At 34.0% G+C, this 57,671-nt stretch carries 43 protein-coding genes (1 of these 43 running past the window's edge); 26 read left to right on the top strand and 17 right to left on the bottom strand.

The genetic code is table 11. From position 1 onward, the window contains the following. From PL77_RS13515 to PL77_RS13470, 10 genes are all read left to right on the top strand, one after another. On the top strand, positions 1–287 hold the final stretch of the coding sequence (locus tag PL77_RS13515; protein WP_044206117.1) for a retroviral-like aspartic protease family protein. The gene continues 994 nt to the left of window position 1, outside the view; only the last 287 of its 1,281 coding nucleotides appear in the window; the start codon falls outside the window, past its left edge; its stop codon occupies positions 285–287. 536 nt (positions 288–823) lie between these two features. Further along, positions 824–2,074, top strand: coding sequence for a hypothetical protein (locus PL77_RS13510; RefSeq protein WP_044206115.1), 1,251 nt, complete (start codon positions 824–826; stop codon positions 2,072–2,074). Between the two features lie 12 nt (positions 2,075–2,086). Beyond that, the gene (locus tag PL77_RS13505; protein ID WP_044206113.1) at positions 2,087–3,142 is read left to right on the top strand and encodes a hypothetical protein; all 1,056 of its coding nucleotides are present in this window, start codon (positions 2,087–2,089) and stop codon (positions 3,140–3,142) included. Positions 3,143–3,541: 399 nt separating this feature from the next. Further along, positions 3,542–4,360 carry an energy transducer TonB gene (locus tag PL77_RS13500; protein ID WP_044206111.1) on the top strand — a complete coding sequence of 273 codons (819 nt, stop codon included), beginning with the start codon at positions 3,542–3,544 and terminating at the stop codon, positions 4,358–4,360. 261 nt (positions 4,361–4,621) lie between these two features. Further along, positions 4,622–6,028: an alginate export family protein gene (locus PL77_RS13495; protein WP_082026527.1), complete on the top strand. Its 1,407-nt coding sequence runs from the start codon at positions 4,622–4,624 to the stop codon at positions 6,026–6,028. Positions 6,029–6,108: 80 nt separating this feature from the next. After that, the gene (locus PL77_RS13490) at positions 6,109–6,768 is read left to right on the top strand and encodes a CPBP family glutamic-type intramembrane protease (RefSeq protein ID WP_044206108.1); all 660 of its coding nucleotides are present in this window, start codon (positions 6,109–6,111) and stop codon (positions 6,766–6,768) included. Positions 6,769–7,034: 266 nt separating this feature from the next. Beyond that, the gene (locus PL77_RS13485) at positions 7,035–7,532 is read left to right on the top strand and encodes a hypothetical protein (protein ID WP_044206106.1); all 498 of its coding nucleotides are present in this window, start codon (positions 7,035–7,037) and stop codon (positions 7,530–7,532) included. A gap of 274 nt (positions 7,533–7,806) precedes the next feature. Continuing rightward, positions 7,807–9,744 carry an FAD-dependent oxidoreductase gene (locus tag PL77_RS13480; RefSeq protein WP_052444393.1) on the top strand — a complete coding sequence of 646 codons (1,938 nt, stop codon included), beginning with the start codon at positions 7,807–7,809 and terminating at the stop codon, positions 9,742–9,744. Positions 9,745–9,757: 13 nt separating this feature from the next. Further along, positions 9,758–10,870: a glycoside hydrolase family protein gene (locus tag PL77_RS13475; RefSeq protein WP_044206104.1), complete on the top strand. Its 1,113-nt coding sequence runs from the start codon at positions 9,758–9,760 to the stop codon at positions 10,868–10,870. Between the two features lie 95 nt (positions 10,871–10,965). Then, positions 10,966–11,832: an AraC family transcriptional regulator gene (locus PL77_RS13470; RefSeq protein ID WP_044206102.1), complete on the top strand. Its 867-nt coding sequence runs from the start codon at positions 10,966–10,968 to the stop codon at positions 11,830–11,832. A gap of 380 nt (positions 11,833–12,212) precedes the next feature. On the opposite strand, the gene PL77_RS13465 is transcribed toward PL77_RS13470, so the two are convergent. Beyond that, positions 12,213–13,868 carry a C45 family peptidase gene (locus tag PL77_RS13465; protein WP_044206100.1) on the bottom strand — a complete coding sequence of 552 codons (1,656 nt, stop codon included), beginning with the start codon at positions 13,866–13,868 and terminating at the stop codon, positions 12,213–12,215. Positions 13,869–14,145: 277 nt separating this feature from the next. Between PL77_RS13465 and PL77_RS13460 the strand changes: the two genes are divergently transcribed. The 3 genes from PL77_RS13460 to PL77_RS13450 all read left to right on the top strand — a co-directional run bounded on the left by PL77_RS13460 (position 14,146) and on the right by PL77_RS13450 (position 18,156). Then, positions 14,146–15,408 (top strand): spondin domain-containing protein, encoded by a 1,263-nt coding sequence (locus PL77_RS13460; protein ID WP_044206099.1) that lies wholly within the window; start codon positions 14,146–14,148, stop codon positions 15,406–15,408. 928 nt (positions 15,409–16,336) lie between these two features. Then, positions 16,337–17,389, top strand: a complete 1,053-nt coding sequence (locus PL77_RS13455) for an aminopeptidase (RefSeq protein WP_044206097.1) — start codon at positions 16,337–16,339, stop codon at positions 17,387–17,389. Between the two features lie 200 nt (positions 17,390–17,589). Beyond that, on the top strand, positions 17,590–18,156 hold the full coding sequence (locus PL77_RS13450) for a YceI family protein (protein WP_044206095.1): 567 nt from the start codon (positions 17,590–17,592) through the stop codon (positions 18,154–18,156). Between the two features lie 437 nt (positions 18,157–18,593). Here the strand turns inward: PL77_RS13450 and PL77_RS13445 are convergent, their stop codons facing one another. From PL77_RS13445 to PL77_RS13425, 5 genes are all read right to left on the bottom strand, one after another. Continuing rightward, positions 18,594–19,259, bottom strand: coding sequence for a hypothetical protein (locus PL77_RS13445; protein WP_044206093.1), 666 nt, complete (start codon positions 19,257–19,259; stop codon positions 18,594–18,596). A 195-nt stretch (positions 19,260–19,454) separates the two neighbouring features. Next, complete coding sequence (locus tag PL77_RS13440; RefSeq protein WP_156152360.1) at positions 19,455–19,850, bottom strand: hypothetical protein; 396 nt, start codon at positions 19,848–19,850, stop codon at positions 19,455–19,457. A 144-nt stretch (positions 19,851–19,994) separates the two neighbouring features. Beyond that, positions 19,995–20,768 carry a hypothetical protein gene (locus PL77_RS13435; RefSeq protein ID WP_044206089.1) on the bottom strand — a complete coding sequence of 258 codons (774 nt, stop codon included), beginning with the start codon at positions 20,766–20,768 and terminating at the stop codon, positions 19,995–19,997. Further along, positions 20,768–23,452, bottom strand: coding sequence for a TonB-dependent receptor (locus PL77_RS13430; protein WP_044206087.1), 2,685 nt, complete (start codon positions 23,450–23,452; stop codon positions 20,768–20,770). Before PL77_RS13430 ends, PL77_RS13435 begins: the two co-directional genes overlap by 1 nt. 748 nt (positions 23,453–24,200) lie before the next feature. Continuing rightward, a complete protein-coding gene (locus tag PL77_RS13425) occupies positions 24,201–25,586 on the bottom strand; it encodes a pyridoxal-phosphate dependent enzyme (RefSeq protein ID WP_044206084.1) in 1,386 nt (461 codons plus the stop codon). A gap of 606 nt (positions 25,587–26,192) precedes the next feature. Here PL77_RS13425 and recA point away from each other — a divergent pair. Beyond that, the gene (recA, locus tag PL77_RS13420; protein ID WP_044206081.1) at positions 26,193–27,245 is read left to right on the top strand and encodes a recombinase RecA; all 1,053 of its coding nucleotides are present in this window, start codon (positions 26,193–26,195) and stop codon (positions 27,243–27,245) included. Positions 27,246–27,617: 372 nt separating this feature from the next. Further along, a complete protein-coding gene (locus PL77_RS13415) occupies positions 27,618–28,061 on the top strand; it encodes a hypothetical protein (RefSeq protein WP_044206078.1) in 444 nt (147 codons plus the stop codon). A 90-nt stretch (positions 28,062–28,151) separates the two neighbouring features. Here PL77_RS13415 and PL77_RS13410 read toward each other — a convergent pair whose 3' ends face one another. The 7 genes from PL77_RS13410 to PL77_RS13380 all read right to left on the bottom strand — a co-directional run bounded on the left by PL77_RS13410 (position 28,152) and on the right by PL77_RS13380 (position 41,702). Beyond that, a complete protein-coding gene (locus tag PL77_RS13410) occupies positions 28,152–30,506 on the bottom strand; it encodes an ABC transporter permease (protein WP_044206076.1) in 2,355 nt (784 codons plus the stop codon). A 2-nt stretch (positions 30,507–30,508) separates the two neighbouring features. After that, complete coding sequence (locus PL77_RS13405) at positions 30,509–32,893, bottom strand: ABC transporter permease (RefSeq protein ID WP_044206072.1); 2,385 nt, start codon at positions 32,891–32,893, stop codon at positions 30,509–30,511. Positions 32,894–32,895: 2 nt separating this feature from the next. Next, positions 32,896–35,253 carry an ABC transporter permease gene (locus PL77_RS13400; protein ID WP_044206070.1) on the bottom strand — a complete coding sequence of 786 codons (2,358 nt, stop codon included), beginning with the start codon at positions 35,251–35,253 and terminating at the stop codon, positions 32,896–32,898. A gap of 15 nt (positions 35,254–35,268) precedes the next feature. Continuing rightward, positions 35,269–35,958, bottom strand: coding sequence for an ABC transporter ATP-binding protein (locus tag PL77_RS13395; RefSeq protein WP_044206068.1), 690 nt, complete (start codon positions 35,956–35,958; stop codon positions 35,269–35,271). Between the two features lie 33 nt (positions 35,959–35,991). Beyond that, complete coding sequence (locus tag PL77_RS13390) at positions 35,992–37,245, bottom strand: efflux RND transporter periplasmic adaptor subunit (protein ID WP_044206064.1); 1,254 nt, start codon at positions 37,243–37,245, stop codon at positions 35,992–35,994. Between the two features lie 191 nt (positions 37,246–37,436). Continuing rightward, the gene (locus PL77_RS13385) at positions 37,437–38,765 is read right to left on the bottom strand and encodes a TolC family protein (protein WP_044206061.1); all 1,329 of its coding nucleotides are present in this window, start codon (positions 38,763–38,765) and stop codon (positions 37,437–37,439) included. Between the two features lie 582 nt (positions 38,766–39,347). Beyond that, entirely contained in the window at positions 39,348–41,702 is a 2,355-nt protein-coding gene (locus PL77_RS13380) for an outer membrane beta-barrel family protein (RefSeq protein ID WP_044206058.1), read from the bottom strand. 269 nt (positions 41,703–41,971) lie between these two features. Between PL77_RS13380 and PL77_RS13375 the strand changes: the two genes are divergently transcribed. The 9 genes from PL77_RS13375 to PL77_RS13330 all read left to right on the top strand — a co-directional run bounded on the left by PL77_RS13375 (position 41,972) and on the right by PL77_RS13330 (position 52,501). Continuing rightward, positions 41,972–42,790 carry an ATP-binding cassette domain-containing protein gene (locus tag PL77_RS13375; protein ID WP_044206054.1) on the top strand — a complete coding sequence of 273 codons (819 nt, stop codon included), beginning with the start codon at positions 41,972–41,974 and terminating at the stop codon, positions 42,788–42,790. A gap of 1 nt (position 42,791) precedes the next feature. Then, on the top strand, positions 42,792–43,595 hold the full coding sequence (locus tag PL77_RS13370) for a hypothetical protein (protein WP_156152359.1): 804 nt from the start codon (positions 42,792–42,794) through the stop codon (positions 43,593–43,595). A 1-nt stretch (position 43,596) separates the two neighbouring features. After that, a complete protein-coding gene (locus PL77_RS13365) occupies positions 43,597–43,965 on the top strand; it encodes a GntR family transcriptional regulator (RefSeq protein ID WP_044206050.1) in 369 nt (122 codons plus the stop codon). Further along, complete coding sequence (locus tag PL77_RS13360; protein WP_044206047.1) at positions 43,952–44,635, top strand: hypothetical protein; 684 nt, start codon at positions 43,952–43,954, stop codon at positions 44,633–44,635. The genes PL77_RS13365 and PL77_RS13360 overlap by 14 nt, the downstream gene beginning before the upstream one ends. A 430-nt stretch (positions 44,636–45,065) precedes the next feature. Continuing rightward, on the top strand, positions 45,066–46,415 hold the full coding sequence (locus tag PL77_RS13350) for a sigma-54 dependent transcriptional regulator (protein WP_044206042.1): 1,350 nt from the start codon (positions 45,066–45,068) through the stop codon (positions 46,413–46,415). A 114-nt stretch (positions 46,416–46,529) separates the two neighbouring features. Further along, a complete protein-coding gene (locus PL77_RS13345) occupies positions 46,530–47,741 on the top strand; it encodes a DNA cytosine methyltransferase (RefSeq protein ID WP_044206039.1) in 1,212 nt (403 codons plus the stop codon). Beyond that, complete coding sequence (locus tag PL77_RS13340) at positions 47,734–50,283, top strand: ATP-binding protein (protein ID WP_044206036.1); 2,550 nt, start codon at positions 47,734–47,736, stop codon at positions 50,281–50,283. Before PL77_RS13345 ends, PL77_RS13340 begins: the two co-directional genes overlap by 8 nt. After that, positions 50,280–51,188 (top strand): response regulator, encoded by a 909-nt coding sequence (locus PL77_RS13335; protein WP_044206033.1) that lies wholly within the window; start codon positions 50,280–50,282, stop codon positions 51,186–51,188. The genes PL77_RS13340 and PL77_RS13335 overlap by 4 nt, the downstream gene beginning before the upstream one ends. Then, on the top strand, positions 51,185–52,501 hold the full coding sequence (locus tag PL77_RS13330) for a PAS domain-containing sensor histidine kinase (RefSeq protein WP_044206030.1): 1,317 nt from the start codon (positions 51,185–51,187) through the stop codon (positions 52,499–52,501). The genes PL77_RS13335 and PL77_RS13330 overlap by 4 nt, the downstream gene beginning before the upstream one ends. A 55-nt stretch (positions 52,502–52,556) precedes the next feature. Here the strand turns inward: PL77_RS13330 and PL77_RS13325 are convergent, their stop codons facing one another. The 4 genes from PL77_RS13325 to PL77_RS13310 all read right to left on the bottom strand — a co-directional run bounded on the left by PL77_RS13325 (position 52,557) and on the right by PL77_RS13310 (position 56,043). After that, a complete protein-coding gene (locus PL77_RS13325; RefSeq protein ID WP_052444392.1) occupies positions 52,557–53,120 on the bottom strand; it encodes a porin family protein in 564 nt (187 codons plus the stop codon). Positions 53,121–53,447: 327 nt separating this feature from the next. Beyond that, positions 53,448–54,023: a porin family protein gene (locus PL77_RS13320; RefSeq protein WP_044206027.1), complete on the bottom strand. Its 576-nt coding sequence runs from the start codon at positions 54,021–54,023 to the stop codon at positions 53,448–53,450. A gap of 329 nt (positions 54,024–54,352) precedes the next feature. Further along, entirely contained in the window at positions 54,353–54,919 is a 567-nt protein-coding gene (locus PL77_RS13315) for a porin family protein (RefSeq protein ID WP_052444391.1), read from the bottom strand. A gap of 185 nt (positions 54,920–55,104) precedes the next feature. After that, positions 55,105–56,043 carry a glycosyltransferase family 9 protein gene (locus PL77_RS13310; RefSeq protein WP_044206024.1) on the bottom strand — a complete coding sequence of 313 codons (939 nt, stop codon included), beginning with the start codon at positions 56,041–56,043 and terminating at the stop codon, positions 55,105–55,107. Between the two features lie 171 nt (positions 56,044–56,214). Here PL77_RS13310 and PL77_RS13305 point away from each other — a divergent pair, with 171 nt between their 5' ends. Together PL77_RS13305 and gmk are read left to right on the top strand one after the other, a co-directional pair. Then, on the top strand, positions 56,215–56,817 hold the full coding sequence (locus PL77_RS13305; RefSeq protein WP_044206021.1) for a sigma-70 family RNA polymerase sigma factor: 603 nt from the start codon (positions 56,215–56,217) through the stop codon (positions 56,815–56,817). A gap of 69 nt (positions 56,818–56,886) precedes the next feature. Then, on the top strand, positions 56,887–57,456 hold the full coding sequence (gene gmk, locus PL77_RS13300; protein WP_044206017.1) for a guanylate kinase: 570 nt from the start codon (positions 56,887–56,889) through the stop codon (positions 57,454–57,456). The last annotated feature ends 215 nt before the right edge of the window (positions 57,457–57,671 follow it).

The following is a 57,671-nucleotide window of genomic DNA, read 5'->3' as shown; positions in this document are numbered from 1 at the left end:
CTTCTCTCTTTGAAGAATTGAAACCAGTTCTGAAGGGTGTCAAAACAACAGAATTACAAGGTCTATCAGGAGAAGTAAAAGAGGTGCAGAAGGGGAAAATGAAAAAGTGTATGCTTGGTGATGTCATGTATAAATCCATCCCCACTGTTTTTACAGACCTTGGGCATTTAGATGCTTTTAAAGAAGTCAATATAAGCGGTATTATCGGTTATGAAATTTTATCAAAACAGAAGTTCATTATTTCTTACCAGCGAAAAGAGATTCTTATAGAACAGCAAAATCTATAATAGTTGTTCTTTCTAAAATAAAATGTGACAGTAGCACTGAAGGTACCATTATTTTCAGTGCTCGTTTTTCATTCATAAAAAATCAAACTAACTTGAACATGATAAAACAAACATAACTACATTATAAACTAAGTTCTCTATTCTTTTTATAAAGAATTATGGTTCGCGAGGATGTTGAAATACAACGCACGCTTTGGAAGATAATTATGACTTGTCTGTAATTAGACAATCATTTAGTAGTATCTCTACCGGCCTTGAAGGGAAAAGCGTTAATAATTTCATGTATTGAGCCGTTAAAAATGATTTTGCTGTTTGAGCGCAGCGAGTTTAAAATCATTGAGGCGAAAGGAATGGAATTTAGCTTTTGACTTCTAAGCCTTGACTTTTTTGCTTCGTTTTTGTGTTAAGACAAAAATGAAGAAGAAGGAAGTTTGAAAGTAGTTCCTATAAATGCTTGTAGAAAGGCCGATTGAAAGTTGACGATAATTTAGTTTACAATGTAATTACTCTTTAGTCATTTTTTATTTTACTATGTTATGATACGTAGTTATTGGATTTTACTACTACAGACACTCTTAATCAGTACCTCTTTATTTGCTTTTGAAGTGAAGGTAAGTCAGTCAGAATTCTGTATTGATAATAAGCCTAACACTTTGATCTTCACAATTACACACAAAAGTGAGGAGGAATTTCAAATGATATCTGGGATAGAAGAATTAGGTGTATTGACAAATACAATTGAGTCTTCTGAAACAGAAACCATCTTGGTAGTCGCTATCGATAATAATGTAATTACAGCCGATTTACATCAAGCAAAAATTGAAATGTTTAACACTGTAACTTCTGATGTAGCATCAGAAATTGTGGTAATTGATGTCTTTGGTAAAGTCCAGCGTTCTGTCAACTTTAATCGTTTTTCAGACTTAGTTTACTATTGTGATTATGTTTCTATCAATTTTACTACAGAAGGAGATACGTTGACAGACGAATTAGTATTGGTGTATATCAATGATCGTTTTTACAAAGAACAGAAACTTACTGTTGAGGGGAAAGTAGGAAAACTAGAAGACTTGAGAATCGAAAGACCTATGGAAGACTCTTTGCGGATTGAGATTTTTTTGGAGTCATCAAGAGATAATCAATGCTTGAATAGAGTACAAATACAAGAAGAAGGTTTAGAGTATATTGCTCCAATTTCGCAAGGTATTATTGATGATAATTATACAGTTTCGAATTCAGCGTATGGTGTCACTACATTTTCATCCAATTCACTGAATAGTGATAGACAGCGATGGGAAGTGTATGAAGGTGGGAATTTGATTGGTGTCAATATGCTTTTTGACAATGAGGATTTTGTCTATGTTTTTCCCACTTCAAATTTTGAGAAAAATGCTGAAGCACCTTTTAAACAATATGATATTATCCTTATTGCCACTGATGCATCAGGTGCGGGTGGTTGTCTTGATGGTCTCAATAGAGACACTTTAAAAAACGTTGAGATTCCTTATTTCCCTAGAGTAAAAGTACCTACGGCGGTTTCTAAGAGAAGTAGTTTTAATGAGGATGGTAGTTATCGTTTATTGATTAGAAGTCAAGTGGAAATTACATCTTTTAAAATTGAGATTTTTGATACCTCTAATTTCCTAGTGTTTGAATCAGAGGATTACAATTTTATTTTTGGTGATGATGAAGCTTTCAGCTCTTCCCTTTACAACGCAAAGCTATTGATCCATTACTCCGATGGTTTAACTGAGCGTTTAAATACTTCTTTTATTGTCACTCCTTAAATCATCAAAACCATGCTACGTCAATTACTCTTTCTTGCTCTTTGTGGTCTATCATTCCATAGTTTTGCTCAAGATTTAATTACGGCCAATCCACTTTGGCTTCCTTCTTCTCATAACCCTGCCTTGGCGGGTTCTACAGTAAATAAAAATAATGTAGGATTTAGATATGCTTCTCAACAAGGAGGAATGGAATACATCAGTATAGGTGGAAGTTTGGGGATGTATCGAAAGTCTAAAATGAGAAATGGTTTCGGAATTGGAGCATTATTTCAACAAGTCCATATTCCGATTAAAGATGGAGATAAAGAGATCACCAACCTGAATATGCAAACCTTTAGCGTACCCCTTTCGATGACGTATAGAGATAGAGACAAAACATTTAGTTTCGGTATATCAGTAGGTGCGTTGGTTTATTCTTTTGGAGAAAGTCCAGGTTTGTATTACAGTCAGCTAGACCCGGATTCTGATTTTATTGGAGGTACTCCCTCCTATTCATTGTCCAAACGTCAAGAAGGATCTATAGATATTGGTGGTGGAATTAGTTTTTATACACACGAAAATCTATTCTTAAGTTTCTCTGCTAAACACCTTCAAAGTGTAATGGGAACGAATGGAGATCAAGTCAGTCTTTTCCAAGATCTGAAACCACGCTTTGAATTGATGGGAAGGTATATCTTTTTCAACCCAATGAATTATACGGGTATTGAAACCACTTTCGGTTATTTCAACCAAGGTGAAAACAACGAACTATATCTATCAGCAGAAGCAAGAGTATCGGTCATTAAAGTCGGTGGAGGCTGGATTCCATCCCTCAATAACTTTTCTAATTCCTCTACGGTATTTATAACTTCCTCCGTGAAAATTCCTTTCGGAGAAAAAGCTAACTATTCTAAAATAGGACGAATTAATAAAGAAAGTGATCATATAGAACTCAGAGTTTCTTATTATCCTGAAATCTCAAGTACAGCTTTCTTACAACCTTCAGTAGAGTTTACTTTATCGACAGGGTTTTCTAATGACAAGTATAAGAAACAAATGAAGCGTTTGAGTACGTTGCCGGTGTTATGATTTTTAGTTTTATTTACTTTTTGATATATAATTCTGAATTTATATTAAAATACATTAATTTTATTCCGTTTGTTAACTAAATATTAATTTTATATTTCGTTTGTTACTTTCTACCCCAAATCATTTTTTTAATAAATTAAGATAAGTGTCAAAACTACTGTTAATCAATGCAAATTCTATTCTATTCCTTGTTAAGTTGGTTAAATCATTCATGTTCCCGTTGAGATAATCGTACCTTAAAATTACCGAAGAGGCCTCTTCTTTAATCTATCTGTTCATAAGGGATGTAGTGTGAAAACTATGCCCGAGAGTATAATTGACTGTCCGTTTTTACGCTAATAATCAGACTATTAGTGGTGAGATTGTATTGTCATGCCTACTCTACAAACTATTATAAATATGATTGATATTTTAAAATTTATGGGTCCAGAAGGACTTTTTATCTCCTTTTTAGTCGTACTAATCGCTATTGTACAACTCTTCAGAGTTATTATAAGCAAACAAAACAATCTTTCTCCATTATCTCAAAGCAACCCCCTAATCAAAAAGTATGACGATGTAAACTTAGACAAGTACACTAATTTCTTTCGAATGCTTGGGTTGAGTATTGGTTTAACAATTGTCTTAGCGGCATTTGAATACCCTACTCCTAAAGATGTATTGGTCACGCTAGATAAGAAGGGTTGGTATGTCGATGACTCGGATTTGGATTCAGCTGTTGTGTTGCCTAAGCCAAAATTACCTCAGCCAAAGAAAATTCCAGTGGTCACGATCATTGAAGTTAAAGATGATAAAGAAGAAACGACCGACATTGAAATTGAATTTCCTGAGTTTACCGATCCAGATGAGATCATTGAGGAATACACTCCTATAGAAGAACCTGATGAAGTAGTCGAAAATGACGTTCACATCATTGTAGAAAAAAGTGCTTCTTTTAGAGGGGGCATGGGTAAGTTTTACAAATGGTTAGGCCGAAAAATCAAGTATCCATCACAAGCTAGACGTATGGGTGTTGAAGGAAAAGTATTTGTGGAATTTGTCATAGAAACGGATGGTTCTTTGAGTAACCTAAAAGTGGTAAGAGGTATTGGTGCAGGTTGTGATGAAGAAGCAATCCGTATTTTAAAGACTTGTCCAAAATGGACTCCTGGAGAACAAAGAGGAAGACCTGTCAGGCAAAGAATGGTATTACCGATCTCTTTTCGTCTTCAAAATTAATCTAATTTTTGAGACAGTTATGAAGCATCACTTAAAATGATTCCCTTCGCTGTCATAGAAAACTATCATAATCGTAATCAAGTGCTACTGGGACAATTAATGTTTCGGTAGCATTTTTTTATGCTTATTATTACCCTTTTTAAGTCTATAGAATTGATTATTTATCTATTTAATTCCATTTTTTACCATTATTGTCTTCTTTTTTACCTTTAATCACTAATAAATAACTAAGTCCTTTGTAGTGTTAAAAAGATAAACGCTATGAAAACATTACTCGATATTCTCTTTATTACTTTCGGCATGTTGCTTGGTTTCACGATTTATTCTCATGCACAGGTAAGGCCAATTCATGATCTTAGGTACAATGATAATTTTTCCTATTTATTGTCAGATACGGTTCAGAAAAAAGGGACTGATCATTTGAAATGGATGCCTATTTCTAAAGGTGGAAATACGAAATGGTCTTTAGGAGGAGAAGTAAGGGAATGGTATGAATACCGCAAAAATTCCAATTTCGGAGATGTACCTCCTGGTATGATTACCGATTATGATGGAAGTTTACAGCACCGTTTGATGTTGCATGCTGATCTTCAGGTCAACACAAGAATCAGAGTTTTTGGGCAACTAAACAATACTTTGGAATTGGGTAATCCCAACCCTCCCGTTCCTGAAATAATAGTAGATGGTCTTGGTTTACATCAATTCTTTCTGGACTTGAATGTTGGAAAGAAAGGGAATGAAAAAGGACGAATTATTCGTATCGGTCGACAAGAATTAGACTTTGGAAATGGTTTATTGATTTCATCAAGAGAAGGCCCTAATAATAGACAGGCTTTTGATGGTATTTCCTATATCGCAAAAAATAAAAATATAGATCTGCATGCTTTATTTGCGACACCTGTCATCATTCATCCAGAAGTATTTGACAATTCACATATTAATGAATTTATATGGGGAGCCTATGCTAGTTTTAGGAAACTAAAGCCACTCAAATTAGATTTATATTATTTTGGATTTTACTCTGAAAGAAGACAATTCAATTACGTTTCAGGAAAACAAAATAGACATACTATTGGAGGACGACTGTGGCAAAGAGGTAGAAGACTTTGGGTAGATACGGATATGATGTATCAAACAGGAACGTTCAATGATTTAATGGTTCATGCTTTCAATGCAACAGCAGAAGTTCATTATTTCTTTCCAGATGTCTTTTTAAAACCAATGATTGGCTTGGGAGCAAGTTACGTTTCGGGTGATTATGATCCGAATGATAAGCAGTTGAACACTTTCGACCCTATGTACCCAAAGCCCGTTTATGGACTAGCAATGGCTCAAGGGCCAAGTAATATTACGCATATCAAACCTACTTTTGGTCTGCAACCTTTAGAACGTTTATACATTAATTTCAGCTGGTATTATTTAGCAAGAACAAGTAATAAGGATGGATCTTACGCACCGAGTATGGTACAAGTACGTCCCTCTTCTGAAACTCAAAGTGATCAATATGGTGTAGGGATTCAGTATGGATTAGATATTTTTTATATCATCAATCAACACTTCACATTAATGTCTTTTAATTCTTATGTGACTCCCGGTAGTTATGTAAAAGAAACTGGAATGGGTAAACCTATTACTTTTTCAGCAGTTGCATTACAATATAAATTTTAATTTTTAATACAAAAATTAAGAATAGAATGATTAGATTAGAGGTTTGAAAAATGTACTAAAAACTAACTTAAAGTTTAATCATGCTATTTTTACAAGCAAACTATATTCGTTCTCTAAGTAAGAAGGATATTAGAAACTACTATTTAACAATTGTAGTTTCAATGATAGTCTTAGGATTATTATCCGGCCTAACAGCAAAATTGTTTGGAGGAGACCTTTCTTCAGTGCAATTATATACTAAAAGTGGATTAAGTAAAAAGCAATTTATATTCTTTGCTGTGATCTATGCCCCTATTGTAGAGGAACTTGCCTTTCGGTATTTTTTGAATTATAAAGTAGAGTCCTCTAGAATATCTTTTTCATTGATGTTTGGCTATTGCTGTATTACTCTGTTTTCTTTCTTTTCCATGGGTATCTATAAGTATTTTTTTGTACTCCTTTTTTCTGGTCTATTTTATATGTTTTATTCGAAAAAAATAGATGAAGAATTTGTTGAAAAATGGAAAGGTATTTACATCTACCTTTCGGTTTTTTTCTTTGGTTTTAGTCATATTATGAACTTTGATTTTGACTTAATTACGGTAGCACATATTCCTTATATTTTTATTTATGGACTAGTTCTTTCTATATATGGATATACTTTTACTGTGATCAGAATTAGAAAAGGCATGAAGTATAGTATGCTCGTCCATGCTCTAAAAAATTATTATTCATCAGTATCACTGCTTTTATTTTTATAAGATAAATACATTATAAACATTCAAAAATGTAGTTTACACTGTAATAAATACGTTGATAATCAGTTGTGTATTATGTTAAGCGACTATAAGAGTAACGTTTAAAAATATTAACTAATATCTATAAGGAAGGTAAAGTTGAATTGGTCATATTGTAAAGAACAAGGCAGAGTTATATGTTTAATTCAAGCCAAAAACTTTAAAACCATTAAGGGTATTTTCATACTCTTGCTTTTTTAAACTTTATTCATCAACCATTTTTTAACGTAATGAAAAAACTATTTGCAAGCTTCATTTTAATGAGTGCTATTGTGTCATGCTCAGATAAAATTGAAAGTAATCTAGTGACAGCTGACAACTCGGGTTTCTACCAATGGAAAACAGAATTTAAAGCAGAGGTCACTGAAGGTGAAGAAACCAAAAATCTTTCAACAGGAATTATTCCAACCACCGAACTAAATATTTCATCAAATGGAGACGCAGAGCTGAAATTTTATGAGTATCAACTTTTAAGAAATGATGATGGTTCTCTTATCGTTGAGAATGATCTCATTCAATATGACCTTTTTGTAGCTGAAACAAGAACAGGTACAATGGTTCAATCTTTACTAGGAGAGTTTTCTGTGAACTACACTACTTCATGCGAAGCAGGAAAAGACACCGTGGATACTCCTAACATTAAGACCTATTTTGTGAGAGACTTTGGTACTGCCAAAATGGAAGGTGGTTTTACTAAGCTTACATGTTCAGATGAAATTCCAAAATAAGAATTAGGACAAAAAATAACTGAACGATTTAAGCCAATGGCCTTTTTACTGACAGAAGCAGGTAGAAAGGCCATTGGTGCTTATGTTTCTTGTTGTAATGTTTATTTCTCCCCTACTTCTCATTCTAAAAGATATTATTCTCATTTTGGGGTATATTTTCTCAACTTCATTCTTTATTTTTTTTATGTAAAAATCCCCCTCTCAAAACATTGATTTATTACCATAACCTCATCAAGTTATTCATTATCATGCATTCAGAATGAAATGAATACTTATGAAACGAAGAGAATTTTTAAACGTTGGTAGCAAAGCAGCACTTATGCTTTTGGCTTCCAATGATATCTTAGCGAACTCCAACCTACTTAAAAAACTAAATGGAGACTTTTTATTTGTGGAAGCAGAACAGTTTTCAGATTTAGGAGGATGGGAAGTTGACCAGCAGTCCATGGATCAAATGGGCTCCTCTTATCTTCTTGCTCATGGTTTAGGCATCCCCGTAAAAGATGCCAATACTGAAGTTAGCTTTCCTAAAAAAGGAAGTTACAGAGTATGGGTGAGAACCAGAGATTGGGTGGCTCCGTGGAAAGTGGAAGGTGCACCTGGAAAATTTCAATTACTAATCAATGATCGACCGGTCAAGGAGACTTTTGGAACTAAAGGAGCAGAGTGGCATTGGCATGATGGCGGTGTAGTGGAGGTTGCTAAAAATACAAAATTGACATTGCACGATTTGACAGGGTTTGAAGGAAGATGTGACGCTATTCTATTCTGTAAAGACAAAGACTTTGTTCCCGTTGATGACGTGAAAGCGTTGACTAAATTCAGAAGAAAGCTACAAGGTTTTTCGGACAAACCTGAAAATGGAGGAGCTTTTGACTTGGTCGTTTCAGGAGGTGGTTTTGCAGGGACAAGTGCGGCAATATCAGCAGCTCGTAAAGGTTTAAAAGTAGCACTGATACAAGATCGACCTGTTTTAGGTGGAAATGGAAGTTCTGAAGTGCGCGTATGGCCTGAGGGACATACCTTACAACAACCTTATCCGCATGTAGGAGAAATTGTAGAAGAGATCTCTCCTGATAAAATAGACAGAGGAAGGTACGGTACTAGAAATGCTCGATTGGGAGTAGCTTATAATGATCAGCGTAAAACGGAGGTGATCAATAAAGAATCTAATATCACACTGTTTTTAGAAGAAAGAGTGATTGATGTAGAACATAAAAATCAATCTATCCATGCAGTGATCACTCAGCATACGAAGACAGGTGTGCAGACAAAAATCAAAGGACAATTTTTCGCGGATTGTACAGGAGATGCCACTGTAGGATTTATGGCGGGTGCTGAATATAAAATGTCAGCTTCTACGTTTATGGGCTCTTCGAATATGTGGAGCGTGTTGGATGCAGCCAATAAAGAAGAGGTACTGAAATGTGAATGTAAAGATAAATCAGCTTTAACGATCTCATGCGATATTGGAGAAGTAGAACAACCTTTTCCTAGATGTCCCTGGGCATTAGACCTCTCTGATAAACCATTCCCCGGTAGATCCAATTACAAAGGTCAGTGGGGTGCAAAAGATCCATTAGGTAACCTTGGTGGGTGGTTTTGGGAAAGTGGATTTGATAAAAATCCAATCACTGATGTAGAAAAAATCCGTGATCTCAATTTCAGAGCAATGTACGGTGCTTGGGATGCCTTGAAAAATGTAGATAAACTTTATCCTAATCACCGTCTGGGCTGGTCTGCATTTATTTCAGGAAAAAGAGAATCAAGACGATTAATGGGAGATATCAAGCTTACTGCAGATCATTTTAGAGATAAAGTAGAATTTGAGGATGGAGCTTACCCTTGTTCTTGGGGAATAGATGTACATAGTGCTCATGAAGAATTTGATAAAGGATTGGAAGGAGAAGAGTTTATTTCTTTTGCAACAACGGGAAAAGGCTATGATTACGAAGGTCCTTATTGGGCACCTTATCGAACTTTATACAGTAAAAATATTCAGAACCTATTTATGGCAGGGCGTAACATCAGTGTAAGTAGAGATGGTTTGGGTCCGGTGAGAGTCATGAAAACGTGTGGTATGATGGGCGAGATTGTCGGCTTAGCGGCTTCTATCTGTATTAAAGAAAAAGTGACACCTAGAGGGGTATATCAACAGCATTTGGATCAATTGAAAAAACTTATGCAACAACCATCAACTCAACGCTCTTAAATTCTATCATGTTATGTATAAACTATCAAAGTTAGTATTGAAGGTGATTACAGCCTCTTTGATTTTCATTCTTTTCTTACAATTTAAACCCAAGAAGAACCCGTCCAACTACCAACTGAAACTAGGTGAAGTAGCGACAGTTTCTAAGTTTGAAGATAAAACATGGAGTCATTGGGGAGGATCTATTGTAAAAGACAAAGAAGGTACTTATCATCTTTTTTATTCTCGTTGGAAAAAAGAACTAGGTTGGGCTTGGGTGACACACTCAGAAATTGCTCATGCAGTCTCTGATACTCCTTATGGTCCTTTTGAATTTAAAGATGTGACACTAGGTGTAAGAGGTGAAAACTATTGGGATGGGTTATGTACTCACAACCCTACCGTACATGAATTTAATGGAAAGTATTATCTCTATTATATGGGAAATACCGGAGATGGGAAAGTGATGGGTACTCCAGAAAAAATAGTCTTGAATCCGATACATCGAAACAATCAGAGAATTGGAGTGGCAGTCGCTGACCATCCGAATGGACCTTGGATGCGATTGGATGCACCATTAATTGATATTTCTCCCAATGACCAAGCCTTAGATGCATTAATGGTGAGTAACCCCACGATCACTCAAAATGATAAGGGTGAATTTTTAATGGTTTACAAAGCGGTAGGCAAAAAAAGAAAAGGCATTTGGGGCGGTCCGGTAGTACATTGTGTGGCTACTGCTGATTCACCTGTTGGTCCTTTCAAGAAACACCCCTCTCCCATTTTTCAAGCGGAAGGTTATGATTTCCCTGCCGAAGATCCTTTTATTTGGTTTCAAGAAGGACATTATTATGCCATCGTAAAAGACATGCATGGTGCTTTTACAAAACATGGCAGATCATTGGTGCTTTTTCATTCTTATGATGGATTGGATTGGAAGCTATCAGACCATCCTTTGGTGAGTACTTTAGAAATCAAATGGGAAAATGGACAAACTCAATCTGTATCTCATTTAGAGCGCCCTCAGTTATTTTTAGAAAATGGAAAACCGACGGTATTATCATGTGCAGCGGATATTGAGGATGAAAACGGTGTGCTCCAATCTTTCAATGTTCAGATACCTGTAACGTCTTTTGAGGAAATGTAAGGTGAATTCATTTTATGGTGCGATGAACTTTGATGGTTTAGAAATCAATCCTTTTGAATAACTTGTCAATAATTTTTAGGATTGAATATCTATATATGCATCACCAAAATATCTCCTATCATCAAAATAAAAAACTGGGTAAAGGATTGCCTTTTGCCATTGTGCCCTCTTCTATTCTCTTGGAAGGAACAGATATTTTTGCTCCTTCCAAGAGAGATTTTCATGTATTATTTTGGTTTAAAAAAGGCACAGGTACGTACTATATCGATTTCCAAGAATACACCTTTCAACCCAATACTTTGATGTTATTATCTAAAGATCAAATCAGTTATTTTGATACTTTGGACCCTGAACAAGTAGAAATACAAAGTATTGTTTTTACCCCTGAGTTCTTGTATCGTAATGATCACGATCTTCAACATATGTTTCAATTTTCATTGGCTTCACATATTGAAGGAATGCAATATTTATCACTTTCAGAAAAGGATAGCACATTTTTCAATCTACTAAGCGAGCATATGTTTGAGGTGTATGATCATTGGAAATCACCTCAACAGGAACATGCTTTTTACCATTGGATCAGCTTATTTTTGATTCAAGTAGAAAGAATCCAAAAACAACATCAAGCTATAGAAAAGTTTTCCTCATCGGATCAATTAAACCTAAAGTTTCAGCAACTACTGGAACAAAATTTCAAGAAAGAATATAAGGTGGAATTTTACTTAAAGGCTTTAGGAATCAATATCAAAGCACTAAGCAAAATACTGAAAGAGAAATATGATTTATCACCCAAAGCAGTGATTGATGAAAGAAGAATTCTTGAAATGAAACGCTTATTGAAAGGTACATCAATTCCCATCAAAGAAATAGCCTATGATATGGGTTTTGATGAACCCACCAACATGGTGAAGTATTTTAAGAAAAGAACTTCTTTGACACCCAATACATTTCGTAAGGAATAGAGAAACGCTGTTGAATACATTTTAATCGTACTTATAGCTTTTAGAAATCATGAGATTTCTGATGATTTGTAGGACACGAATGACGCTTACGCTTAACATTCGCGCCAATGGATTTTCTACCCAATTAGTTTGGTAGTACTACCTTCGGCCTTGAAGGGAAAAGCGTTAATAATTTCATGGAATGAGCCGTTAAAAATGATTTTTTGTTTGAGCAAAGCGAGTTTAAAATCATTGAGGCGATTGGAGTGAAATTTAGCTTTTGACTTCTAAGCCTAGATTTTTTGCTTCGTTTTTCATCAATGGAAAAATGAAGAAGAAGGAAGTTTGAAAGTAGATCATAGCAAACTTGCAGAAATATCAATTGATACTCTATAAAGTTATTAATCCCTCATCACTAGCTCATACTTTTCTTTAATAAACTGACGAGACTGATGGGTGGCCACCTCATTTTCTAACGCTTTTTGATAATATTCCGCAGCCTTTTTACTTTGATGCGCCTTGATATAATAGTCCCCTATGATTTCATAAACATTATACCCCTTGGGATTGAGAGCTATAAACGCATCAATAGCCTTTTGCGAAATAGGTGGAAGCTGACTGTTCCAATTCCTAAATTGTAAAGACATTCCTTTGAATTGCTTATAGTTGTGATAGTTTTCCCAATGATCAGGTCCTGCTTCTGAAATTTGTTTCGCATTAGAAGCGAGTGTTGTAGGAGGTGGATAGTTTTGTGAATTCGAGAAAACAGAATCCAGATTATAACATATAAACTCCTCCATACCGTGGTGACTTGTTGAAAGCCACATTTCTCTAGTTTCTGGTTTGAAAATAATGGAATGATGTAGATGTAAAGAGTTGATGCTTTTGGCATTTCCTAAACCGATCGGTTGATCTTCAAAACCATCTGTATCACGCAAAATAGAGGCAATATCTTCTACTGTAAATTCATTTTTCTGATTGATAAGTTCTTGAATTCGAATAGCTCTATAATAGGAGGCATAAGAAGGATCATAAGCCATAGGTTTTCTTAGTTCATCAGTTTGTAAATGAGAAGTACAAACCAGTTCGTTATTTCTCATTTTAATAGAATCAATACCATGGGGTGTTTTCTCTATAATGATTGCTGTATTATCAAAAGCAGAAGAGACCAAGATCGATTCATTGACATAAGCTTCTTTGGTATGTGCAATATTGAAGGCTTCCTCTACCGTTTGAGCATACTGTAAAATTTCTCTTGCAATTAATGACATGGGCATCGTAGCAGCAAATGGAATTTGTGACTCAGCGGTATTGATGGTGACAGTAAGTCCCGTTTCATTCATGCCAGATACGGCACCTATAAACCCTGCCCAGCTGACAGAGGCAAACTTATAACCTTCAATAGGTTTTACGAAATGTACAATTTTATCAGTACGGTGCTGATCATGTAAAAAGAAGTCAAAATTTCTTCCCACTAATACATCATGATCTTTTGTTTTTGCACCATTAATTGCAAATGCTGAATTTACTTTCACATCCATTTTTTCAAAAGCATGCTGCGTATCATAAATACCATGATAATTAAGTATTCTCTGATAAGGAGAGCCAAGAATATTAAACTTAGGATTCATGTGGTAGGAGATACCGTACATTTCTTCACAGTATTCAGGTAAGATGCGGTTGTCCATGTGTCTGTTGTAATAAGCACTTAAAAAACGGGCTAAGTTGGGACGTTTTCCTGGAGCATGCTCTACCATTCTGTAAGCAAAAATAGCTTCCTGTTCCTGTAAAAAACTTTTACTTAAAGCACCGGTACTATAACCAATCTCAAAAGGAGTTCCCTCTGTATAAAGTTCCCATATTTTATCTTGCTTTTTAATGATAAAGTTGCTCTTGAGGCTATAGCGATTGTGACCAAGTGTATCTACTTGTTCGTGAATAATCGATGTATCATGAATTGTAGGTGTAGGAATAAATACCCAGGATTGCATCCATGTGATGCCAATCAATAACAATAGGAAAAGGATAAAACTGAGTTTTCTAGCTAAAGAATTCATAGTAAGTGATAAGAAGTATAGAAAAGTAGGGGTAAAGAAATGGTTTAAAATTCTGTTTCAACCTTAAAACAAAATTTTTGATGAAAAAGTTACATGACTTTTTTGATCTTTTTTTTCTAAATGTGAAGGGGCTCACACTTCGTGGAAAAAAAGAAAGGTAAAATTGTAAAACAAATAACGAAAAGGCTTTGAATAAAACGCTCAAAACAAGTCTTTTTAAGCTTCTAAACTCATTTAGTAGCACACTCTATACTATAAAATTTAACCTATCAACAAAATGAAAAACTCAATTTTAGCTTGTACTTTATTGTCAGCTTTAGCATTTACAAGTTGTACTGATGACGATAACAATAACACTCCAACAGTATTACCAGAAACAACTTTTACCGTTACAATCGAAAACGCATTTCAAGCAAAAGACTTCTTTGCACAAGGGGCCACAGATGGGCTAATTACTCCAGGAAATTCTCAAGATTTTAGTTTTAATGCAGGTAAAGGACATTATTTAAGCTTTGCGACAATGTTTGTACAATCTAATGACCTCTTTTATGCACCCATGGAAGGAGGAATCGCATTGTATGATGATGATGGAAACGCTTTAACCGGAGATATTACTTCTCATTTCTATTTATGGGATGCTGGTACTGAAGTGAATGAAGAACCGGGCGTCGGTACAAATCAAGCACCTCGTCAATCAGGACCAGATACGGGTACTGCTGAAAATGGTGTGGTGAAATTAATCTCAGAAGTGAATGATGGTTACACTTACCCTGCAAAGGATGATGTGATCAATGTAAGTATAAAGCATGATGGAGGAACGATGTTTACAGTAACTGTTTCTAATGTTTCTGCTAATGCTTCAGTTCCTACACCTTTCGCTCCTGGCAACTGGGTGGTACATTCAAAAGGACAATATCCATTATTCCAAAAAGATCAAGCGGCATCAGAAGGCTTAGAAGATTTGGCCGAAGATGGAGGTACAGATGTATTATCAACAGCATTTGCTTCTATGACAGGGTTAGTGTCCCCATTTGCTCCAGGAGCATATTCAGTAGGTAATGCAAATACAATTTTCACATTGGGTGCCGCACCTACTTCTGAATTCGAGATGTTGACAGAAGATGGTAATCCATCAGGTTTTACAAACCACTTCAATACACCTGAAGGTGCAAGTGCTCCTGCTCCAATTTTCCCTGGTGAAAAATATTCATTCACGTTCACTGCAATGGACGGAGATATGTTGTCAATGGCTACTATGCTAGTACAATCCAATGACTGGGTATTAGGTTTTGATAATATTAAGCTCTTTAACAATGGTTCTCCAATCAGTGGTGATATTTCAAACCAATTGATTTTAATTGATGGAGGATCTGAAGTAGATGAATACGCAGGTGCAGGTCCATACCAAGCACCACGTCAACCAGGACCGAATTCAGGGATGGCAGAAGATGGAACTATTGAGGTAGAAGGTTCACCTAGTTCAAATTTACTCGCTAACTCTGAAATGTTAAGAGTAACAATTACTTCTTCACAGCAATAAAAAGTGATCAATTATATAAGAGTGGAGAAAAGGATCGAGATGTAATAGTCTATCTAATTCTTCACTCCTACTTTAAAAATTACAACTCATTCCCAATTACTACTGTTTCCTGTTACTTATTTTATTAACCCATTCAACCGTTATTAAAGGATAAACCAACAGTTCATACACTGTATATATTAGCAATGACGATTATTGCTAAATTGATTGAATAGAGAGATAATTAAACCTTTTACTTTTAGTGGAAGGTTTTTGCTTTTGGGAAATAGAGTAAGGACTATTGTTCCGCTTTCAGTAAGGTAAGTACGCTGTAAACTAAATTTTCGAATATTTATGGCATTTAGAAATCAGGAGATTTCTAATGATCTGAAGGACACGAATGACGCTATCGCTTAACATTCGCGCCAGTGGTCTTTCTACTCAATTCGTTAGGTAGTACTTCCTTCGGCATTGAAGGGAAAAGCGTTAAGAATTTCATGAATTGAGCCGTTAAGAATGATTTTCTTGTTTGAGCATCTCAAAACGATGAAGTTTTGATCGAGTTAGCCATTCAATAGGCGAGAGGAATGAAATTTAGCTTTTGACTTCTAAGCCTAGATTTTTTGCTTCGTTTTTCATCAATGGAAAAATGAAGAAGAAGGAAGCTTGAAAGTAGGACATAAAAGCCTGCAGAATAATTGATTATTAGTTTACGGTAATTTAATTTACAATGTAGACTTACTAAAAATTTACCAGTAGAATGAATAAGAATCTTTTTTAGGTTGAGTACTTATTTAAATTAAAATTTTATGTTTGTGATACGTTTTAGTACTCCAACATTAATTCATTTTATCTCATTAAATAGAGTAGAAAATTGCATTCATTTCACTTTTATAATGTAGTACTAAGCCCAAAGTCAAACCATAATAAATGACACTAAATAATATACATGAATAAAACTCTAATGATTATTTGGCTTAAAAGATTTTTTCTAACACTACTTCTGAGTGTGTTCTGCTTCTTAGGATATTATCATGAAGAAACAATTTATGGTATCAGGCAGGGATTAGGACAGATTGATATTATAACGAATGCCAAACCCATTGAGGTATTTTTGAAGGATACTTCTTTTACAGATCAGCAAAAAGAAAAAATAAGACTAATTCAGGAAATAAGACAGTTTACAGTAGACTCATTGGGATTGAACCCTTCTGAAAGTTATACCAAACTTTATGACCAAAAAGGAAAACCAATTCTTTGGACGATTACTGCTTGTAAACCCTTTGAATTAAAAGCTAAAAAATGGTCCTTCCCTATTTTCGGAGCCTTCTCTTATAAAGGCTTCTTTGATGAAAAATTAGCAACTCAAGCCAAAGAAGAATTAAAAAATGAAGGTTGGGATGCAGAAGTGGGAAGAGTGTCTGCATGGTCAACGTTGGGGATTCTCAATGATCCTATTCTTTCTGGTATGCTTGAAAGAAATGAAGGCAGTTTAACCCAATTAATCATTCATGAACTTACACATGGAACACTCTATGTAAAAAGCAGTGTATCGTATAATGAAAACTTAGCGGATTTTGTGGGTGACGAAGGAGCGAAAAAATTCTTGGTATATAAATTTGGTCAACATTCCTTGGAGTATGTGAAGTACATGGCTCGAAAAAAAGATCGAAAGACATTTTCAGAATACATTCTTCAAGGAACAAAAGAGCTAGATACGCTTTATAATTCTTTTACGGAAGCAATGAGTGTAGAAGAAAAGACCCGTTTAAAAGATCAAAAAATAAAAAAAATCACAGAGGGTATCCAAGATCTATCTTTTGCCAATAGCGGTTATTGCAGATACTTTGAAGACTTTACTCCCAACAATACTTTCTTTATGAGTTATAAACGCTACAGAGGACAACAAAATGACTTCAAAGAGGAGTTTGAAAACGACTTCAATAGCGATTTTCATGCTTATATGGATTATCTAAAAGAAACTTATAAACCACTTTTCTAAACAAAATCAAAAAAAGACAGTTTTTAGAGTTATATTTTTATAATTGAAAATCAGTAAGTTATAATTTTAATTAAAAAAATATCTCATAATTTGTTTGAACAAATATTGCCGGTACATATATTTACATCAACAATAAAACAGAAAACAAGAGTTGTTCACAACATACTCAATAAAACATTTAAAATCTTAACTTTTATATCATGAAAAGCATTACTTTAACACTAGTAGCAGTTTTATTCTCTTTAGTTTCATTTGGCCAAAAAATCTCTGCTGACAACTCAAAAGTAGAATGGGTAGGTCACAAAGTAGTAGGTTCAACTCACACAGGTACAGTAGCTGTAAAAGGTGGTGAATTGAAAATCAAAAAAGGTGCATTGAAAGGTGGTGAGATCGAAATCGATTTGACTTCTTTAAGCTCTACAGATTTAGAAGGTGAGTGGAAGCAAAAACTAGATGGTCACTTAAAATCTGGAGATTTCTTCGATGTTGAAAAATATCCTACTGCAAAATTCGTTTTAAAATCAGCAACTAAAGACGGTGATAAATTAAAATTAACTGGTGATATGACTATCAAAGGAGTATCTCAAGAAGTTGCTTTTGATGCGTCGTTAAAAGAAGAAGGTAAAAAGTACGTATTAGAGGGTGCAATCGAAATCGACAGAACTAAGTTCGGTTTAAAATATGGTTCTGATTCATTCTTTGATAACTTAGGTGACAAAGCGATCTCTAACAACTTTGACATCAGCTTCAAAGTAACTACGCTATAAGCTATTGTACAATAGCTAAAAAAATTGATTTAGAAGAACTAAGATTGGAAAGCAAAACGGCATTAGTTTTTCTCTTAGTTGACTAAATATACAGGGAGTCGAGTATTGATACTTGACTCCCTTTTATTTTGTAAAAGGCCGGTGCTGATTAACGTACACAATCTTATTAGAAATCAGGAGATTTCTAGTGATCATTAGGCACGGATGACGCTATCGCTTAACATCCGCGCCATTGGTTCTGATTCTGCCTATCTAGCGCAAATGTTAAGCGATAGCGTCATTTGTGCTTGAAAGATTATTAAAAGTCTCTGACTTCTAGTTTCTATATTAAATGTTTTATTATCAGTTCAATACTTGAACTAGTTTGAGGAGGTGCAGTAAAAATTGATGTGATTTATGATGAATATTCTGGTGTAAAGTTGAAAAGACATTGATTTTTAAAATTGTGGTTCAGGGAGTTCAATATCTATTTCTTCCTCTTCAGGAATTATTATTTCTTTAAACGCTTTTCGTAATGCAGTTTTATGTACATTAGGATAAAAATCTTCATCCTTATTTAACTTTTCAAATAACAGTTTAACATCATCAATACCTTCTAAAATTGAATTTTCTGTTACTTCAAAATTCATTTGGTATCTCCAACCTAAATTGTGAATTAGACCTAATTCATTACTAAAATATAGTGTACTCGTAGTGTCATAGTTTGACGCTGTACATGAATATTTTTTATGTCTTAATTCAACGAACTTACTAACACTGATTTGTTGATGATTGATTGTGAACGTTTTTTTATCTACAAAATTCCATTCTTTTTCTTCTTCTTCGAGCCAATTACCTTTTAGCTTATTTTGATAGTCATCATAAACAAAATAGAAACCACCATAGTCAAATGTCTTAATTCTTTTATTTAGGAAAGAAGTAGTGATTTTCAATTTATAATCAGAATAGGTGTTAAGTGATGAATTGGGAGAAAGTTCCAAGTTTCTATAAAATTTTACTTTATATGATTCTGATTGTTCATTTTCATGAGAAACATCTAATTCTCTGTTACATGAAAATAGGATACTAATGAGTAAGTAAATTATAGTTTGCGTTTTAAGCATAATTAATCGATAATGAAGAGTTTGTTATGACTTAATAAGTAAGATATGAATTTTAGTAAATCAATAAAATTGATCTTTCTCTTAAGTTCATTTGAAATATAAAAAGAGAGGAAGAAAGTACCACAAGTACCTTATTCCTTTTACAGCAATAGGCCCAAGTCACGCTTTTAACTTAAGACTTGAACAGGTACTTACTTATATTCTTTTAAACGGTATAAACGCCTTTCGATCTAAAGAAACATAATAAATCCTATGTTTTCGATGTACCAAGAAAGCTTTTGTAACCCCACCTTCATTTACCGTAACGCTGTCTTTATCCATTATCAGTTTTGCATTGACTTCACTGGTCAAATTAGAATAAAGAAAGGTTAGAAAAATAGAGTCTTCTTCGATTCTCACCTTGCCACTAGTATGATCAGGAATGACATCTGTTTTTAGGATTTCAGTAAATCGTGCAGAATCAAGAATATAATCCCCTTGAATTTTATCAAAGGGCTTGAAAGTTAAAACTTCTTTTTTCGTTTTTTTGGGAGCTTCACATGAAAGTAACAGTCCTGCGATTACCATCATGTGAGTAATTTGTTTCATCATTTGTATACCTTTTGGTTGATGGTATAACAAGTTGAACAAAGAGTTGTTTCTATTTTTCCATTCAATAAAAAAAGAAAAAGGATGAAAAGTAATCCGAAGACTACCCTCACCCTTTCTTTCGTAAAAAATCTAAACCAGTTGTCTTTACAAAATATTATTTTTAACGTTTATCACCTCTCTGCTTTTCTTGTCAATTCCCCAAAGGTTTCCTTTAGGATCGATAGCGATACCTTGACCTCTTACCGGAGATGGAGTTGTTTTCTCCCAGATTAAAGTAGACCCCATTGTTGGGAATTTTAAAGTATACAATTCATTGAAGTGGTGATGTGTACAGAGGATTGTTTCATCTTCTAAAAGAACACCCCCTGAGATACTATATGGAGATACTTTTTCGATTAATGCTTTCGGTAGTACCCATGCTTCTTGTCTATTCCAATTCAAATCATATTGGATCAGCTGAGACCAAGAAACGTCACGGTTTTTCTGCATTTTTCCTTCATTGGCATAATGTACAAACATTACATACCAATGCTCTTTCTGCTGAACGATCCATGTACAAGATCCGATATCAATACCAAAACTATGATTTCCGATATGCTCTAAGGTATTGATGTCCCACATTTCAATGGAAGAATGCATCGGGATTTCAGGGTAGTTGGAATGGGCACAGAACAGCGTATCGTTTTGGATATAAGCACTGTTTAAATGCTTCAGACGATCGTCTTGCCATCTTTTTACTTCTTTTCCATCAGAAATAGTTCTTTTGACGATAGTATTATTATCCACCACAAAGAAAAACTCTTCTGTAGCGGCCACTGCTTGACGGGCATGTGGTGCTTTGTATCTTTTGATTTCCTCTTGTGCTTTTAAGCTCAAGAAAGCAATGCACAAGAGGAAACATAAATAGTATCTTTTCATTATAATTCAAACTTTAAACCGACCGTGACAGTAGGACCATATTGTTCTGTTTGATGTAACAAGTGGTCGTAGGCAGGGTTACCGTAAGTTTCGATTTCCATTTGATTCGTTAAGTTGTTCATTTGAGTAAACACACTGAACTGATTGTTTACTTTATAACTTGCTGAAATGTCTAAATGGAACTGAGAAGTGAAGTAAACATCTCTATCTTGTCGGTCTGCCACATCAATTAATAATGGACCTCTGTAGTTACCCGCAATCGCAACCATAAGACCGTTTTTAGGGTTATCGTAAGTCAAGATAAAGTTGGCCATATCTCTTGGGCTATTACCCATTACTACTTTTCTACCGTCTTCCAATTCTTGCTCAGATAATGTATAAGTATAGTTGGCCATCACATTGATCCACTTCAACATTGGTACGTTCAAGTCTCTTAGGTTTTTGTTATAAGCAACTTCGAAACCATATAAGTGAGAACTTTCACCATTTTCAGGTCTTGTAATTTCCCAGATTTGACCGTCTTCTTCCACAAAGTTTTTAGAAGTATAAATTTGATTTTCTAGGAATTTTGCAAACACACCAAAAGTGAAATAACCCATATTGTCAGTGTATCTTTCAAAGATCAAATCAAAGTTGGTAGAGACTGCCGGTTGAAGATCAGGGTTTGATAAACGTTTTGTGAAGTTTTCGTCATCAATCACTTCTCTTGGAATAAGTGCCGTAAATGAAGGTCTACTTAAACCTTGTGCTACAGCTGCTTTCAACATGTTTTTCTCGTTGAATCTATACACCGCATTGATGGATGGCAATACATTGATATAAGAAGAATTGTCAGAAAGTGTTCTTACATAATCACCCGTGTTTTCATCGTATTCACGGAATTCATAGCTGTTTCTTGTAGCTTCAATACGAGCTCCAATTAGTGTATTGAATTTAGAAGTCCATTGAATATCTCCCATCAAGTAACCAGAGTTGATAATCTCATCGGCTTGGTAGTTTTGATTTTTTACTTCATAGTTTTCTTGAGGACTACCAAGTGGTAAATCAGCAAACTCAGCATCAGTGAAACGAAGATCTCTTCTGTAGAATTGTCCTGGAGCAAGGTAGATAGGTTCAAGGTTTTCCATTGTTGCTCTTCTGGCATCGTTTACTTTATCTTTATGCCACATTTTGTAGCCAGCAGAGATGGTAGAAGTCTCACCCAAGAAACGGAAAGGTTGTGAGGCATTGATCGTGAAAGAGTGATCCAATTCTGTATTTTCTTTGGTATCAATACGTACTGGCTTATTCATTTCCAACATATTGTCAGATTCTAAAGCCATTGTCCCGTCCAAATCCCAAGGACTCATATTGTCGAAGTGATGTGTCCCTAACGTTCTGCTGAAGTAATATTGTGTTCCGTCAGGTTCATCAATGACTGTTTTAATTCTTGTCGCTTTATAATCTAATTTCAAACCACTTTTGAAACGGTGTTCTCCACCTATCCCAAACATATCAGTCATTGTTCTTTTGGCTCTAGTCTGTGTTTCTCTATCTTCTGTAAAAGAAGCTACTGGAGCATCCGGGGTTTCTAGATCATATTTGTAATTGAAATTAGTTCGGCCTCTTCTTCTGTCATCATTAAAGAAGTTAGAGTTGTAGGAAGCTCTGATGATGTTATTGTCATCAAATTTATAATCCATACCTACGTTGTAGCCATAACGTTCACGTCTCACATCATAGTCATTCCATCTTTTTCTCGTCAGTTGATCGTCGTCGTTCAGTGTGTATTCTTGTAAGACTGTACCTCTATTGGTCAAGTAATAACTACCCGTAGCATACACACCAAGTTTGTCATTGAAGAAACGGTTACCTACATATAAACTATGGTTTTGTTGTCCTAGTCCCCAGCCGTCATTAAATGGATCTGCATGGAAGTTTTTACCACCTGAAGTAATGGCTCTTAATGTAAATTCAGAAGGAGCATCTTTTAAAGTAAAGTTGACCGCACCCCCAATCGCGCCGCCGTCCATATCTGGAGTTAAGGTTTTCTTGACTTCAATAGATTCCATAATATCAGCCGACATAAAATCAAGTGCAGCACCACGGCTGTCTTCACCACCTGGCATTGGCGTACCATTCATCTGTACTTGGTTGTACTCAGAAGCCATACCACGAATCTGAATGTTTTGACCTTCTCCCCTGTTTCTTACAATCGAGATACCTGGAATACGCTGTAATGCTTCCGCACCATTTCTATCCGGCATTGTCGAGAACTGTTCTGAAGAAACGATATTTTTGATACTCACGGCATTTTTCTGCTCGTTGAGTGATTTTGCTTGTCCCTTGGTGTACTCACCATAAACGGTTACACCATCCAATTCAGTGACATCAGCATTCATCGTGATGTTTAATTTCAAAGGATTACCAGGTTCAAGAGTAATTGAAACCACATCGGCATTATAGCCTAAGTAAGTTGCACTGATTTCATATTTTCCTGAAGGCACATTATTGATATGGTAGTTACCATCCATATCCGTAATACTGGCGAAGGTGGTTTCCAGTACATTGATTTGAGCATATGGAAGTGGATCTCCTGATGGACCGATGATTTTTCCATAAAGGTCTGTTGTCTGACCAATACTATTTGATGAGAATAAGGTTATACATATCCCAGTTAAAATTAGGTAGAGATATTGTTTCATTCTGGTTTTAGTTATGATAATTGAAAGTTATGGAGGCAAAAGTAGGTTGTCGAATATTACTAGGCTGTGAATAATTATTGGCCTCTTATATTACAGAATTGTTACTTTTTGAGTGATGGTTAGAGGTGTCGTATTGGAGAGTGAATATCTATTCTTTTTATATGCTCATAACAAAAAACTGAATGATCAACTTCTGTTGATTTCATATTTCCTGAACAAAGACATTGTATTACTACATTATGAAACCAATATGAACAGCCTTGTAACATCGTTTTTAGCGATTTAGAGAGTATACTTTGTTGTTTGTAATTGTTAAGAGTTTGCTTCTGTGTTTCTTGTTAAGTGTAGCGATAAAAAAAACAAGGTGTCGCACACCATGACTGAAGTCATGGGTAGGTGATACTAATTCCGAAAACACTAAAGTGTTTACTTCATTTTCAACCTTAAAGACTTTAGTCTTGAATAGGTTGCCTTATTACTTGCCCATAGTTTTAACTATGGTGCACGAAATATATCAAACAAATGAGATATTTTGAATGAAGAAAATAGTTCGTATTATGGCCCATAAAGTGGTTTTTTATGATGGTTCGACGGACGTTGCAGTGCAACATCCCTACTACTATAAATAACCTAAAAAAGGGATGAAAAGTAATATCTAGATTACCTCTCACCCCTTATTGATATATTTTAGAAACTAAGATCGAATGCTATTTTTAATTCTTCATTCTTAACTCTTAATTCTTTAAAATCAACCTTTACCCTTATCAGTAGCCGTTTGCTGTCTTAAGTGATTCAATACGTCAATCTTTGTGATCAGACCTACGAATTTTCCACCATTGACTAAGATCGCAACCATACCGTCTCTGAAGATCTCCATTAATCTGTCGATGCTATCAGAAGATTCGATGACTACAAGGTTACTTGTCATGTATTCGGCAACGAAACGCTCAAAAGCAGATTCATCATCATATACACTAAATAATATATCGGACTCGTCGATGATACCTAATATCTCATCTCCGTCCATGATTGGAAGTTGAGAGATATCGTACATCTTCATTTTCTTATAAGCATCCAATAAAGTATCCTCAATGCTCGCTGTAACTACTTCACCTTTATCATAATAATTAGAGATCAAATCACGAAGGTCACCGAATGTTTCTTTTTCGATAAAACCTTTTTCTTTCATCCAATGATCATTGAACAACTTAGAGAAGTATTTGTTACCGCTATCACATACAAACGTCACTACTCTTTTAGGTTCCGTTTGCTCACGGCAATATTCTAAAGCAGCTGCAATCAATGTCCCCGAAGAAGAACCTGCAAGGATACCTTCTTTCAATAATACTTCACGAGCCGTATTGAAACTGTCTTTATCAGAAATAGAATACGCTTTCTTAGTTAGAGAGAAATCTGCGATTTCTGGAATAAAGTCCTCGCCGATTCCTTCCACATACCAAGAACCCGCTTCACCGTATTCTCCTTTATCAATGTAGTCCTTCAAGATTGAACCTTCAGGATCCGCTAATACTAATTCAGTAGATGGATTCGCTTTTTTGAAGAAAGCCGCCATACCCGAGATTGTTCCTGATGAACCCACTCCAGCCACTACAGCATCAACATCACCATTCATTTGCGATAAAATCTCAGGACCTGTTGTCAATTCATGTGCCAACGAGTTGTCAGGGTTTGAGAATTGATCTATATAATAATATCCTTTTTCCTCGGAGATACGTTTTGCCATATCTTGATAGTATTCAGGATGTCCTTTACCCACATCTGATCTCGTTTGAAGCACCTCTACTCCCATTGCTTTCAAATGAGCCACTTTCTCGCCACTCATTTTATCTGGTATTACTAAGATCAATTTGTATCCTTTAAGAATAGCAATTAATGCTAAACCTAAACCTGTATTACCAGCTGTAGCTTCAATTAAAGTATCACCTGATTTGATTTTTCCTGCTTTCTCAGCATTCTCAATCATACTCAAAGCAATTCTGTCTTTGATTGACCCACCTGGGTTTTGGTTTTCTAATTTTAAATAAAGTTCGCAGTTGCCTGTATCTATGTTTCTAACCTTTACGAGAGGTGTATTTCCAATAAGAGAAATAAGGTCATTTTGTGTTTTACTCATGTGTGTATCTGCCTTTTTAAGTACTAGGATTAAAAAGAAAAGGTAAAAACTCCGATTGCATTTACCTTGGTACTTGTGCTGTACAATGCTACAAATTTCTTCAAAGTTACATAAGTGCCTGTTTGAAACAATTATTTATTCCACAAATCCACTGATTTAGAACGTGATTTTTTAAAATTTACCATTATGGTTCACCTTTCTTCATTACAAAGGAATCTTACTTCTGTTTTTATGTTCTCTGTTTCCTTTTACGAATGAAAAATAGTGGGCAAAAAGTACTTATTAGATTAATTCTTAATCATTAGTTATTACATTTTGCTAAAATTTAAATCATTGATTAATTAAATGTCAATATTGTGATAATATATTGATCTTTAATAGTTTTTATAAAATCTAAATTTTATATTTGTTTAAATATTTATCTATAATAGTTTTAAAAATGAAACATTTGATGAATATTGAAGAAAATGTTGAAAAAAACTGACATTTTTTAGAAGTACGTATTTATGTTACGTTCTTACCCCCTAGATTTGTAGTATCAATAAGGAGAAAAGGTTTCTACTGTTGATCATTGAAAAGAACTTACACACTTAAATTATAATCATCATGGCTGCGGATAAAGGTCAAAACACAGAAAAATTAAAAGCACTAGAAACTACTATTGCGAAGTTAGAAAAGCAGTTCGGTAAAGGAGCTGTAATGAAAATGACAGATGACAATGTGGTAGATGTACCCGTTATCTCTACTGGTTCATTAGGTCTTGACTTAGCATTGGGTGTAGGTGGTGTACCAAAAGGTCGTATCATTGAGATTTACGGTCCTGAATCTTCTGGTAAAACAACGCTTACATTACACATTATTGCTGAAGCTCAAAAGCAAGGTGGTATGGCGGCCTTTATCGATGCGGAACACGCTTTCGATAAAATCTATGCTGAGAAATTAGGTATCGACATGGAGCGTCTTCTTGTAGCTCAGCCTGACCATGGTGAACAAGCATTAGAAATTGCAGAACAATTAGTACGTTCAGGTGCTATTGACGTAATGGTAGTCGATTCAGTGGCTGCCTTAGTACCAAAAGCGGAATTAGAAGGTGATATGGGTGACAGCAAAATGGGTCTTCACGCTCGTTTGATGTCTCAAGCATTGCGTAAAATCACTGGTGCTATCAGCAAAACAAACTGTTCGGCCATCTTCATTAACCAATTGCGTGAGAAAATTGGTGTGATGTTCGGTAACCCTGAAACAACAACTGGTGGTAACGCCTTAAAATATTATGCTTCTGTACGTTTGGATATTCGTCGTATCGGTGCGATCAAAGAATCTGCTGACAACGTAACGGGTAACCGTACAAGAGTGAAAGTACAAAAGAACAAAGTAGCACCTCCTTTCAAACAAACTGAGTTTGATATCCTTTATGGTGAAGGTATCTCTCGTGCAGGTGAGGTATTGGATATGGCTGTTGAGTTTGAAATCGTGAACAAAGCAGGTTCTTGGTTCTCATACAGCGGTTCGAAATTAGGTCAAGGTAGAGAAACTGTAAAAGAGTTGATCAAAAACAACCCTGAACTAATGGAAGAATTGGAAGAGAAGATCAAAGTACAAGTATTTGGTCAAGCACCATCAGAAGAAGAGGCAGCTCCTGCTCCAGAAGAAAAATAATCGTCATTGAAAGAAATATTTCTTTCTGTAATTATAGTTTATTGACTTATACCCTATGTACAGTTCGTTGCATAGGGTATTTTTTTTTGATAAAAATTTAAGAGGAACATTGCTGTTGTAGGAGGTGATGGAAATAGATTATGTGCATTTATTTTTTGAAGTACTATTTTGTATCACACTGATTAGGTGAATGAAAACCCTCTATTTTATATTACTTAATATTACAATTTATATTTTTTTAGAAATAGCTTTTTAATTAGTTGATAACAAATATTCTATTTATTAGTTTCAATTATATAAAGCATCAAGTTAAATGCTCAAAACAATTGATGCTTACTATTTATTATTCTTATTTTTTGAAAATTTTCAACTATGAAAAAGTACCTTATCTATTTTTTAGCAATGTTGTTTTTAAGTTCACTTACTGCTTGTTCAAGTGATGAAGTAGAGGATATGATTGGTGATTTAACAGCCCCTGTCATTACAGTAACTGGCGTTGATGATGGAATCGTAACTTCTACTTCAACGATTGCAATCAGTGTTGCTGCACCAGGAAAAATCAAAAGCTTTAAAGTGACGATTCCTAACTTTGGCGAAATGGACTTTGCTCAAGCACCTTCAACACAAGCTCAACAGGTGGTTTATTTGACATTAGGAGTAAACTATGAAGATGTGGCAGAAGCTACAGCTTATGTATTGACAATAACTCCAATCACATTGGCAGCTTTACCAGAAGGTGAAATCTCAATTCCGGTAACGATTACAGATATGAATGATCAAAAAACGGAGGAGACTTACACATTCACAAAGCAGTAATTTTTATTGTAAGCAAACTACCATTAAGGTAATTCAAAAGGTGTTGTTTTATTGAAAAATAGAATAACACCTTTTTATTCTCTACAGTACTTATATATCCCTTAAAATCTCAGATGGGTTTGTATTCACAACCTTCCAACAAATAGAAGTAATTGTAATCACAGAAATCAGACAAACTCCTAAACCAAGTAATAACCAATCAGAGAAATAAATTTGAATTCTATTCGGGAAAGTGGAAAGCCATTCTATACTGTAATAATGAGCGATAGGCATAGCGATAAGAAATGCCAATAGAATCCACAACAAATAATCTCTATTGAATAATAATAAGATTTGAGGGATAGAAGCACCGTTCACTCTACGGATACTGATCTCTTTCGTTCGTTGTAAAACAGAATAACGAGTGATCCCCCAAAGTCCACTTACCGCGATAAACAAAGTGATTGCCCCGAAGAATAAACTAGCCTGATTTTGTCCTTCTGTTTCTTTATAAACAAGGTGAATACTTTGATCATAGAACATTGCATCCGTCAGAAAGTAATCAGGATGCTCCTCTAACCATATATTCCTTACTTTTTGGGCCAATTCCAATGGTTTTGAGGTAGAGTATTTCACATAGATATAAGAGAACTCCAACATTCTTGTTGAAATTATAATTAAAGGTTCATTAGGTTGTGTTAATCCTCTGATGGCAAGATTATCTACAATACCTATTACCTTATAATTCGTGTCATTATATTTTACAATAGACCCCACTTGTGTCTCACTGTTTTTCTTAATGAACTCTTTATTCACAATACATTCAGTACTACGGAGTTTTTGATTGGGATCAAAGTAATTTCCATCAGTTAATTGAATGTCAAAGAAGGACATATAATTTTCAGCAACATGTAAACTAGAAACCATATGCCATTCGTCAGAGCCTTCCAATTGAACACTCTCAACACTAATATTACTACCAATACCAATAAATTCACGAGAAGAAGTCACGTCCTCTACTCCTACCAATTTTTTAATTTCTTCCTTATAGGCATCTCTCTTTTCAGAACTAGCATAGATCGGGATAGCAAAAATATTTTCATAGCTAAATCCATGATCTGCTTTTAGTAGATGTTGGTATTGCTGGTGAACAATAAACCCGACGGAAAGCAAGATAAACACGGTAGAGAATTGCAATACCAAAAGTATTTTGTCTCCGTATCGATAAGACGAAAATAATTGTGTTTGCCCACTTAAACTTTCTGCAAGAGAAAAGGATTTTACCCCTCTCAATGATAGATAGCTTAATACCAATATGAGGATTGATCCTATGCTTAGGTAAAAGAATAGTACTTCTAAAGGATAGTCTTTTAAGTGTACAACAGCGTTTAATTTTTCATTGATAAAAGAGAGTACAAAGTGAAAAGGCAATAATGAAAACCCAATCGAAATTAAAATCAAAAGCCCTATTTCAATACAGGTCGAAATAAGGATTTCTTTGTGATGTGCACCATAGATTTTCATTAAAGAAAGTGTTTGAATCTCTTCATCTTTCTGAGCAGTATAAAGTACTACAAAGTTGACAAGGGATAATATTAAGATGATGATACCAGTAGAAATGATCACTAAAAAACTCTCATAGGACCTTAGTTTAGGCATATCATAGAGAAGGTGATGCGAATGGAAATGTATATCTTCAATGGGCTGTAAAGTAACGGACATTCCAATCCCAAAAGGGGCATACTCTTTTTCAAAAAGGGTATTAATTTTTTCTAGATTATTGGGTATTTCATTCTTGTTTTTAAAGGTGAGATAAAGAAAGAATGGATTTGAACCTACCCAATGATAAAGGTTTTTGTCATTGGCTTTATAGCGTTCCATCGAACATAAAATGTCATACTGCAAGCTACTATTGCTCGGAAGATCTTTAAATACACCCTTAATTTTTCGAGTAGAACCAGGGATCTCAATTTCTTTATTCAATGGACTTTCATCTTTAAAGAATGTATTGGCAAACGATTCAGAAATTAAGACCTCATCTTGATCATTAAGTGCTGTTTCTTTATCCCCTAGTATCAGTTCTACATCAAAAAAGTGAAGGAAGCTATTTTCAACAGCACTGATACTGTATTCTCCTACTGATTGCTTATTGATCAATATGTCATTTCGATAAGGGACTTCGATAAAAGTATAATCATCCACATTATCAATCTTCTCTTTTATAGTTTGTCCATGAATATAGAAGGCTCTTGCCATATTTAGGTCTCCATTGGGCGTAGACAACTTGTAGTTGGTTCTATAAATGTCTTTATCATAGAAGTTGTCATAACCACTTTCCGAAAGAAAAAATAGAAAAATAAATAAAGCACTGCTTAGACCCAAAGTGAGTCCAAGCAGGTTGATTGTAGTATTTTGATAGTTTTTCAGTAAGTTCTGAAAAGCTAATTTGAAATAGATTTTATACATGCTTATAAGTCTCTTAAAATCTTAGATGGATTGATGTTAATTACTTTCCAACATATCATAGTAATAGTGGAAATGGACATCAATAAAATTCCAAATGCAAGTGTGCCCCAAATCCCAAAATTAATTGCAATTCTATTTGGGAAATTCATTAACCAAAGGGAGCAGAAATAATGTGATATGGGTAGTGAAATAATAAAAGCAAGAAGGATCCATTGTAAATAATCTTTATTGAATAGTACCAGGATATCAAGCCTTGAAGCACCGTTTACTTTCCTTATACTCATTTCCTGTTTTCTTTGAAGAACAGAAAAACGAGTGATTCCCCAAAGTCCACTAATGGCAATGAGTAGTGATATTATACCGAAAAAACTGCCAGCTTTTTGTTGTCCTTGAATAGCAGTATAGTTTTGCTGTAGTTCTAGATCATAAAACAACAGTTCAGAATGTGTTTCTGGGAATAATTGATCCCAAATACTTTCCACTTTGTCAATTATTTCAATTGGATTTTGAGAATTATACTTGATGTTCAAAAAGTTTCTATCCCATCCATTTTCAGCATTAGTAACCAACAAAATAGGTCCTGTTTCTTCAATCAAACCATTAATAGATAATGATTGAATAATACCCACTACTTCAAGTTTTTCATCTCCTAGTTCTATGATACTACCAATGCCTTCCCATCCATCAAACCTTTTAAAATCATCGTTGACAATACATTGCTTATTTGCTTTGTGTTTATTTTCATCAAAAGTGTTGCCTTCCTTAAGCTTGATATCTAAGAAGTCTAAATAGTTGTCATCAGCATGTAAAATATAGGCTAATTCATCTTTTTCAGATTCACCCACTTTTACCATGATTAAACTCGAACCATTTTTTCCTTTTCCTTTCCCAATCATTTCATTAGAAAGCATGATATCTTCTACTCCATTGATCTTATTAATATCCTCTTTCAATAGTTCTAACTTTTGATGAGGTATCTGTTTCTTAGTATTCAGTTTTAGGACCAATGTATTATTATAATCAAATCCATAATCTGATATCAATAGATACTGATATTGTTGGTAGATGGTAACACCAATTGAAACAATAGAAAATACTATTAGAAACTGTATGAGAAGTAACCCTTTCTCAGTTTTATTTTTTGATGAAAAAAGTTGAGTTTGGCCACTTAAACTCTTAGCGAGTGAAACGGTGTTTACCCTTCTCAATGAAAGATAGCTGAGTAGTATACTCAATGAGGCTCCAATGATTAAATAGAAGAAAACAATTGAGTAAATATAGTCACCGATGTGAACCACCGCATTTAATTGTTCATTGAGAAAAGGGAGTATGAAATAAAGTAAAATGAAAGAAACACCTGTTGCTACCGTGATCATCAAACTTACTTCCAGGCAAGTAGATCTAATGATATCATTTTGATGAGCACCAAAAATTTTCATTAAAGTTAAAGAGGTAATTTCATTGTCTTTCTGAACACTGTAAAGGACTATAAAATTGAAAAGTGCTAGCGAAAGAATAATGATACCTACAGTAATAACGATCAGAAAACTCTCATAAGAACGGGTATTGACGAAATCATGACTCAGGTCTTTTGAATTGAAATGAATTTCACTAATATGTTGTAATGATGCTTCATTTGTTATTCTAAAAGGGGAGAATTTTTCTACTAATAAATCGTTGATTTTTTCTAATGTAGAAGGAATTTTATCATCATGTTTGAACTTCAAATAGAGGTTAAAAATATTGGCTCCTTCCCATAAATCAGAAGTATTATATCTTGATCGAAGATATTCTATGGAATAAATAATATCATATTGTATATGACTGTTGGAAGGCAAATCTTTAAAAACTCCATTGATGATAAATGTATCATTTTTAAATTCTATCCTTTTCCCTATTGGATTCTCTTTATGAAAATACTTTTTCGAAAATGATTCAGAAACAAGAATATCATTCTTATCCTTCAATACCTTTTTTTTGTCTCCTTTTAGTAATGGAATATCAAAAAAATGGAGATAATTATTTTCAGCTGCAATTGCCTTTACTCCTTCAATATTTTCCTTCTGAATAGAAAGGTATGGAATTAAATGTTGATGGTAGACCGTTGCATGATCCACAACATTATCAATACGCTCTTGATAAGCAGTTCCATGAGGAAATGAACAGAGTGGTATTGAAAGTGCATTTCCTCCAGATACAGACATTTTATAATTCATTCTATAAATGTCGTCCTTGTAGAAATTATCAAAGTTGCTTTCTGATAAATAAAAAAGAAAAACAAACAATGTACTTGCCAATCCAAGACTCAATCCCAAAAGATTGATCATCGTATTCTGATAATTTTTGATCAGATTTCTAATCGCTAGAGAAAGGTATATTTTATACATCGTTATAGATCTCTTAAAATTTCAGATGGATTCATATTCACAATCTTCCAGCAGATCATTGTAATAGTAATGATGGATATGATGGCCACGATTACCCCCATCATGATCCATGAAAAATATTCAATACCAATACGGTCTGGGAAGGAAGACAGCCAATCATTACCAAAGTAATTGGCAATAGGCATGGCAAGAAGGAACGATAGTGATATCCACTGTAAATAATCTCTATTGAATAGTTTTAGGATATCTAATCTAGAAGCACCATTAACTCTTCGGATACTCATCTCTTTGGTACGTTTTAATACCGAAAATCTGGTGATCCCCCAAAGTCCAGAAATGGCAATCAATATGGCTATACATCCAAAGAAGAAACTTGCTTGTTGTTGACTTTTGATGTAATTGTAGTTGTATGCGATCTCATCATTATAGAAGGTGATAAAAGCACGAACATCAGGATAGTCTTTTTGAAATTCGTCCAAGATTTCATTCGCCAATTGGTAAGGGTTTTTAGAAGAAGTTTTAATGTTGATGTAATCAAAATTCCATCCATCTACCCTCGCTGAGGTACCAATAACCAATGGGCCACTTTGGTAAGCGAGTGAATTAAAACTGATGGATGGAATTACGCCTACTACTTCATAATCTCTATCGTGACGATGTACTATTGTACCTAATCCATTCCATCCTTCTAACTTTTTAAAGGCTTCGTTGACCAATATTTGACGGTCGCTGATGGTTTTATTGGTGTGAAGATTCTCACCTTCTAACAGAGGAATATCAAAACATTCTAAAAAGTCATTGCTGACATATAAAGCATTAATGATTTCTGATCTTTCACTTTCACCAATCGAATAGCCATTTTGGGTCAATCCAACACCGATCATTTGAGAAGACATACTGACCGTTTCGATGCCAGGTTTCTTAAGGATCTTTTCTTTGAAACTCTTTTGTGCTTCTAAAGGCATTACTGTAGAAAGATCAATGGTAAATACATTTTGATGTTGGAAACCAAGATCTTTATGAATAAGATGATAATGTTGTTGGTAAACCGTGATTCCGACACATGATAAAACAAAAACTGTAGAAAATTGAAAGACCAATAACGCTTTTTCACTCCATCCTTTTGAAGCATAAATACTCGTCTGCCCATTCAAGCTTTTGGATAAAGAAGATCTCTTGATACCTCTCAAAGAAAGACTGCTTAAGACCATAGTCAATATAACTCCTATGATGGCATAAAACCCTAAAATAGATGGAATATAATTGCCTAAAAATACTCTTGTGACCAGCTGATCATTTAAGAAAGGTAATGCTAGATTTAATGTGAAAATTGAAAGAAGAATTGCGATACCCACCATCAGAAATACCTCCATGCAAGTTGAAATCCATAAGTCACGATGATGGGCACCGTATATTTTCATAAGCGTAAGCGAATGGATTTCTTCATCTTTTTGGGCAGTATACAATACCACGAAATTCAATAATGCTAACGACAGAATAATGCATCCGGCGGCAATGATAATCCATAAACTTTCATTACTTCTCGGGTTGCCGGTATCGTAACTGAGCCCTTTGTTGAGGTGAATGGATTCGATAGTTTGAAGTGATGCCTCAACAGAAAAATCATCATCGGGATATACTTCATCCAATATCTTATTCATTGCAGTAATAGTGGCCTCTTTTTGGTCTTCATGAAGTAATTTGATGTAGACATTAAAGTTCCAACCTCCATTCCATCCCAGATAAGCACCATTTTGTTCAGAAACCCATTTTTCAGGGAATAAAACATCAAATTGTAAATGGGAATTGACAGGTCGATCGGGAATAACACCTTCTATAAATAACTTCGTTCCGTACAATTCTATTTCCTGACCAATAGGGTCAGCCTTGCCAAATACTTTCTCTGCCATCGATGCTGTAATTACTGCACTGTTGTTGGCTAGAAGTACTTTTTCTGCATCACCTCTGAGGAGTTTAATTCCGAAGAAAGAAAAATAATTAGCACTACCTACCGCCATTTTTATATCTGCATAACGTTGATTAAGAATATAAATAGGCGATGGATTAGGATTGCTGATCAAGAACATCTCATTGATGTTTTCAATCTTCTCCAAAAAGGTTCCTCCTTCCGGATAAAACGCTTGTGCGGTCTGATCAACATCTCCGTAAATAAACCTTTTATGTGTAATTCTATAAATGTCGTCTTTATAGAAATTATCAAAATTCGTTTCAAGATGAAAGAACAAAAAGATAAACAGAGCACTTGCCAACCCAAGACTCAATCCCAGCAGATTGATAAGGGTATTTTGGTAGTTCTTGATCAGGTTTCTAACCGCTAAATTAAAATAAATCTTATACATGGTTATTTATCTTAATTAGAACAACTCAATATCATTTTCTACCTCCGTTACGATTTCACCATCCAACAATGAGATCACTCTATGTGCATAATTTGCATCTCTTTGGGAGTGCGTTACCATTACAATTGTCGCTCCTTGTTTGTTGAGTTCGGTGAGCAATTCCATCACTTCTTTGCCATTTTTTGAATCCAAATTACCTGTTGGTTCATCGGCTAAAATCAGTTTAGGATTGGAAACTACCGCTCTGCAAATACCCACACGTTGCTGTTGACCACCCGAAAGCTGTTGCGGATAATGTCCTCTTCTATGGCTGATTTTCAAACGGTCCAACACTTCCTCAATTCTCTTTTTTCGCTCGCTTTTGCTCATATTCAAATACGCTAAAGGCAGGGCAATATTTTCAGCAACCGTAAGCTGATTGATCAAGTGGAAGTTTTGAAATACAAACCCAATATTCCCTTTTCTAAGGTTGGTTCTTTGTGACTCTTTGAAGTTGGCTACTTCTTCTCCATCCAGCTTATAATTACCAGAAGACGGACTTTCCAATAAGCCAATAACATTTAGAAGAGTAGATTTACCGCATCCCGAAGGACCCATGATGGCAATAAATTCTCCTTCTTGAACTTCAAGATTGATATTATTTAAAGCTTGAGTTTGTACTTCTTCCGTTTCAAAGTACTTGTTGACATTTTCTAATTTGATCATTGTATAAGATTTATAAGATGAATTTATATTTTTTTACTCAAAAACTATCTGATCATAATCACCTAGTAAGTTATACTGAGAGATAACCACTTTTTCACCTGCTTTCAGACCGTCGAGTATTTCGTATTTATGTATGTTTTGATCGCCGATTTTGATCTTTCTTTTTTGTGCCGTTTTACCATCTTCACTCAATACATACACCCATTGTCCTGCTGTTTCAGAATAGAAGTTCCCCTTATTGAGAAGAAGTGATTCTTTTGGATTTCCAAGACTTAATCGAGCATTAGTTGTTTGTCCTGAGTGAAGATTTTCGGGTTTTTCTTTCTCAAAAATCAATTCCACTTTAAAAAGGCTTTCCTTTACCTCAGGGTAAATTCTTTGGAGTACCAAATCATAATTTTGATTTTGAAATTGATACGAAGCCTTCAATCCTTTTTTGACTTTGGTGATATAGCGTTCATCTATTTCAGCAATCACTTTCACTTCTGATAAGTCATAAAGCACTCCTAGGTGCTGTCCTTGTTGTATCGACTGACCAATTTCTGCTTTGATATTTCCCAAATAAGCCGATGATGGAGCCTTGATTTCAAGGTGTTCCAATCTACTTTGAACCAACTCTAAAGTTGCTCTCATTTTCACAAGATCTTCTTCTAAAGTCTGCATGGTTGTTTCCTGTAAAAGCTTGTCATTTTCAGCTTTCATTTTATTGATTTTGAGCATTTCCTTCTGGAATAGAAAATCTTCTTTGGCTTTGATATATTCCTCTTCTGCTACTAATCCTTTTTCTAGAAGACGTTCTTGTTGCTTGTAATTTCTTTCTGTTCGTTTCAGTTGATATTCACTTTCCACTAGATTTTTCTGAGATTGAATCAGATCATTTCTAAAGTTGATTTTCGTATTTCTGAGGTAATTTTCCTTTTCTGCCAATGCTACCTCACTATTCAAAATCTGTTGGTAAAGCTCATTATTTTCTAACGCTATAATGATGTCTCCCTCATTGATAAAACTCCCCTCTTGAGCTACAATTTCTTTTACTCTACCTCTTTCTACAGCATCCAAATAAATGGTTTGGTGTGGTTGAATTTTCCCTTTGATATTGATATAGTCATGAAATAATCCATTCGTTACTTCAGCGATTTGAAGCTTATTTTTTGAAATACTGATTTCAGAAGGAGCATTAAATGCACTGATTCCATAGAGGATAATTGTAAGGATAAAAATGCCTGTTGAAATGTATCCGATATATTGATGGAAGGTAGATTTCTTCTTTTTTATAATAGTGTCCATAAGTGTCTTTTTTTAATGAAAAGTGTTTTAGAAATCAGGAGATTTCTGATGATCTGTAGGGCACGAATGACGCTAACGCTTAACATTCGCGCCAGTGGTAGCACCTCACTTCTCTAGCGCAAGAGTTAAGCGATAGCGTCTCTTGTGCTTTGAAGATCTTTAGAAGTCTCTGACTTCTAGTAAAACTGTATTCAAATCCAGAATTGATTGCCTTGATAAAACATCAGTAACTTTTCTTTCAATAAGTAGTTCAATTCAGAAAGCAGAAGGTCGACTTCCGCCTGTCCCAGCTTCTGTTTAACAGTAAGTAAAGTGACAATGTCGATCAGGCCTTCTTCATATTTTTGAAGTGCTATTTCATACGCCATATCATTGGCTTCAATCACTTTTTTCCCTTGCTCTATTTCCTTTTGAAATGCTTTCCATTCTCTGTAATCATTTCCAACAGTTCTTCTCAATTCTTGCTGTTGTTGTTTTAATAAAGCATCTGATTCAGCGACTTGAATTTTCGCTCTTTGCACTGCTAAACGTTGGGTATTTTGATGAAAAATAGGAATGTATAAACGTACACCTACCATCTGATTCATATTGTTTTGCCATTGACTTCTAAAAGGAATCACTTTACCACTTTCATCAATATTGGTTTCAAAATATCCAGTGTTGATAGAAGCATATAAACCGAGTTCAGGAAGGTAACTTGCTTTCTCACTTTTAAGATTCTGAAGACTGCTTTGAAGCGTCAAGAAATGTGTTTTCAGTAATGCTGAATGATTAAAGAAAGTAGTATAGATGGATTCCTCTGTTCCAAAATCTTTAGCCAAAATAGAAGGTTGTTCGAATTGAAGAGACAAAGTATTTAATGGAGCATTGTAGTTCATGATATTGACCAATCTAGCTTTTGCTTCCATCATTTTATTTTGAGCCTGTAAAGACAATAATCTTTCTTTCTCCAATTGAGCTCTCATTTCTGCGACATCTGCAGAAGCTTTCAAACCCAATTCTTGTTGAGAAACTGCCCTATCCACAATCTTTTCAGAGAGTTTAATTTGAGCTTTCGTGATTTCCAATAATTCAAAGTTGTATTCTACATCATAAAAAGCTTGAACTACCTCAAACACTAACTGCTCTTTCGTATTCTGCATTTGGTATTGAGACGCCTGAAGTTGGTATTCCTCAAACTTCAATTGATATTTCTTTTTAAATCCCTGAAACAAAGTCCAGTTCAAACTCAAGTCAGAAGTATTATTAAAAAATTGATGATCGATATAAGCATTTGTTCTGGGATCAATTGATCGACCAGCATTGAAAGTACCATTAATACTACCACCAATAGAAGGAGCATATTGCCATTTCGCTTGCTTTACACCTAATGAAGCTTGATTGACTTTTAAGGCTTCTTGATAGATCGATAGGTTATTTTCAATAGCGTATTGTATGCATTCTTTGAGTGTCAATGAATCATTGGCCTTTACAGATAAAGGGATAATTAGGAGGAGATATATGTAGATCAATTTTTTCATGCTAATTGTCTTTTAGAGTATACCAATTAGTATCGAAAAAACAGACTAAATTATTTAAGTGATTGATAATTAGGTTTTTGTGATAATTTTTTATTATTAGAGTGTAAAATATTTATACAGCCTGATGTAAAATGTTTTGACAAGGAAACACTCAATTGAAATGATACCACTCTGTAGAGCCACAATGCCTTGTGGCTCACGTACCATAAGCTTTATTTGGTTAGAAGTCGGGAGACTTCCTTTGATCTCTCAAGCACAAATGTCGCTATCGCTTAACATTTGCGCTAGGGGAAGGAGGTTGTCACCAATGGCTTACTCCATGTTTCAAGTGTTAAGCGCTAGCGTCACTTGGAACTGTCTATTGGCGAAGTCTCCCGACTTCGAAACATGTATTTTTTTTCATTTCGAAGTCGGGAGACTTCGCCAATTTTTAATCACAAGTGACGGCTTTCGCCTTAACACTTGCGATATTTTATGGATTACAAAACAGGTATTATATTAAAATTTATATCAAAAAAAAACAGGTTCAAGCCCTTTCAGACTTGAACCCATTAGTATACTTAAAAAGCAAAAAATGTTTTTTTACATACTTCCAGATGAATGCAATTTTCTATTTTTTCTACCCTTGAACTGTCCACCAAACATATAAGAGAAAGAAGCTCTATAGATTGGTGTTTCTTGTAGGTAGAAAGAGTTTTCAACGAAGTCTTTATTATAGTTTGTGCTAGAATAACCGCTGTTGATGATGTTGTCTACCTTCAATGTTATTCTTCCTTTATTTTTCAATACTGATTTTCTTACGGCCATATTCAAACCATAATTTGGATCTACAATTTGTTGAGCATCGTATCGTTCTCCAGTGTAACGAGCGTTGATGGACATCGCAATACCGTGAGGTAATGTCAAATTGGTATTCAATTTTGCAGAAACGTTAAATGGATTAGCTTCTTCAGGAATGGTGTGATTTTCATCCTCATCAGAGATCTCCAAGTAATACATATTGACATTCATATCTACAGACCACCAATCCGTGATGGCATAGTTGGCAGAAACGGAAGCACCACCAGTAAACGAGGATCCTAAGTTGACTGTCTTAGCGATGTTCAAATCTCTTTCCTCATCATAGTTTAATACCGTTCTCATGATGTTCGTACTATGTCTTACATACACACTTGTATTCAAACCGAACTTATTTTTGTTGTAGTTATGATCCAAGCTGAATGAGTTCGTATATGAAGGTTGAAGATCAGGGTTACCGACTTCTACATAAGTAGAGTTGTATCTGTTTTCCACTGGAATCATTGATAAAATATTCGGACGGTTAATTCTTCTACTGTAGCTTAAACCTAATCTATTCTGATCATTAATTTGGTAAACTAAGTGCACTGAAGGGAACAAGCTTGTGTAGTCTATATTGAATTTCTCACGCTCTTGATCTTGAAGTAATGTACCATCAATGGTTGCACTTTCACCTCTTAAACCTGCTTTTAATGTAAATTTCTCCCCTAAAGCTCTTTGATAAGAAGCGTAGATAGACTGAACATTCATCAAGTAGTGGTAGTTGTAATTGATATCACTTTCTTGACTTTTATTACTTTGATCAGTATCCAAGTCGAACAATTCTCCTTTATACCCTATTTCGAATGAAGACTTATCATCGATTTGATGATTGTAATCCAATTTCAGAATCCCAAATTGACCATACAATCTCGAGACGTTTTCAGAGACCATTTCATCTCCCATGTTAAAGGCCGCATTCATATCTACATCAGCATTACCATAGAACAGATCCGTTTCCAAAGCACCTTTTTTGAAGTCTTTGCGGTGATTCAAGCTAAATGCATTTTGAGAAGAAAGTGCATCTTTTAAACCTCTTTCTGAAATAGTATTGACCTCTTCTTCATCAAGGAAATAGCGGTTACTGTAGTTGAAATTTTCTTTACGTTGATATCTAGAACCTTCATAATAGAAAGTAATCGTATTGGTAGAATCTAGGAAGTAATCAAACCCAACTTTATAGTTACCGAAGAATGTATTTTTGATAAGATTTCCACTTTGTGAAAGAGAAGGTGTTTCAGGATTTTTGTAAGCTAAATCACGAGTAGTTTCTTCTTCCATTCTATTATCATAGTAAGTACCTTGAGCAAAGAAGTTGAACTTTTTATGACGGTAGTTTAATCCTAAATACCCATCATATTTCTCTCTAGATCCAGCATTCAAACTAAGATTACCATTTAATCCTTGCATTCTCTCTTTCTTTGTAATCACATTGATAATACCCGAAAGACCATCAGGATCATACTTAGCAGAAGGGTTAGTGATCACTTCAATTTTTTCAATAGAACTTGCAGGAAGTGCTTGTAAAACTTGTTCAGCACTCATTTGTGAAGGTTTTCCATCAATTAGGATTCTTACATTTGATTCTCCTCTTAAGCTGATTTGTCCATTCGATCCTACACTGATTTCAGGAACAGTATTCAGCACTTCAGATACCGAATTACCATCGGCAATCATCCCATCCGTGACATTGATAACATTTTTATCGATGCCTCTTTCAATGTTTAATCGTTGACCTTGAACCACTACTTCTTCCAATTCCTCAGCACTTGTCAACATATAGAAAGAAGGTAAGTTCATTGCTCTTTTATTAACGTTGATCGATTGATGGATTTTCTCATAACCGATAGATTGAACCTCGATAGTATACGTTCCGTAGTTTACGTTTTTGATTTTGAATTTTCCATTCTCATCAGAAATACCACCACCTACAATTTTGTTTTCAGTGTCAAGCAATGCTACAGTTACATAAGCGATTGCTTGATTAGTTTGCTGATCCAATACTTCGCCAGAGATAGAAGATGTTGCAGTGTTTGCATTTGCAACAGTTGACACTAGTAGACCGATTACGGTAATAAGTTTTAGAATTAAATTTTTCATCTGTTTTATGTTTTTAAGTATGCCAAACAGAATAGAAAAAGTGAACTACTTTGTTTAAGTAATTGATATTAAGTTGTTTATGTTTGTGCCAGTTTTTCAAACTGTCAATTTTTTTTACAGTGTTTTGTAAAAGGTTTTTACAGATTTATACCAGATTGCTTAAATCCCAATTCAATTTCTTTTCAAAAAAATTTGGAGATTCTAAAAAAATGACACACCTTTACAGTGCACTATATAGGTGGTGCACTTAAAAAATAACTATAAATAATATGGTGTCAATTAATAATCTTCAATTTAGTTATTCAAAAAAAGCAACTATCATTGATCAACTTAATCTGGAATTGGACCCAGGAAAAATAGTTGGTCTACTTGGGAAAAATGGAGCAGGTAAAAGTACCTTTTTCAAATTAATGAGTGGATTAATTCATCCAAAAGGCGGTAGTATAAATGTATTGAATGAAACCCCATTCCAAAGACAACCTTCATTCCTTTCTAAATTATTCTTAGTCCCTGAAGAATTTGAACTTCCTCCTGTTACTATTAAAGAATTCGTAAAGAATACTTCCCCTTTTTATCCTCGATTTGATCAAAGAATGATTGTCGAGTTATTGGATAAGTTTGAATTGAAAGACAATCTAAACCTAAAAAGATTGTCTTACGGTCAAAAGAAGAAAGTCATTATTGCTTTTGCATTGGCAACAAAAGCAGAGTTGATCCTCATGGATGAACCTACCAATGGTTTAGATATTCCGTCTAAAGCGATTTTCAGAAAAATCATGGCAGGGAATTTTGAAGAAGATCAGTTGATCATGATTTCCACACATCAAGTCAAAGATATTGATACGATTATCGATCATTTGATTGTATTGGATAATGGTGGCGTGATTTACAATGAGTCTATTTTCGATTTGACTCAAAAGTATGATTTCTTGAAAGTTCAACAGCTTATAGTAGCCGAGACGCTTTATGCTGAACCGATTTTGGGTGGTTACAAAACGATTGCTCCAAAACAAGATCAAGATGACACTCAAGTAGACCTTGAGCTTTTCTTCAATGCTTTAATCAATGACTACAAAAAATTTATCTAATATGAATAATCTATTTAATGCTCAGCGTTTTAGACAATATCTAGCTTTGGAGTTCACCAATCAGAAATACCTTTTTTACTATAGCATTGGTGCGGTCGTTTCATTTATTATTGTGGTGCTTTATCTCATTAGAGCATCAAACGATACTCCTATTACAAATAATGATTTAAGAGGATTGTTCTTTTTCTCGTATGCAGTGATTGCTACAGGTGTTGTAAATCGATCATTTCTTTCGTTTAGATCTCAAAAGAAGCTCATCACCTTTTTAACTTTTCCCGTTTCTCACTTTGAAAAATTATTATTTGAGTATTTATCAACAGTACTGTTAGGTGTATTTGTCGTTCCAACTTTGATCCTTTTTGCTTATATGATTGAAGGTGAAGTACATCAATTATTGAATAGCGAAATTGGATATACTGGACTTACATTTCTTACAGAGATGACTGAAGAAGCCCTATCAGGTGCAACAGAGGCACAACTTTACACAAGGCAAGTAGGTATGGTGATCCTATTTCTTCTTCCTTGGAGTATGATGAATGTTTTATTTACTGGAAATTCAATTTTCACTAAATGGCCACTGATCCAGAATATTCTTTTTGTAGCAGTCTTCTTTATTTATCATGGCCTATTAGTATACTTGATCTTCAATAAAATGGGAGTCGCTGATTATGTTTCCAATGAGTATCCCCTGTTCTTCTTTTCATCTGGTGATGCTGCCATCAATTTTGTTTTATTCTCAATGATTGTAGCAAATGTTGTATTTGTATATAGTGCGTATTTGAAGTTGAAAGAAAAAGAGTTGTAAGATGGAATTTAAAAATACTAAAAGCATTTTCACCCAAATTGGTGATGATGTAAAAGATAAAATCATGGAAGGAGAATACACTGAAGAAGGAAAAATTCCTTCCACTCGTGAGTTAGCAGGTATTGTAGGAGTCAACCCAAATACTACAATTAAGGCTTATGCGGTATTACAACAAGAAGGGATCATTTATACTCAAAGAGGTAAAGGATATTTTGTAAGCCAAGGTGCCAAAGAAACAATTATCAATGACAGAAAAGAAGAATTTCTAAATGAAGTTTTGCCTGAAACAGTGGAACAGGCCAACAAATTGGAAATCTCATTTGATGAACTTCAAAACTATCTAAAAGACTTATACCATGAAGAAAAGTAATATATATTTAATCTCTCTTTTAAGTAGCGTAACGCTTTTTATCATTACTGGAGCTCTGGTTTCAGTGGCAAGAGGAAAGCCAGAAAAAAATGAAAATAGTTTTACGCAGAAGGTACCAGCTTATTCTTATATCTCTCTTCAGCATACCAACTACGATGTATCAATTGCTACTGCCGATAGCTATGAGTTTAAAGTGTATTTGGAAAAAGAGGTGGAGCAGGTTGAAATTCCTTACACAATAAAAGGAGACACATTGGTGTTGTCAGAATTACCAAAAGAGATGGCAAAAGGAATGGAAAGTTTACAGTTGAACCTACCTCTAGAAGAGGTTAATGTAATAGCAAAATCTTCTGAAATTGGATTTAATAAGTTTAAGGGATCTTCTTTGAAGTTAGAACTCGATGGAAGTGAAGGTTATATGCGTAATAGAGTTGCAAAAGGATTATCTAATCTTGAAATTTCAGGAACAAATAATTCTAATTTTAACTTTCACTTAGCTTGTGATACTCTCAGGTTAAATTTAGATAATTCTAATTTTAATAATTGGGGAGATACGCAGTTTATTGAAGGAAAGTTGACAAATAATGCTTTCGTGACCCAAAATAATCCTGGAGAAACTAACCTTTCAAAGGATGCTACTTCACAAATTCATTATTATTATAATGATTAAAAATACAATATTATAGATGGTTAGAAGGTGAATTCAATAATTGAGTTCACCTTTTTTATTTGAGCTAATAGTAAAAAAAAGAGAGACAAGTAAGTTACCTGTCTCTCTAAGTTTTGTTATAAATGTAAATTTTGAAGCGTTTGCTAAAGGAGTTATTTTATCATGATTTTGAATCATAACTCTCTTTTTATCTACCCAAAATTGAACAACTTTTGGTAAGTGTTTCAATAGTAGAGCATTGTATTTTTTTGAAGTGTCAAGACTGTAAAATTATCATACACCGAAGTGTAAAGAAATCGAGCACTTAGTTTGGTATTGTGAAGCAATAATGATTTGAAATCTATAGTGTAAAAATTTTTGACACATACAGCAATTCTCCCAAAAACTATCACGAACTTTAGGTTATTCAAAAAGCAAAAACAAACACCACATGGGAAACCTTTTAATTATTGACGACAACCCTTCCATTCATGCAACACTTGAGATCGTGTTGGAGCCTTATTTTGATACAATCAAAAGTTTGGAAGATCCATTACAGATTATGAAAACTTTAGCTGTAGAAGATTTTCATGTGGTTTTGTTGGATATGAATTTTTCTCCGGGGTTAAATACTGGAGCAGAAGGAGTACGTTGGTTGAAGAAAATAAAGGAGACTTACCCCAATATTTCGGTGGTGATGATGACGGCTTATGGTCATGTGGAATTGGCGGTGGAAACGCTGAAAATTGGAGCATCAGACTTTATTTTAAAACCTTGGGACAATCGAAAACTACTAGCTACAGTACAATCTGCATTACAACTGAGTGAATCCAAAGGAGAAATTCAACAGCTAAAAACGAAAGCAAAAGCTTTAAGAAAGGAAGAAAATACATTCCCAGAAATTATAGGAGAATCAGCTGTGGTAAAAAATATGCTTTCCCTAATCGCAAAAGTAGGGAAAACAGATACCAACATTTTGATCACTGGTGAAAATGGCACTGGAAAAGAGTTAGTGGCGAAAGCACTGCATCACTATTCTAAAAGAAACCAAGAACAACTAGTGGAAGTAGATATGGGAGCTGTTTCGGAAACGCTATTTGAAAGTGAATTGTTTGGTCACGTAAAAGGAGCCTTTACCGATGCCCATCAGGATAGAATCGGTAAGTTTGAGTTAGCCAATAAAGGTTCGCTGTTCTTGGATGAAATCGGAAACCTATCTTTTTCCCTTCAAGCAAAATTACTAGCAGCATTGCAAAATCGTCAAATCACAAAGGTGGGAGGTAATAAAGTGATCCCGATTGATATCCGATTAATTTCTGCGACCAACAAAAATCTCTTCAAAATGGTGGAAGACGAAGAGTTCCGCCAGGATTTACTGTATAGATTAAATACTATTCAGATAGAAGTTCCCGCCTTAAGAGACCGAGGGGATGATGTGATTTTATTGGCCAATCATTTTAAAGATCTATTGGCTCAGAAATACGATAAAGGAACTTTAGAATTTACCGCTTCAGCAAAAGAAAAATTGATGAGTTATCATTGGCCGGGTAACATTCGTGAATTACAACACACCATAGAAAGAGCAGTGATTTTGGTGGATGGAAATGATATTACTCCCGACTTAATTGTTACTTCTGCCTCAGAAAACTCTGAAGTAAAAACTTTAAACCTAGCACAAACAGAAGAGGTGCTGATCAAAAAAGCATTAAAGAAGCATCCTCAAAATATTAGTGCGGCAGCGGACGAATTGGGAGTAACCCGTCAGACACTTTATAATAAGTTGAAAAAATTGGGATCGTAGAAATACAAATAATTCATTATTTACTAATAATAGAATAACTTTAATATGGTTATTTGATATTTCACTAATATTTTTGTAAAGCGATAAGTAACAATAGCTTATCATTTTAAAAATATGAATAAACAAAATACATATATAGATTTATTTGCTGGTTGTGGTGGCTTATCTTTAGGATTACATAATGCTGGTTGGAAAGGTTTGTTTGCGGTAGAAAAGAGTATTGATGCTTTTAGTACACTTCATCATAACTTAATTTCAAAAACAAAGCATTTTAATTGGCCAAAATGGCTACCAGTACAAAACCATGATATTAATGATATTATTTCGACTTATACGAATAACCTTATTGATTTAAGAGGAAAAGTTGATTTAGTAGCAGGTGGTCCACCATGTCAAGGTTTTTCAATGGCAGGTAGAAGAGTTGAAAAAGATGCTAGAAATAATCTTGTCAATTCATATATTGATTTTATCGATTTAGTACGCCCAAAAATAATTTTTTTTGAGAACGTAAGAGGTTTTACGAAAGGTTTCAAGAAGAATGATAAAAGAGGTGTTGCTTACTCAAAACTTGTAGTAGATAAGCTACAAAATTTAGGATATACTGTTGATGGGAAACTTATTGATTTCTCTGAGTATGGAGTACCTCAAAAAAGAACAAGGTATATATTAGTAGGAATTTTAAATGATTATATTCAAGAAAATGATCATTTATCAAGTCAGACATTTTTTGAGAGAATTAAGAAAAATAGAAATAAATTTCTCGTCAATAAAGGATTAGAGCTAAATACAACTTTGGAAAGTGCGATATCAGATTTATTGAAGTCTAACGGTACAGTAGATGCTGATACTCCAAATTTTAAAGCAGGTGTATATAATCAAAAAGAAACCTCTTATCAGAAATTTCTTAGAAAGGGAGTAAGAGTTAGTGATAGTGTAGATAGTCACAGATTTGCTAATCATACTAAGACTGTAGAGAATAGATTTAAAGTTGCTTTGGCTGAACAATTGACATCTGCTCAATATAGAGAACGCTTCAACTTGAAAAAAAGTAGTACTAAAATTTTAAAAGCAGATCAACCAACACCTACTATTACTACGCTTCCTGATGACTATATTCATTATTGTGAACCAAGGATCATGACGGTAAGAGAATATGCAAGAATTCAATCTTTTCCGGATTCTTATCAATTTAAAGGGAAGTATACAACAGGAGGAAAATTAAGAACAAAAGAAGTACCTCGATATTCACAAATAGGAAATGCAATTCCCCCTCTTTTTGGTGAACAAGCGGGAATTATTATAAATCAAATACTAACAGATGGCTGAAGAATTAGAATTCAAAATTAGTTCGAGCTTAAAAGATATTTTAGGTAAAGATCTCATCACAGATGATTTTATTGCAATTTTTGAGTTAGTTAAAAACTCGTATGATGCTTATGCTAAAAACGTTGATATCACTTTCAATGAAAATGAAATCATAATAGCTGATAATGGCAAAGGGATGTCATTTGAAGAGTTAAAGGATAAATGGTTATTTTTAGCCTATTCAGAGAAGAAAAAAAAGAAGGACGATAATGATGATGAAGTTAAGAATTCATCATACAGAGATATAATCCAGAAAAGAAGACATTACGCTGGAGCAAAAGGAGTTGGACGATTTTCAAGTGACCGTTTAGGTAAAAACCTGTCTATTGTTACCAAAGGTGAAAAATCTAATCATCTTGAGAAAATAGATATTGATTGGACAAAATTTGAGAAAGACCAAGAAGCTGAATTTGAAAGTATTAAAGTAGACTATTATCAAGATCCAAAAACTGAATATAAGTTCCCTGCTAATAGTTCCAGTGGAACTATTTTAGTAATATCTAATTTAAGGTCTCAATGGGATAAAGATTTAATTATTAAATTAAAAAAGTCACTTGAGAAATTAATTAACCCATTTTCTGAAACGGAGGATTTTGAAATTAATATTATCTCAGAAAGATATAAACATGAGGATTTTGAAAAGAATCTTCTTGGAGAATACGTTAAACTTGAGAGAGAAAGAGTCAACGGAGCCGTTAAAAATTCAATTCTTGAAATTTTAAATTTGAAGACGACTCAAATTGAAGTAACTCTTACTAAGAGTTTAATTGAAACTAAAATAATTGATAGAGGAACTTTAATTTATCATTTACAGGAAGAGAATAAATATTCTCTTCTTGATAATGCTCAGATTGATTTATTTTTTCTCAATCAGAATGCAAGAACTAGCTTTACAAAAAACATGGGAGTAGAACTTGTTAATTTTGGTTCTGTATTTTTATTTAAAAATGGTTTTAGGGTACAACCCTATGGAGAATTAGGTAATGATAGTTGGGGTTTAGATCAAAGAAAACAGCAAGGATACAATCGTTTTTTAGGAACAAGAGATGTATTTGGTCGAGTTGATATTATTTCAGAGAATTATGATGAATTCAAAGAGGTATCAAGTAGAGATGGAGGTTTGGTAGAGACACTTGGTTATTATCAAATGATGGAGGCTTTTAAAGAGGTAGCTTTAAAAAGGTTAGAGAGATACGTGGTAGGAGTACTATGGGGAGAAGGCTTTAAGAAAAATAATTACTTTGGAAATAATGAGGAAGCAAAAGAAGTTGCTCAAAAATATCGAGATGATTTGATTGATCAAGATAAATTTTCTGATCACCTTGAAAATGCCACTTCAAATATTGGTAGTCAAATAGATTTTATTAAAATCATTAAGAGCTTAGCTACTAATAAAAAAATAACTATAGTAGATTATAATAAGGATTTTATTAAAGATGTAAAAGATAAGCTAGATGATTATCAATCACGTTTTATTCCTGATTTATTAAAAATTGCAGAATCGACAGGTGATACAGATCTACAACAAAAAATACTAAGTACAGAAGAACAGTTTCAAGAATTAAAGAAAGAGAAAGAGAAAGCGGAAAAGGGAGAAGAAAAAGAAAGAAAGAAAAGAATTAAAGTAGAAAAGGAAAAAGAACAAGCAGAACAAAAAGCAGAAAAAGAGCAACAAAAAAGACTTGAAGCTGAATTAGCAAAAGAGAAAAAAGAAAAAGAGAGACTACAAGCAGAACTTGATAAACAGAAAGCATTAGAAAAGGCAAAAACAGAGGAAGAAGAAAGAAAAAAAGTAGAGAAGGTAGCTGAAAAGCAATCACAACAGATATCAAGGTATTCAGCATCAGAAAGTATTAGTTACAAAGATCTAAGAGATTTCAATCACATAATAGGTGTTTATTCAGACGATATTTCAAAGAAAATCTTAGTTCTAAAACGAAAACTTGATAAAGGTAAAGAGATAGATAAACAGCAGTTAATCGAATTTATTCAAGGTATTAGTTTAACAAATGAAAAGATTGCTTCAGTAACTAGGTTTACTACGAAATCAAATTTTCTTAAAGCAACAGTTGACACTGAAGAAGATATTGTAAAGTTTATCGTTGATTATATGAATAATATTTATTCAAAACTTTATAATATTGATATTCAACTAATGAATACTCAACTTAAATTTATAAAAAGGTTCAAGCCTATAGAACTTACAACTGCAATAGACAACATACTTAGTAATTCAAGGAAAAAGAATTCCAAGAAAGCAATTATTGAATTTAGTTTAAAAGGTGAGCAACTGATCATAAAGATAAGAGATATAGGTAGCCCTTTATCGGCTTCTATAAAAGATTATGATCAAATTTTTGAAGAAGGAATAACAACAACACGTGGTGCAGGCTTAGGCTTAAATCATGTCAAAAGAATTATTGAAAACGATTTAAAAGGTACTGTTGATTACAATCCATTATACAAAGATGGATTTGAATTAATTATTAAACTTAGCAAATGAGAATAAACTATAATTTACTTTGGATTGAAGATGACGATTCATGGTTTGAAACAACAAAGGAACTCTTAGATGATTATATTGATGATTTAGGTTTTATTTTAAATGTTAGAAGGTGTAATAGCTTTGAGGAAGTTCAAGGTTTAACTGACGAGGATATTTCTAGTTTTGATTTAATGTTAGTTGATTTTAATCTATCTGGAAGTGAACACGGGGATGACGTTATTCAAAATATTAGAGATAGGGAAATTTTAACAGAAGTCATATTTTATTCAAGTGCTGTAGAAAGTGTTAGAGATGGAATGCGAAAACATACTTTAGAAGGTGTTTATAGCTCAGATAGAGCAGATATTAACTTAAAATTTGAACAAGTTGTTAGTTTAACTTTAAGAAAGATTCAAGCTGTTAATACTATGAGAGGCTTAATAATGGCTGAAACTAGTGATCTTGATAAAATAATGCTTGATATAACTGCTTTACTCCTAAATAATGAAGAACATAGTAGCAAAATGGAAGAATATCTTACAGATCAAGTATCTTCTACTTTTGAAAAAATACAATCTTTAAAAGAGGATAAAAAACCTTTTATTGAAAAAATTTCAGACGCAAGGTTGTTCACATCATTTCATAAAGCAAAATCAATTAATCAATATCTTAAAATTACTGGCAAAAAAGGTGAGCAATTTTTTAATAATTATAACAGAGAAATAATATCTGTTAGAAACTTATTTGCTCATGTAACTGAAGAGGCTAGAGAAGGTCAAAAAGTTTTAATCAGTCATTTCTCTGGACAAGAAGAAGAGTTTACAGAAGAAAGATGTATTGAAATTAGAAAGAATTTAATAAAATACCGGAAGAAACTTGAGCAAATTAAACTTGAAATTGAGGATAATACTTCTAGCTCATGAAAAAGATTTTCTACATAAAAATCCTCATCACTTTACTCTTGTTGATTATTCTTGGAGGATTGATTGTGCATTATCAACACCACCCCTATATGTTGATAACTTTTGTTTTGATGACCGCAGGATTGATAAGTTATCAACTTATGATTTTAAAAAACGCATTAAATCACAGTATTCTGATCGTAGAGGCGATAGGTAATGAAGATTTAAGTTTTTTGAATTCTAAGAATTACCAACAGTTCAATGGTACCTATCAATACCGATTGGAAAAGATTCAACACTCCTTTTCAAAAATTAAGAAAGACAGCATCCGACAGGAAAAATACTTAGATTGGATCATAGAAAATCAAGATGTTGGTATCTGTACTTATGATGAAAATGGACATGTACTACATGTTAACTCTTCCTTCAAAGACAAAATAAACCTCTCTATTTTCACTCACACAAATCAACTTTTTACTAAAACGTTTCTTACAAAAGAACTCATAGAAAAATCCTTCAATCAAAATACTCTGGAGCTTGAAAATTCTAATTTAGTACTGAAAGCGAGACAGTTAGTAAGAGAAGATCAAACCGTTTTTTTATTGACATTACAGGATATCTCCAATGAATTAGAAGAAAAAGAGCACCTCTCCTACAGTAAATTAATCCGTGTTTTGACACATGAAATTATGAATGGTATGACACCGATTATCTCTCTTTCGGATAGCATGTTGATGACAATGACAGATGAAGAACACGAACCTGTATCTTTTGAAAATCTAAACCAAAAAGTTATCAACACTAATGTGAAGAGTTTAAAAGTCATCAATAGTCAAGCAGAAGGCCTGATGAATTTTATCAACATCTACCGTTCTATATCAAAGTTACCAACACCTAAAATGAAGGAAGTAAATGTTGATAACTTTATTCAAGAAGAGTTGAATAGCTTTGATGAAGTTATTCACAAATACAATATTCACACTGAGATGATTAATGTGAATAACTCTGAAATCTATCATTATTTTGATCCAACATTAATTCACCAATGTGTTCATAATATCATTAAAAATGCAATTGAGGCAATGACGAATGTGAATAACTCTAAGTTGACCATTGAATTTGAAAAGAAGGAACAGTTAGTTATTCACATTATCAACAATGGTCCAATGATTCCTGAAGAAGAATTGAAACATATTTTTGTGCCTTTCTTCACCACAAAAAATACAGGAAACGGAATAGGTTTAGCTTTATGTAAACAGATAGCTAGAGTACATAAGGGAAATTTGAAGGTAGAATCAGAGGGTAATAAAACATGTTTTACGCTGAAAATATAAACACCCTCAAATAACTTTGAGGGTGTTCTTTAAGTTCGTATTGGATAAGTGCTTTTTAGAAATACACTCCCAATCCTAATTGGAATACGTTGTTTGGATATGAACCTGCATCTGATGTAGACGTGAGACCAATGTTATATCTTGCGTCTAGTGTCATACCATTAAAGTCATAACCAAGACCGACTGCTAAAGCGAAGTCAATGCCTTCAACTTGATCTGAAATATCTATACTATCACTACCATTTGTAGCTTTAGCACCTCCTAAAATTCCTAATTGTGGGCCAGCTTGAAAGTTGAACCCTTGAGACTCAGGGTATAATTTAAAGATGACAGGAACGTTAATGTAATTGTACTTTACTTTTATACCATCTCCTAAACTAGCACCTTGCATTGAGTATACTAATTCCGGTTGAATGCAAAGGGAATTGGATGCTCTGAATTGAACAAAGCCACCCACATAAATACCCATTTTTGATTTGGTTCCTTCTGAATCTCCACCAATATTAGAAATGTTGAGACCACCTTTTACACCGCCTTTGACTTCGTTTGATTGAGCAAATAGATTGGCATGGCCACAATATAACATTGTGACGAAGAGTAACATTTTTAAAGCTTTCATACTTTAATTAATAGTTTGTTTGATAAATAGAAAAAATCAAAAAGGATGATATGATTTTAGTATTGATCATATTCTTGAATAGAAAATGATAGTTTGCTTAATGTTTTAGTCGTCACATCCTTTTGAGTGATTATAATCACAGATCGAAAGTATTAATAAATCTATCGAAATCAAAGGTTGAATGAGTGAAATCATTCAACTAATACATACTAACTCTATTCTATATACATTCAAGTAATTGAGAATGAAGATAATAAAATCTTTGAAAAATAGATTGATGAAGTGAAGTAACTCTCTCAAAATAAGCATTTGAGAGAGTTGTATTGGTTATAGGAAAATCCCTACGCCTAATTGAATAACATTGTTAGGAAAAGAGCCTTCATCAGAATTTCGTGGTGTATTAGATAACCCAGCGTTATACCTCAAGTCTAAATAGATACGGTTGAAATCATAACCTACTCCAAAAGCAAGGGCATAGTCACTACGCTTTAATTCATTAGATAAATCAACTTTTTCACCATTAATTTTGGCTTTAGCAGATACTAAAAAACCAATTTGTGGACCTACAAGCAAACTTAACTTTTCACCTGTTGGGTATATTTTAACTAATAATGGAAAATTCACATAATTATAGTTGATTTTCATATCGCCTTCAGATGCATTTGCTCCTTGCATAGAGAATATTGCTTCAGGTTGAATGTATACATAATTTGAGGCTCTTAGTTTTAGGAATGCACCAATATGAAATCCAAGTTTTGATTTGACACCTTCTGAATCTCCACCAATTGTTGAAGAGTTAAATCCTGCTTTGAAACCTCCTTGAGTATCTTGAGATTGAGCAAAAAGATTAGCTTGAGTACAATATAAAATTGTAATTAACAGTAACGTTTTTAAAGCTTTCATACTTTAAATAAATAGATTGTTTGAAAATTTAAAAAATCAAAAAGGATGATATGATTTTAGTGTTGATCATTTTCTTGATGAGAAAATGACAGTTTGCTTAATCGTCTTAGTCGTCACATCCTTTTGATGTGATTATAATAACAGGTCGAAATTATTAATAAATCTATCGTAATCAAAGATTGAATGATTGAAATCATTCAACTAATACACACTAACTCTATTTTATATACATTCAAGTAGTTGATAATGAAGGTGATGAAAGCTTTGAAAAATAGATTGATGAAATGAAGCAACTCTCTCAAATGCTTATTTTGAGAGAGTTGTATTGGTTATAGGAAAATACCTACGCCCAATTGTAGAACATTGTTTGGATATGAACCTTGATCTGATGTAGATGAGATTCCAATATTATACCTTAAGTCGATGGTCAACCTATTAAAATCATGACCTAACCCCACAGCAAATGCGAAGTCGGTACCGTTTAATTGATCAGAAACGTCTTGTTTTTCATCACCACCTTTTACATTGGCAGAAGCTAAAAGACCTAGTTGTGGTCCAGCCTGAATGTTAAAACCTTTACCGTCAGGATACACTTTTGCAATCAGAGGAATATTGACATAATTGTAATGAAGTGAGATATCTCCTTTTATTGATTTTGCACCTTGCATAGAGAACATGACTTCTGGCTGTAGGGCTACATAGTCTGAAATACTGTATTTCATAAACCCGCCAATTTGAAATCCTACTTTAGGTTTTAAACCTGAAGCATCGCCTCCGATTTTGGTAGAGTTAATTCCACCCTTGATACCACCTCGAAGTGTTGAAGATTGTGCAAATAGATTGGCCTGACCACAATATAAAATTGTGATGAATAGCATTAGCTTTAAAATTTTCATCTTGAAAAAAATAGATTAATAAAAAATAAAAAAATCAAAAGGGTAATATGGTTTTAGTTATACACTTTCATTGAATGAAAATGGTCTTTTGATAGTTTTTAAACCCTTTTGTATGATTGTAACTACAACTCAAATGTATTGATAAATCTATTTTATTCAAAGGTGAGGTGTATGAATTTATTCAATTATTTTAACGCTCCAATAACTTCTTCTATTCCCAATTTTCTTAAACATTCACAAGGTTTCTCCCCTACACATTTTATACATGAGGCATCAGGAGTAGTGATAGAGCCCATTTCTTTATTGATATAGAAAGATTCTGCTGAAGAAGAAATACAAATGACTTTTGATCCCATGGCATGAGCAAGGTGGGCGATATCATTATTATAGGTGACCAATACGTCACTTTTAGCAATTAGTGCTAGCGTCTCTTCAAGGTCTTCCAAATCAGTAGAGTTTTTTACACTTGGAACTCTGAACAATTCTGGAGCGGTCATTTCTAACGCCTTCCCTTCCATCTCATTACCTGCAATGATATAGTTATTTTCATATTTTGGAAGTTCTTCTATTAATTCGAAATAACGAATAGAAGGCCACACTCTATGCGTATCTAATCGATAGGGATAGAAAACGATATTTTTGAGGTCTTTTTTAATTATTCCCCTAAACATACTTACTGGAGCTGTTAACGGAGGATCAATAGTTATTTTTTCAGTAATGCCCAATGGAGTCAGTAGAGCATTATAGCATTCTTCTAGTGTATCAAATTGTTCAGTATCAATGGATTTTGTAAAACGACGGTTACTTCTCCATCCACTTTTAGCTCCGATTCTTATTTCAATTTTAAGATCCCTACATTTCTTAGAGAGTTCTTTATTTTCTGATAGGAAGAGAGCAGCTTGATTTTGTACTAAAGTATCATCATCTACTTCCTCATAAGTAAGAAATTGATGTATACCATTGATGTATTCTTCTAATATTTTTTGCTCTTTAGTTCCTATCCAAGTAATGCGTAGTTGAGAGTGATGTGATAGTAAAGTACTGACTATAGGTAAGGAAATAGCAAATTCCTTCATAGAAGGGCTTCCAATTATAACGATATTATCTATTCCTTGTATTCTCATAACATTATACACTCAATGATATCACTAAATAGCTTCTTTTTTTGAATTCCTTGGTATATTGTGATAAACCAAAAACAGGATTACTTATGGCACTGTTTAAACCTTAATTTTTTATCACATTTATAAAAAGGAAACACCTTCAAAGGTAGTTCTTTCTACTCTAATTACATCATGAATAACGACTCTAAGAAGAAAAAATCCCCTAATACTACTGCACAGCGATTAATTATTTTTGATCGTGAATTTGCCCCTCATACTGATTCCATGTATAGTTTTGCGTTTCGTTTGACGGGTAATGATGAAGATGCTAAAGACTTAGTGCAGGATGCACACATGAAAGCCTATCGATTTATAGATAGTTTTGAAATTGGAACCAATGCCAAAGCTTGGCTTTTTAGAATTTTGAAAAATAGCTTTATCAATGAATACCGTAAGAAAAGTAAGGAACCTTCAAAAATTGATTACAATGAGGTGGAAACGGTATACAGTGGTGAAAGAGATGACCCAAGTTTAGTGGCTGGATTGAAACAAGAAAATTCTAAATACAAAATTGGAGATGAAGTAACCGGTGCTTTGAATGCGTTAGCTGTTGATTTCAGAATTGTGATTATCCTTTGCGACATTGAAGGGTTCACTTACGAAGAAATGTCCAAGATTTTGGATATCCCAATAGGGACTGTGCGTAGTCGACTGCATCGTGCACGTAATCTACTGAAGGAAAAGCTAGAAGATTACGCAAAAAAGATGGGATATTATCAAAAGAAAGCGAACTAAGTGCGATTAAATTGTTTAAGTCATTATCTTTGCATTCTTAAACAAAAATTTATTTTGCACATATAAAGCATGAAATCAGGCAAAGTATTTATCTTTTCTGCACCGTCAGGATCAGGTAAAACCACCGTTGTGAGACATCTTCTAAGTGTATTTCCAGAATTGACCTTTTCAATCTCTGCTACCACACGTGCTCCGAGAGGAGAAGAACAAAACGCGAAAGATTACTATTTTATCTCTTTAGAAGAGTTTAAAGCCAAAATCGCGAAGGATGAATTTGTAGAATATGAAGAGGTATATCAAAACCTTTTCTACGGAACTTTAAAAAGCGAAGTAGAAAGAATTTGGGAAGAAGGAAAGCATGTTGTCTTGGATGTAGATGTTCAAGGCGGAATCAGCCTGAAAGAATACTTTAAAGAGAAAGCACTTTCTGTATTTGTTTGTCCTCCAAATGTGGCTTGCTTAGAAGACCGATTAAGAGCAAGAGCCACTGATTCTGAAGAGGCAATCAAAGAAAGAGTAGCTAAAGCAGCAGAAGAAATGCCATTCGGCGATCAGTTTGATGTTCGTTTGATCAATAAAGATCTTCCTGTATGTTTAGCGAATGCTGAGAAATTAGTCACTGAGAAATTATCAGAATAACCACCTGATAAGAAAATATGAAGAGAGCATAATCGTAAGATTGTGCTCTTTTTTTATAAGTATTAGGAAGGGATAAGGCAGAATATCGTGCACCATGACTTGAAGTCATGGGCTTTTGGGAAGCTATCTTTCTTTTCGATTTTCATTATACACTTGATATGCTTCAATTATTTATTAGTTCAGATCTTTATTACATTGTAAACTAAGTTTTCGAA

Origin of the sequence: Flammeovirga sp. OC4, from assembly GCF_000812565.1 — a bacterium.
Classification (GTDB): domain Bacteria; phylum Bacteroidota; class Bacteroidia; order Cytophagales; family Flammeovirgaceae; genus Flammeovirga.
The sequence above is the reverse complement of the archived record's forward strand: the minus strand, read 5'-3'. Positions and strand labels throughout refer to the sequence as shown.

Coding starts and splice junctions, on each gene's coding strand:
- PL77_RS13510 (WP_044206115.1), top strand. CDS start 824: ATGATACGTAGTTATTGGATTTTACTACTACAGACACTCTTAATCAGT.
- PL77_RS13505 (WP_044206113.1), top strand. CDS start 2,087: ATGCTACGTCAATTACTCTTTCTTGCTCTTTGTGGTCTATCATTCCAT.
- PL77_RS13500 (WP_044206111.1), top strand. CDS start 3,542: ATGATTGATATTTTAAAATTTATGGGTCCAGAAGGACTTTTTATCTCC.
- PL77_RS13495 (WP_082026527.1), top strand. CDS start 4,622: ATGAAAACATTACTCGATATTCTCTTTATTACTTTCGGCATGTTGCTT.
- PL77_RS13490 (WP_044206108.1), top strand. CDS start 6,109: ATGCTATTTTTACAAGCAAACTATATTCGTTCTCTAAGTAAGAAGGAT.
- PL77_RS13485 (WP_044206106.1), top strand. CDS start 7,035: ATGAAAAAACTATTTGCAAGCTTCATTTTAATGAGTGCTATTGTGTCA.
- PL77_RS13480 (WP_052444393.1), top strand. CDS start 7,807: ATGAAACGAAGAGAATTTTTAAACGTTGGTAGCAAAGCAGCACTTATG.
- PL77_RS13475 (WP_044206104.1), top strand. CDS start 9,758: ATGTATAAACTATCAAAGTTAGTATTGAAGGTGATTACAGCCTCTTTG.
- PL77_RS13470 (WP_044206102.1), top strand. CDS start 10,966: ATGCATCACCAAAATATCTCCTATCATCAAAATAAAAAACTGGGTAAA.
- PL77_RS13465 (WP_044206100.1), bottom strand. CDS start 13,868: ATGAATTCTTTAGCTAGAAAACTCAGTTTTATCCTTTTCCTATTGTTA.
- PL77_RS13460 (WP_044206099.1), top strand. CDS start 14,146: ATGAAAAACTCAATTTTAGCTTGTACTTTATTGTCAGCTTTAGCATTT.
- PL77_RS13455 (WP_044206097.1), top strand. CDS start 16,337: ATGAATAAAACTCTAATGATTATTTGGCTTAAAAGATTTTTTCTAACA.
- PL77_RS13450 (WP_044206095.1), top strand. CDS start 17,590: ATGAAAAGCATTACTTTAACACTAGTAGCAGTTTTATTCTCTTTAGTT.
- PL77_RS13445 (WP_044206093.1), bottom strand. CDS start 19,259: ATGCTTAAAACGCAAACTATAATTTACTTACTCATTAGTATCCTATTT.
- PL77_RS13440 (WP_156152360.1), bottom strand. CDS start 19,850: ATGATGAAACAAATTACTCACATGATGGTAATCGCAGGACTGTTACTT.
- PL77_RS13435 (WP_044206089.1), bottom strand. CDS start 20,768: ATGAAAAGATACTATTTATGTTTCCTCTTGTGCATTGCTTTCTTGAGC.
- PL77_RS13430 (WP_044206087.1), bottom strand. CDS start 23,452: ATGAAACAATATCTCTACCTAATTTTAACTGGGATATGTATAACCTTA.
- PL77_RS13425 (WP_044206084.1), bottom strand. CDS start 25,586: ATGAGTAAAACACAAAATGACCTTATTTCTCTTATTGGAAATACACCT.
- recA (WP_044206081.1), top strand. CDS start 26,193: ATGGCTGCGGATAAAGGTCAAAACACAGAAAAATTAAAAGCACTAGAA.
- PL77_RS13415 (WP_044206078.1), top strand. CDS start 27,618: ATGAAAAAGTACCTTATCTATTTTTTAGCAATGTTGTTTTTAAGTTCA.
- PL77_RS13410 (WP_044206076.1), bottom strand. CDS start 30,506: ATGTATAAAATCTATTTCAAATTAGCTTTTCAGAACTTACTGAAAAAC.
- PL77_RS13405 (WP_044206072.1), bottom strand. CDS start 32,893: ATGTATAAAATATACCTTTCTCTAGCGATTAGAAATCTGATCAAAAAT.
- PL77_RS13400 (WP_044206070.1), bottom strand. CDS start 35,253: ATGTATAAGATTTATTTTAATTTAGCGGTTAGAAACCTGATCAAGAAC.
- PL77_RS13395 (WP_044206068.1), bottom strand. CDS start 35,958: ATGATCAAATTAGAAAATGTCAACAAGTACTTTGAAACGGAAGAAGTA.
- PL77_RS13390 (WP_044206064.1), bottom strand. CDS start 37,245: ATGGACACTATTATAAAAAAGAAGAAATCTACCTTCCATCAATATATC.
- PL77_RS13385 (WP_044206061.1), bottom strand. CDS start 38,765: ATGAAAAAATTGATCTACATATATCTCCTCCTAATTATCCCTTTATCT.
- PL77_RS13380 (WP_044206058.1), bottom strand. CDS start 41,702: ATGAAAAATTTAATTCTAAAACTTATTACCGTAATCGGTCTACTAGTG.
- PL77_RS13375 (WP_044206054.1), top strand. CDS start 41,972: ATGGTGTCAATTAATAATCTTCAATTTAGTTATTCAAAAAAAGCAACT.
- PL77_RS13370 (WP_156152359.1), top strand. CDS start 42,792: ATGAATAATCTATTTAATGCTCAGCGTTTTAGACAATATCTAGCTTTG.
- PL77_RS13365 (WP_044206050.1), top strand. CDS start 43,597: ATGGAATTTAAAAATACTAAAAGCATTTTCACCCAAATTGGTGATGAT.
- PL77_RS13360 (WP_044206047.1), top strand. CDS start 43,952: ATGAAGAAAAGTAATATATATTTAATCTCTCTTTTAAGTAGCGTAACG.
- PL77_RS13350 (WP_044206042.1), top strand. CDS start 45,066: ATGGGAAACCTTTTAATTATTGACGACAACCCTTCCATTCATGCAACA.
- PL77_RS13345 (WP_044206039.1), top strand. CDS start 46,530: ATGAATAAACAAAATACATATATAGATTTATTTGCTGGTTGTGGTGGC.
- PL77_RS13340 (WP_044206036.1), top strand. CDS start 47,734: ATGGCTGAAGAATTAGAATTCAAAATTAGTTCGAGCTTAAAAGATATT.
- PL77_RS13335 (WP_044206033.1), top strand. CDS start 50,280: ATGAGAATAAACTATAATTTACTTTGGATTGAAGATGACGATTCATGG.
- PL77_RS13330 (WP_044206030.1), top strand. CDS start 51,185: ATGAAAAAGATTTTCTACATAAAAATCCTCATCACTTTACTCTTGTTG.
- PL77_RS13325 (WP_052444392.1), bottom strand. CDS start 53,120: ATGAAAGCTTTAAAAATGTTACTCTTCGTCACAATGTTATATTGTGGC.
- PL77_RS13320 (WP_044206027.1), bottom strand. CDS start 54,023: ATGAAAGCTTTAAAAACGTTACTGTTAATTACAATTTTATATTGTACT.
- PL77_RS13315 (WP_052444391.1), bottom strand. CDS start 54,919: ATGAAAATTTTAAAGCTAATGCTATTCATCACAATTTTATATTGTGGT.
- PL77_RS13310 (WP_044206024.1), bottom strand. CDS start 56,043: ATGAGAATACAAGGAATAGATAATATCGTTATAATTGGAAGCCCTTCT.
- PL77_RS13305 (WP_044206021.1), top strand. CDS start 56,215: ATGAATAACGACTCTAAGAAGAAAAAATCCCCTAATACTACTGCACAG.
- gmk (WP_044206017.1), top strand. CDS start 56,887: ATGAAATCAGGCAAAGTATTTATCTTTTCTGCACCGTCAGGATCAGGT.